This window comes from Thermodesulfomicrobium thermophilum DSM 16697 (genome assembly GCF_059568695.1).
Map to the genome: position 1 here is coordinate 57,672 of NZ_JCANTW010000015.1, position 56,721 is coordinate 114,392.

Sequence of the window (56,721 nt, forward strand, 5' to 3'; positions counted from 1 at the left end):
AATGATCATGGAGGGTCTCCTTGGTTGGAATATAGGGAAAAATTTTGGTGCCGTAAAAAGGCGTCGGGTTCAAGCAGGATGTGGGCGCAGGCTCCGGTTTTGCCCCTTGCCTTTTATCGCTCCGTGTCTAAAGCGCCCTTCTGACGCCCATCGTGGGTCGCGCCAAGGAGGAAGGACAATGCGCCCGTATCTCATGACCGTTGGTCTTTTGTGTTTGAGCAATGTGTTCATGACGTTTGCCTGGTATGGCCATTTGCGGAACCTTTCCGGTACGCCCTGGTTCATCGCCGCCTTGGTGAGCTGGGGGATCGCCCTCTTGGAGTATCTGCTCCAGGTGCCGGCCAACCGCATCGGCCACGAGGTCATGAATGTGGGACAGCTCAAGATTCTGCAGGAATGCATTGCCCTGTCGGTCTTCATCCCCTTCTCGATCCTCTATCTCAAGGAGAAGCCGAGCATGGACTATGTGTGGGCAGGGCTGTGCATCCTTGGGGCCGCCTTTTTCGTCTTTCGCAAGAAGATGTTTGGAGCCTGATGATGACGCTGTGGAATCGTTTGCGGCTGCCGCCCTTGGCGCAGCTTGCGCTTTTGGTGGTGACCTTTGCTGCGGCGGCGTTTTTGTCCTTGGAAGTGTGGATGCAGGCCGTGCGCCATACTTCGCTATGCACCACCACCGGCTGTGCCGTGGTGGGCGAGTATATCCGCTTCGGGGAAGGCAACCTGCTCAAGTTCGGTGCGGCCTTTTTTTGGCTCTTGTGGCTGGTGGCCTTTTTCGCCGGCCGCTACCCCAAGGCCTGGATCTGGGGCGGCTTTGGGCTGCTCGTGGCCGGGGCACTGGCCTTTGACGGCACGCTTCTGGGCTTCCAATTCGTGGCCTTGCGGGAATTTTGCCTCATTTGCGCCATCACCGGCGGCCTTCTCGGGCTCACCGTCGCGGCCGCGGCGTGGGTGCGGCGCAGCATCGGGGTGCTGGTCTTGGGACTTGCGGCATGGAGTGGCGGCTTTGCAGGCAGCGCGGTGCTCGATTTTCAGGTGCAGCCCCCGGCCCTGCAGGACACGGTGTTCGTCTCCTGGGGAGATACGCAAAACGCCACGGCCCCTCGGCACGTGTTCTTTTTCAGTTTCCATTGCGGCCATTGTTCCAAAGTGCTCGCCAACCTGGCCATCAACATCGAGCACCTCTCCGGAGCCTGGTATCTCGCCCCGCTGGATGGTCGGGAAGAGGATTTCTACCGCATGGTGGCGGTGCAGAAGGTTTTGGCCGAGAAGACGGAGGACGGGAAACCGGAGAATCCCTTCGTCGCGGTGCTGCGTCAGGAGAGTATGGAGCACCCGGCGCCCGTAGCGGTGCCGGAATCTTTGCGCCAGACGGTGCGCAATGCCCGATCCTACTTCAAAACCAAAGGTTTTGACGGCGTGCCGGTCTTGGTGGTGTGGCAGGGTCCGGGCCGGGAGCTCATCCTGCGTGGCGAGACCGCCATTTTCCGCTATCTGCGCGACCAGGGCTGGCTCGAGCGCACCCTCATGGTAAACCTGCCGCCGCAGTAGTGCTGCGGGAACTCAGACTGCTGTCGTGGGGGCAGGGAAGCGGTCGGGAATGTCTTTCAGACCGCTTCGTCGGTATTGGGGGGAAGCAGGGCGTCGAGGGCGCGTCGGAGTGCTTCTCCCTGGCGTGCGGCCTCCTCTGGTTGCGCGGCCGCCAAGGCCTCTATGCGGGCAGCCTGGTCCGCCAGGGTCATCAGTCCCATGTTGGTGAGGGCGCCTTTGAGGAAGTGGCCGGATTTGGCCAAGGCAGGGCCCTTGTTCGTGTTCAGGGCGCGGGAGAGATCCGTAATCCCTTGCCGCAATGTCGTTTCGGCCACGGTCAGGAGGTGGTCCGCACTGGCAGGACTTGCCTGAAAGGCGGCCATGAGGTGCCGGCGCACGTGCGCCCGCCATGCTTCGTAGGTTTGGGGGCTGTTCATGTAAGGGCCGCAAGGAAGGCGTCGGTGTTGGCTTGGGCGGCACCGGCGGCGTCCATCAGGGTTTCAGGACTGAGGTGGGCGAGCTCCAGGGCCTGAGCGTGGGCTCGGGGAGGCACTGGGTCGCCGTTGGCGCCCAGGGCCGCGGCGTGGGCCAGACAGTCGGCCAGGTGGATCACTGCCGCCAGAAAGCCCTGGGGCGCGTGGTGCCCGGCCACGGCCTGGACGATGGGCTCCGGGAGGTTCCAGGCCGCGAGCACGGCCCCTCCCAGGGAGGCGTGCTCGTGCCCGAAGAAGGCGGCTTCTACTTCGCGCACCATGCGGCCGTGGGCACGGCACCATTCGAGACAGACCTTGGCGCGTTCGGGGAAGATGCTCAGGCAGAGAAGCCGTCCCATATCATGGAGCAGTCCGGCGGCAAAGGCGGTTTCCGCCATCTGTGGTTGCGCGCTCTGGGCGAGATGCCGGGCAGCGGCGGCCACGGCGATGCTGTGGGCGAAAAAGGTGCGCATATCCACCATGGCGCGGGACACGACGCCGAAGTGCTCGATGAGCAGGATACTGGTGGCAAGCAGTCCCAGCTCACGGGCCCCCACCAGGATTACGGCGCGGTCGATGCGGTCCACGCGGCGCGGCATGCCGAAGGCCGGGGAGTTGACCAGTTTGAGCAGCCGGCCGGCCAGGCTCGGACTTTGGGCGACGATGCGGGTGATCTTTTCCGCGTCGATGCTGTCTGTGGCCAAGGCGCCGAGGAGCTGCTGGGCCGTGGAGGGAAGTTCCGGGGGCTCGAAGCTCGTGAGGTCCACCGCCGGCGGCAGGCTCGGGGGCGTGATGGCCACGGAGCGGGGAGTGGCCGGCGCGAGGGGCGGCAGGCCCCGGAGGAGGCGTTCGGCCTCGGCTTGGGCGCGCAGCTGCAGCAGTGTTTGTCCCACCGGCGAGCAGACGTCCTGTCCGAAATAGGCGCGCAGCGCCAGGGGCATGGCCTTGGCGCGCGCGGCCTCGTCGATGGTGCGGCGCACATGGATGCCTGGCAGGGTGCGCAGTTCCTGAATGTCTGCGGGGCTAAGCGGGGTGCCGGCGGCAATGGTCCGGCCGGAGGGCGTGCGCACGGTCTGTGCGCAGATGTCTCCGGGTTGGAGTTGGGTGCTGGGGCAAAAACGGGTGGTTTCCATGGGGCTCCTACTCACGCATGGGCGGATGCGCGCCTGCTAGCGGACAGCGGCACCAAGCGCAAGCGCAGGGCGTTGCCCACCACCAGAAGCGAGCTCATGGCCATGGCCGCGCCGGCGAACATGGGGCTGATGCTCCAGCCGAGCCACGGCTCGAGCGCGCCGGCGGCCAAGGGGATGCCGAGGGTATTGAAGGCAAAGGCCCAAAAGAGGTTCTGCCGTACATGGCGCATGGTGGCCCGCGCCAGGGCCACGGCGTCCACCAGGGCCGAGAGCTCGCCGCGCAAGAGCACCACGTCGCCGGCCTGTACCGCGATGTCCTGGCCCGAACCCATGGCGATGCCCACCCAGGCCGCGGCCAGGGCGGGCGCGTCGTTGATGCCGTCGCCCACCATGGCGGGACGTCGGCCTTGGGCCACGAGCTCGCCCACCCAGGCAGCCTTGCCGTCGGGCAGGACCCCGGCCTGCACGGAGGCGATGTCCAGTTGTCCGGCGACGGTTCGGGCCACGCGCGGGGTGTCTCCGGAGAGCAGATGCAAGGTGAGCCCCAGTTCACGAAGGGCGGTGGTCACGGTGTGGGCTTCGGGCCGCAGGGAGTCCCCCACCGCCACCAGCCCGGCGAAGGTCCCTTCCACGGCCACGGCCACCACCGAGGACCCGGTGTCTTCCAATCGCGCTGCCTCCTTCTGGGCCTCGGCGGGCACGACGACCTCGTGCTGGGCAAGGAAGCGCAGCGAGCCCACGAGCACGGTTTTGCCGTCCACACGCCCTTGGGCGCCGCGGCCGGGATGGGCCTGAAAATCCTCCGCAGGCACGGCGTCGGGCTTGGCTGCGGCAATGGCCCGGGCAATGGGGTGCTCGCTGGCGGCTTCCACGGCGGCGGCGAGGGCGAGCACCTCCGGGCCGTCCAGATGGGCCAGGGGCAGCACGTGGGTGACGTGCATTTGGCCCTGCGTCAGCGTGCCCGTCTTGTCGAAGACCACGTCCGTGGCCTGGGCCAGGCGCTCCATGGCGGCGCCGCTCTTGAAGAGGATCCCCAGCCGCGCCCCCCGGCCGGAGCCTACGAGAATGGCCGTGGGCGTGGCCAGGCCCATGGCGCAGGGACAGGCGATGACGAGCACGCTCACCGCATGGCGCAGGGCGATGGTGAGCGGGGCATGGGCGGCAAGCCAGGCAAGGAAGGTTCCGGCGGCGATGACGAGCACTGCGGGCACGAACACCAGACTGATGCGGTCCGCCAGGGCGGCGATGGGGGCCTTGGCATTTTGGGCCTGCGCCACCAGGGCCGCCACGCGGGCGAGCAGGGTTTCGCGGCCCACGTGCACCGCCTCCACCACCAGGCTGCCATCGAGGTTGATGGCCCCGGTGAAGACCGGGTCTCCGGGGGCGCGGCGCACAGGGCGGGATTCGCCGGTGAGCATGCTCTCGTCCACGTGGCCTTCCCCGGCCGCCACCGTGCCGTCCACGGGGATGCGCTCCCCAGGCCGCACCCGCACCCGCATGCCGGCAAGGACCAGCCGCACCGGCACGCGGCGTTCCCCCGCGTCTTCCACCAGGGTGGCCTCTTCCGGGGCCAGACGCAGAAGGCCGCGCACCGCCTCGGCCGCCTGGCGCATGGCCCGGGTCTCCATGGCCTTTCCCAGGGCGATCATGGCGAGTACCGTGCCTGCGGATTCAAAATACAGGTCATGGGCGGAAAACGTCGGCGAGAACACCGCGGTCATGGTGCCCAGGGAGTGGAGGAGGGCCGCGCCGGTGCCCAGGGCCACCAGGGTGTCCATGGTGGGGGCGCGGCGCAGCAAGGCCTGGATGCCGTCACGGTAGAAGTCCCGGCACACCCAGGCCGTGGCCAGGGCGAGGGCGAGCTGCAGCAGGGCCAGCGGCCGGGCGCCCACGTGGGGATCCAAGGCCGTGGGAAGCGGCAGCCCCAGCATGGGGCCCATGGCAATGAGGAGCAGCGGGCCGGCGAACACCCAGGCCCACAGGGCCCGGCGCGCAAGGGCTGCCGCCCGGGCGGCCTCGCGTTCGTCCTGCCGCCGCAGTTCCTCGTCGGGATCGGCCTCTTCGATGACCTGGGCGGTGAAGCCCGCCTCTTCGATGACCTTTTGGATGACGTGTATTTCCAGCTGGTTGGGGTCGAAGGTGAAGGCCCCTTCGTTTGCGGTGAGGGATACGGTGGCGGCGTGCATCCCGGGCAGGCGCGAGGTGACGCGCTCGATGCGCGCGGCGCAGGCCGCGCAGTGCATGCCGCCAATGGCCAGGCGCAGGGTCGTGAGGTCGGGATCTTCCGGCATGGGTATGCTCCGTGGGACGAGGGTGAGGATGCCCAAGTTTTATGAAAGACGCGGCGCGGAGGTAAGCTGGGCGAAGGTGACGGCCAGGGCCGTGGCGTCCACGGGCTTGACGAGGTAGGCGTCGAATCCGGCTTCGGCGCAGGCCGGCCCGTCACTGTCGCTGGCGGTGAGGGCCACCACGGCCATGGAGGTGTGGGCGGCCCCGGCGTGGCCCTGGCGGATGCGGCGCACGAGGGTAAAGCCGTCCATGTCCGGCATCTGCAGGTCCACCACCGCGGCGTCGAAGGGCTCCTGGGCCGCCGTCAAGACGGCCAGGGCCGCCGTACCGCCGTCCGCTGCCTTGGCGGTGTCCCCGCCCTTGGCGATCAGACTCGCGGTGACGGTGCGGCTCACCACGTCGTCGTCCACCACCAGGACGCGCAAGGGGCGCAGGCGCTTGGGCGATGAAGACGCCGTGCGCGCCAAGGGCAGGCGGACCCAGAAGGACGCCCCCTGGCCTTCTTCGCTCTCCACCCCAATGGTGCCGCCCATGGCCTGGGCGAGCTCCTTGCACAGACAAAGCCCAAGGCCCACGCCCTGGCTGCTGCTCTCCGGGTGCGCCTGACCGAAGCGCTCGAAGATCCGCTGCTGGTCCTTGGGGGCAATGCCCGGCCCGGTATCGGTGACGCGAAGCTCCACCGTCACCTGGGTCTCGCTCTCCTCGAGGATGCCAAGCTCGATGCGGATCTGCCCGCCCGCAGGGGTGAATTTGACGGCATTGCTCACCAGGTTGGTGAGGATTTGGCGGATGCGCCTCGGGTCGGCCTGGAGCGTGGGGACAGGCGGCGCCAGGGCCGTGAGTTCCAGGTCTTTGGCCTGGGCAAGGGGCAGCAGGCTGGTCGCGGTCTCGCGCACGAGGGCCGCAAGGTCCGTGGGCCGGGGCTGCAGGTGGATGCCTCCGTGCTCCAGGGCCTCCAGGCTCAAGGTGTCTTCCAAGAGGTCGAGCATGGCCTGGCCGCTTGCCGCAAGGCTCTGCACCAGGGCCGCCGCTTCCGGGGAGAGGTCGGTGTCCATGAGCATCCGGGCGGCATTGACGGCGCTGGCGGCCGGGGCGCGCAGATCGTGGCTGAGCATGGCCAGGATGCGTTCTTTCCCCTTGCGTGCGGCCTCGGCCTCGCTGGCCAGGGCCGCGATGCGCTCCACGGCCTCCTCCAGGCGGCTGTTGGCCTGGCGCAGGCGGGTGTTGGCCTCTTCCAGTTCCGTGACGTCGGTCATGGCGCCCACCATGGCGGTGGGGGTGCCGGCGGCGTCGGTGATGACTTTCTTGTGAAAGAGGATGCGCCGGGGGCTGCCATCGGCCCGGATGATGGTGGTGGTATACACCTGGGTTCCTTTGATTTTCCAGAGTTCTCGGTCTTTTTCTTGGAAGGTGCCCACGTCAAGTTCGGGAAATGCCTCGGTCAAGGTCTTGCCGACATACTGGCTGCGCTCGCCGCCGAAAAAGGCGCAAAAAGCGGGATTGACCTCCTGGTAGCGGCCCTCGGTATCTTTGATGTAGACCGGCAGCGGCAGGGCCTCCAAAAGGGTGGAGAGCAGTTGGGTCTGCTCGCGCAGGGTCGCTTCCGTCTGCACCCAGGCCGTGGTGTCGAGAAAGATCGTGGCAAAGGAGTCCTTTTGGGGCAGGGGGAAGGCGTTGACGAGAAAGTGCCGCTGCATGGGCGCAAAATAGATGTTCATGCTGATCGGGGCCTGGGTGTCCACCACCTGGGCGTAGGTGGTGAGAAAGGGCGGCGTGTCCACGCCCAGGGCCGTTTCCACGGTCTTGCCGCGGATGGACTGCGGGTCGATGCCCGTCTGCAGGGCGAAGGCCGGGTTGGCGTCCAGATAGCGGTAGGTGGTTGGCGTGCCGTCTCGGTCACGGATCAGTTCGTGGAACGCGATGCCGGTGATGGCGTTGGTATATAAGGCCCGGAATTGCTCCAGGGCGCGTTGGAGCTGCCGGGTGCGCTTGCGCACCAGGCGTTCGAGCAGCTCCCGCTTCTGGTGCGTGCTCATGGCCATACGGACCGTCAGGGCGGTGAGGACGACCCCGAAGATCACGACGGCGAGGGTGCCGTGCCAGGGGTGGAGGGCGAGAAACGCCGTGGTGGGCATCACCTGCATGGCGAGCACCTGGCCGCCGATGAAGATGGGCAGGGTTGTGGTGCCCCTGTGGGGGGCAGAGATGCCCTCCACAGGGATGGGATTGAGGCGTAGCTGCGCGCCGGGGTTGGTGGAGGTGGCCAGGGTTTCCAAGTGCACCGCCACGCACGCGTGACCGAGCAAGCGGCTGCGCTGCCATAGGGGCGTAAAGAGTACGAGGCTGGGGGTGGCGCGGCCCAGAAGCGGGGTCAGGGCGGCGGTGGCAAGATCCGTGCGCAGGCTCTCCAGCCGTGCCTGGGTGAGGGCGGGCACCGAGGTGATGTCCCAACTCACCACGCCAGGATTGGTGGCCGGGGAGAGCGTGGAGGTCTCGATGTCGACGATTCCGGCAAAGTCCAGCCAGGCAAGTGTGCGCCACTTGTGGGTGAAGGCGAAGAATTTCGAGGCAGTGACTTCTTCGGAGCTGGCGTAGAGTCCCGCCAAGGACTCCAGGAGATGATCGCGGGCGCTCTGCAGGCGGGTGGCCGCGGCGCGTACTTCGCTTTGGGCAAGGACCAGGAAGGCCTGATGGCGGTGTTCCTGCTCCAAGGTCCATGCCGCCCAGCCTGCCTGGAGGGTACACAAGCCGCCGAGGAGGGCCACGAGCAAGGGTTCCCGAAAGCGATTTTGGCATTGCCAGACCCCGAGCATTGCGGCCAGGAACGCCACTCCCAGAAACAGGGGAGGCCGGGCGGCAGCCCACAAGAACTGGCGGTAGCGGGCGGCATCGATATCAATGCCCAGCAGCGTGGGTTGCTGGGTGGGGAGGCTCACGAGGGCTGACACCCATTCGCCCCAGGCATCGGCCAAGGGGCCTTCCACGGCGTCTTTTTTTTGCTCCAGCACGGCGCGCAACTCTGGTGATGCCTCGGGGTAGGGCTGGCCGGGCAGGACGGCGTCCGGGTCGCTTTGGGCTTGGGCGGCGGCGAGGAAGACAACGGCGCCGTCCGGCTGCCGCCGCATGAGATAGATGTCTTCCAATAGGGGAAACAGGCGTTTGGCCTGTAAGAATTGCTGGGAGATGCGGTGGTAGGCGGGGCTGTCCAGGTCGTGGCGGGTGGCGGTGAGTTGGTCGATGCGTTGGACATTGAGGCCTGCGGCGATGCCTTGGGCCTCAAGCAGGAGATCGGCGCGAAACTGGCGGTCCGCCTCGAAGCCGTGCCAGGCGGCAAAGAAGAGCGAACCCAGCGTCACGGCTGTAACCCAGGACCATACGGAACGAAGAAACATGGAATTACCTCTGGACGGTGCCATAGGGCAAAGTTGTGGAGAGCACAAGCAGGGTCGGCGATGACGTGTTGCCGTATTGGGGGGGCTTGGGCATGGAGCGGTACATCCAGGCCTTTTGTGGAAAAAAGGGTTGCCGGAGGCGTGGTCCACGTCAAGAGGGGCGGGCACGACCGCGTCTGGACTGCAGGTGCCGGATATGGGTGGGGCATGGGTTTGCGGCCTGCGGCCCCCTGCCGCTAACCGAATCGTTGCGGCCTTCCACCGTTTTGTGCGGCCGTTTGTGATTGACCGATCAGGCCACGGGGGCTAGCGGGCGACACGCTGCGGTCCATTGGGGGGCGCGGTGTGGTTTGTTTCGTGTTGGGGAGGTGTGTTATGGCTGTTTCTCTGGTGACCGTGGATCGTCCCGAAGTCGGGCGGGGAAGTTGCCGCGTCGACGCGATGTGGGACTGGGTACAAGTGCTTTCAGGCCTGGGGCTGGCGCTGTTTTTGGCCTTCCATACCCTGCTCACTGCGAGCGTGCTTTTGGGGGCCTCGGTGTTGAATTCCGTTGCCGGCGGCCTGGAGGCGGTGCATTTGGATACGCTCGCCCATTGGACCGTGCCGGTGCTCTTCCTCGTGCACTTTGCGGCTGCGGCGCGCAAGGTGCCTTTCCGGGTGCGCGAGCAGCGCGCCCTGTGGGCGCAGGCGCGGATGCTGCGCCACGCCGATACCTGGGCGTGGGTCTTTCAGGCCGCATCCGGCATGGCGGTGCTCCTTTTGGGCGTCATGCATATGTGGACCACCATCAATGCCGGCGCCATCGAAGCTGCGGCCTCCGCGGCGCGGGTGCAGTCCGGCGGCTGGGTGGTGCTTTATCTGCTCCTTGCCCCATTGGGCCAGGCCCACGCGGTCATCGGCGTGTACCGGGCAGGGGTGAAATGGGGCTTCATCCAGGATACTTGCCGCGCGCAGGCGGTGCGCCTTGGGCTGTACGTCCTCGGTGCTGGTGTGGTGCTCTCGTTGGCCGCGCTCGTGCGCTACGCAACCCTGTAGGAGGCCGGTATGCAGACCGTAATGACGGATCTTTTGGTCATCGGCGCCGGGCTTTCGGGGGAGCGCATCGCCGTGGAGGCTGCGGAGGCCGGCTTCGATGTGGTGTGTCTGTCCATCGTGCCGGCGCGGCGCTCCCACTCGTCCGCGGCCCAGGGCGGCATGCAGGCGGCCTTGGGCAATTGCGCCATGGGAGAGGGCGATTGCCCGGACGTGCATTTCGAGGACACGGTCAAGGGTTCGGACTGGGGCTGCGACCAGGAAGTGGCGCGCATGTTCGTGGAGGCCGCGCCCATCGAGATGCGGCGCCTGGCCCATTGGGGGGTGCCGTGGAACCGGGTGGTGCCGGGCAAATCCACCTATTTCAAGGGTGGTGAGCTCTTTGAAAAGTATGAGAAGGAAGAGAAGGCGGGGCTCATCACCGCGCGTTCCTTCGGCGGCACGGCCAAGTGGCGTACCTGCTACACCTCCGACGGCACCGGGCATGCGGTCATGTGCACCATGGACAACCGCTGCGCCCAACTGGGCATCCGGGTGCTGGATCGCAAGGAGGCCATCGCCCTCATCCACGACGGGGAAAAGGCCTTGGGCGCGGTGGTGCGTTGCCTGCGCACCGGGGCCCTGGAGGTCTTCCTCGCCCGGGCCACGGCGGTGTGCACCGGCGGGTTCGGCCGCTTGTACCGCGCCACCACCAACGCCGTCATCTGCGACGGCGCCGGCGCGGCCATGGTGCTCGACACCGGACTGGTGCCCATCGGCAACCCCGAGGCCATCCAGTTCCACCCCACGGGCATCGTGCCCACGGACATCCTCGTCACCGAAGGCTGCCGGGGCGACGGCGGCACCTTGCTCGACGTGGACGAGTACCGCTTCATGCCCGACTACGAGCCCGCCAAGGCGGAGCTCGCCTCCCGCGACGTGGTTTCGCGCCGCATGACCGAACACATGCGCAAGGGCAAGGGCGTGCCCTCGCCCTACGGCGAGCATCTGTGGCTGGATATCCGCCACTTGGGCGACGCCCATATCTCCACCAAGCTGCGCGAGGTGGACGAGATCTGCAAACACTTCCTCGGCATCGACCCACGGGTGAGCCTCATCCCCGTGCGCCCCACCCAGCACTACACCATGGCCGGCATCCGCACGGACAAGACCGGCGCGGCCTACGGTTTGCGCGGGCTCTTTTCCGCCGGCGAGGCGGCCTGCTGGGACCTGCATGGTTTCAACCGGCTCGGCGGCAACTCCCTGGCCGAGACCGTGGTGGCCGGCGGCATCATCGGCCGCAGTATCGTGGAGTTCTTGCAGGGCACTCCGGCCCCGACGTTTTCCATGGATCTGGTCCGCGCCGAGGTGGCCCGGCAAAAGGCGCGCATCCAGGCCCTGGTGTCCGGAAGCCAGGGCACGGAGGATGTCTTTGCCGTGCGCGGCATGATGCAGGACGCCCTCATGGAAGGGTGCTTCGTGTTCCGCAACGACGCCGGCCTGCGGGCGTGCATTGCCCGGCTGCAGGAAGCGCTCGAGCGCAGCCAGCATTTGGGGCTGCGTTCTTCGGGCAAAGGCGCGAACCCCGAATTGGCCGCGGCCCTCAAGCTTCCCGGCCAGGTGCGCCTGGCGCTGTGCATCGCCACCGCCGCCTTGGCCCGCACCGAGAGCCGGGGCTCCCACAACCGCGAGGACTATCCGGAGCGCAACGACCGCGACTGGCTTTCCCGCACCCTGGCCTACTGGGACGAGGGCGCGACCCTGCCGCGGCTGGCCTACGAAGACGCCACCCCGGTGTTCGAGATCCCGCCGGGAGACCGTGGCTACGGCGGCGGCAAGATCATCCCTGCGGATCCGGCGGTGGTGGCGGCCAAGACCCGCGCCCAAGGCTGATATTCCAACCCTGCGAGGACACTCATGGCTCGAACCCTGACCTTCCATATCTTCCGGTACAATCCAGAGGACCCGGACTCCACGCCGCACATGCAGGACTTCGTCCTGGAGGAAACGGCCAACATGACCCTGTTCATCGCCCTCAACCGGCTGCGCGAAGAGCAGGATCCCGGGCTCATGTTCGACTTCTGCTGCCGCGCGGGCATCTGCGGCTCCTGCGGTATGGTGGTCAACGGCCGTCCCCGGTTGGCGTGCCAGACCAAGACCAAGGACCTGCCGGAGACGATCACCCTGTTGCCGCTGCCGGTCTTCAAGCTCATCGGCGACCTGTGCGTGGACACCGGCACGTGGTTTCGGGAGATGTACACCCGCACGGAGTCCTGGATTCATACCTCCCAGCCTTTTGATCCCGCCAAGGAAGAGGCGCGCATGGACAATGCCGTGGCCGAGGCCATCTATGAGATGGAGCGGTGCATCGAGTGCGGCTGCTGCATCGCCGCCTGTTCCACGGCGCGCATGCGTCCGGATTTCCTCGGCGCCGCAGGCCTGGCGCGCATCGCCCGTTTTGCCGTGGATCCGCGCGATGAGCGCACGGACAAGGACTACTTCGAACTCATTGGCAATGATTTTGGCGTATTCGGCTGCATGGGGCTTTTGGCCTGCGAGGACGTCTGCCCCAAGAATCTGCCGCTGCAAAACCAGCTTGGGTTTTTGCGCCGCAAGATGGGCATTACTGCGGTAAAGCAGCTTCTGGGACGATAGTGCGAGGCCCTAGGGCCTCGCATGCTGCCCGGCGCGTGCGGCTGCCGGGGGTTTCGGATGTTGGAATACGAACGGGGCAACGCCCCTGGGAGGATACATGGCGCTTTTTACCAAGGAAGAGGCCCTGCAGTACCATAGCACGGTGCGGCCGGGAAAATTGGAAGTCGTCCCCGTCAAGCCCTACCACACCCAAAAGCACCTGAGCATGGCCTATAGTCCGGGGGTGGCGGAGTCGTGCCTGGAGATCGCCCGCGATCCCGAGGCCAGCTACACCTACACCGGCCGCGGCAACCTGGTGGCCGTGGTGTCCAATGGCACGGCGGTCTTGGGCCTGGGCAATATCGGGCCCTATGCGGCAAAGCCGGTGATGGAGGGCAAGGGGTTGCTTTTCAAGATCTTCGCCGACGTGGACGTATACGACATCAACGTGGCGGAAACCGACCCTGACCGCTTTTGCGCCATCGTACGCGCCCTGGAGCCTACTTTCGGCGGCATCAATCTGGAGGACATCAAGGCCCCGGAGTGCTTTGCCATCGAGGAGCGCCTCAAGGCCGAAATGCAGATCCCCGTTTTCCATGACGACCAGCACGGCACGGCCATCATCTCCGCCGCGGCCCTGCTCAACGCCGTGGAGATCAACGGCAAGCGCCTGGAGGACCTGCGGCTGGTGGTCTCCGGCGCGGGCGCGGCCGCCATCTCCTGCACCCGGCTCTACGTCGCCCTGGGCATCGACCCGGCCAATGTGGCCATGTTCGACTCCCGCGGCCATATCCACAAAGGCCGCACCGACCTCTCCCCGGAAAAGCGCCTCTTTGCCACGGACACGGCCTTCGCTTCCCTGGCCGAGGCCATGCGCGGGGCGGACGTCTTCCTCGGACTCTCCAAGGCCGGAGTGGTCACCCCGGACATGGTGGCCTCCATGGCCAAAGACCCCATCATCTTCGCCTGCGCCAACCCGGTGCCGGAGATTGGCTACCACGAGGCCAAGGCCGTACGGCCGGACGCCATCATGGGCACCGGGCGCTCGGACTATCCCAACCAGATCAATAACGTCCTTGGCTTTCCGTTCATCTTCCGCGGCGCGTTGGACGTGCGCGCCACCACCATCAACGAGTCCATGAAGCTGGCGGCCGCCCGGGCCCTGGCGGCCTTGGCCAAGAAGCCGGTGCCCGAGTATGTGCTTGCGGCCTACGGCGTGGACAAGCTCACTTTCGGGCCGGACTACATCATCCCCAAGCCGGTGGACTTGCGGCTCATGGAGTTCGAATCCGCGGCCGTGGCCCAGGCGGCCATGGATACCGGCGTGGCCCGCGCCCCCATCGCCGACATGGCGGCGTACCGGGCGCAGCTGCGCGAGCGCATCACGGCTTCCCGGGCGCGGCTCGATGCCTTTATGCGCTCCTACCCGCAGATCTTCTAGCCATGCCCAAGGCCGCTGGATATCCGGCGGCCTTGTGCGCATTTGGAGGAGCACATATGCTGCCCATCGCGATCGTACGCTTCGCCCCGCATGAAGGGCCGGGGTATTTGGCGCAGGTGCTGGAGGAGCAAAGGCGCCCCTGGCGCCTGGTGGCCGTGGATCAAGGCGAGGAGGTGCCCGCGGACCCTGCGGCCTTTGCCGGCCTGGTGCTCATGGGCGGCCCCATGAGCGTCAATGATCCCCTGCCGTGGATCCCGCAGGTGCTGGCGCTGGTGCGCCGGGCCGTGGAGACGAACATCCCGGTGCTCGGGCATTGCCTGGGGGCGCAGCTTCTGGCCCGGGCATTGGGGGCGAGGGTTACCCCCAATACCGCTACCGAGATCGGCTGGCATCCGGTGCAGGTGCGCCCGGGCGGGGAGGGCTGGTTTGGGCCGGTGCGCTCTTTTGTGGCCTTCCACTGGCATGGCGAGACCTTCGCCATTCCCGAAGGCGCGCAGTGGATCGCCCAGAGCGTGGCCTGTCCCCATCAGGCCTTTGCCGTGGGACCGCACCTGGGCCTGCAGTTTCATGTGGAGATGACCGCCCCCATGGTGGAGGAGTGGGCCGCCTTGGGCGCGGAGGAGATCTTCGCCCATTTCGGCCCCTGGGTGCAGGAGCCCCAGGCCATGATGGCCGCCACCCCGCAGTGGATCGGCGCCCTGCAGGCCATAGCCCGCACGGTGTATGGCCGCTGGCTGGCCGGGGTTGATGGGCGGCCGCTGCTGTCTAGATAAGCCCCCCCTCCCAGTTCCACAGTCCCGGCCGTTCCTTGCGGGGGACGGTCTTGGGCACCCATTCGTGCAGGGTGGCCAAGACCCGGTAGCCGGCACCGAGAAGCTCCTGCTGGTGGGCGCTGAGGTCCATCTCCCAGTTGGGGTAGGTCCAAAACAGCGAGCCGTGGCGCTGCGTCCAGAAGACTTCGCCCTTGGGGCTGATAAGCGGTTCGCCGTCGCGGATGCTGTCGGCGCGGACGCGGGCCACACAGGCCGGAAGCATGCCCCCCACCACGACTCCCATGGGAAGCGGACTCGATCCCGGTAGCGCCAGCAGGCTTTCCCCATCGAGCTCGAAGGAGGCAAAGGCCCCGGCCAGGCCGAAATCCGCCAGGGCGGCAAGGCAGAGGGCGTTGGCCGCGTGGCAAAACGGGCCGGCCCAGGCCTCGGCGCGGGAAGAAAGCAGCGCCCGCTGCCAGGGGGCGCCGAGCACGAAGCGCCGACCGCCCAGGCGCTCCACGTCTTCGAGATGCTCGGCAAAGGCGGCTTCTTCCTCGGGCCAGATGATGGGCGGCAGCCACCACCACAGCCGTCGGAAGATATGCCGGGAGATGGAGCGCTCCACCCCGGGCAGAAACCAGATCCCGTGTTCACCGTCGCGGGGCAGGCGGGCCGGCAGTCGGCGCCAGGCATGAAGGCGGATGGGGCGGGCCTGGCGCGCTCGCGGCGGTGCCGTAGGCTGCGGGAGCTTGGGGACGAAGTCGGAAGCGGGGGAAGGTGGCGCGGCGGGGAGCTTGGCCCGCCACGTGCGCAGGATGCCGCCGAGTTCCGGCGGTCGGCGGTCGACGAGAAAGACCGGTTTCCCCTGGGCGGGCCGGGAGAGATCCAGGCGGCCGCCTTTGGGGATGGAACGGCGCACGGGCACGGTGAAGGAGCCGCCGGCGTCTTCCAGCCCGACGCGCACCAGGTCGCCCGCCATGAGGGCCTCGCGCACCTGCACCCGGGGGCGTGGTCCGCCGGTCACGGTGCCGAGCAAGAGGCCCGATCCGGTTTGGGGCCGCAGCGACAGCGGCGAGCGCGGCTTGTGTCCCAGAAAGAAGTAGCGGGTGGTGGGCCGGCCCAGGGCCATGGCCAGCAGGTCTTCGGCCTCGCGCCGGGCCTTGGGGTCGCGGCCGTGGTCGCGAAGCAGTTGGTAGGCCCGTACGGTATGGAACACGTAGTGCGGGCCTTTTTTCCGGCCTTCGATCTTCCAGGAGCGCACGGCGGGCACCTCGCCCAAAAGCCGCACCAGGACCCCAAGGCCGAGGTCGTCGCAGGAAAAGAAGGCGTGGGCCTCGCCCTTGCGGCGGTAGCGGCGGCGGCAGGGCTGCACGCAACGGCCGCGCAGCCCGCTTTTCCCCCCCAAAAGGCTCGACCACGAGCAGCGGCCGGATACGGCGTAGCAGAGGGCGCCGTGCACGAAGACTTCCAAATCCAGATTTGGCGGCAGCATCCGGGCCACGGCCTTGATCTCGTCGATGGAGAGTTCCCGCGGCAGCACTACGCGCTGGATGCCCAGGTTTGCGGCCAAGGCCACGCCCCGGCCCGGGGAGGCCGCCGCCAGGGTGGAGAGGTGGAGCTCTCCGGCGAATCCGGTCTGGCGGGCCAGGCCCACCATGGCGAGGTCCTGGAAGATGAGGGCGTCCGGCAGCACCATTCGGGTCATGCGTTCCAGCAGGCGGCCGGCTTGGGCCAGTTCTCCCGGTTTGATGAGGGTGTTCATGGCCACGTACACCCTGCGGCCATGGCTGTGGGCCAGGGCCGTGAGGGCGGCCAGCTCGCCGAGGCCGAAGTTGTCGGCCTCCATGCGGGCGGAAAAATGTTTGAGGCCGCAGTACACGGCGTCGGCGCCGGCGGCCAGCGCGGCGAGGAAGCTGTCGCTATCGCCTGCAGGGGCAAGGATTTCTGGGAAAGAAGAAGTCACGAGTGCTGCGCCTCCATGGGCAAGTGGTCGCGGAGGATTCAGGGGAACTGCTTGGACGGGCGCGCTGTCTGCGCTTGCGTCGGGGTGAGCGCGCGCCGTCACCCAAGGACTGTCGGCGTGGCCCGGGGATACGGCCTCATGTCTCCAGCAGCGCGGTGCTGAAGTAGCGCTCCGCCCGGTCGGGAAGCACTGTGGCGATGACGCCGCCGAGCTTGCGCCGCATCTGCCGGCAGGCCCACACATTGGCCCCGGAGGAGATGCCCACCAGGAGGCCGAAGGAGCGGCCCAGCTCGCGGGTGGTGGCGATGGCGTCCTCGTCGCTGACCTCGATGACGTCGTCCACCAAGGAGGTGTCCAGGATGGCGGGGATGAAGCCGTCGCCGATGCCCTGGATTTGGTGGAGCCCCGGTTCGTGTCCCAAGAGGGCGGAGACGTTTTTGGGCTCCACCGCGATGATGCGCACCCCGGGCCGGTGTTCCTTGAGGAAAGAGCCTACCCCCTGCAGGGTGCCGCCGCTGCCCACCCCGGCCACGAAACAGTCGATTTCGCCGCCGGTTTGCCGCCACAGCTCCCGAGCGGTTTCCTCATAGTGTACCCGTGGGTTGTCGGGGTTTTCGAACTGCTGGGGCACGAAGACGCGTGGGTCTTCGGCCTGCATGCGCCGCACGGCGTGCACGGCGCCGGCGATGCTTTCTTCCGCCGGGGTGAGCACGAGCTCCGCCCCCAGGCTGCGGATGAGCTTTTTGCGCTCCTCGCTCATGTTTTCGGGCATGACGATACGCACGGTGTAGCCTTTGAGTCTGCCTACGAGGGCGATGCCGATGCCGGTATTGCCGCTGGTGGGCTCCACGATGATGGAGTCGGGCTGTAGGCGGCCGTCGCGCTCGGCCCCTTCGAGCATGGCCAGGGCCACACGGTCCTTGATGCTGCCGCCGGGGTTGAGGAATTCGGCCTTGGCTACGATGCGCTCGCCGGGAAATTCGAAGAGGGGGGTGTTGCCGATGAGGCTCAAGATGGAGTCGGTACGCATGGTCTCTCGCGCAAAAAAAGAGGCTCCAGGAACAGTCCTCCCGGGCGCTTTCTCCATAGCCGTGGGCTGCTTGTCTTGGCAAGGTCGGTGTTCGGCAGAGCAAGATTTTTCGTGACTAACATTTCGATACACCATAGACGCCCCCTGCCCCGTCGTTGGTCCAAAATAAGGGGAGGAAGAAACACTATGCTGTGGTGGCTTGTGGCAATGATGATTGCTGGGATGGTGCTTTCGGCGGCAGCCGGCCGGGGGCGTTGGGGCGCGGTGCTCGGCCCGGCGGTGATGTTCGCGGTCTGTCTGGCGGGGTTGGGCTTCGCCCTGGGTCCGGACGGCCGCTGGATACTGCCGTTTGCGCCACCTTTGGGTTCTGGAGCCCTGCGCCTGGATGCGGTGTCACGTTTTTTTCTGCTTCCCCTCTTTGGGCTGGGGGCCATGGTGGCCCTCTACGGCGTGGGTTATTTGCAGCATGCAGTGGGCCGGCGGAACTTGGGCGTTCATTGGGCCGTGGTGCTGCTTCTGCTGCTCGGGATGACCGTGGTGTTTCTGGCCGACGACGGCTTTGTGTTCTTGGTGGGGTGGGAGCTCATGTCCGTGGCGCCGTTTTTTCTCGTGGCCTTTGACGATCGCGATGCCTCGGTGCGTGCCGCGGCCTGGGAGTATTTGGCCGCAGCACACTTGGGAGGCGCAGCGCTCATGGCGGGCCTCGCCCTGGCCGCGGCGTCGGGCGGATGGTCCTTTGACGCCATGCGCGCGGCCCTGCCGGGAAGCTCCCTGGCGCTGCCGGTCTTCGGGCTCATGGTGCTCGGCGGCGGGGCCAAAGCCGGTCTGGTGCCGCTGCACGTATGGCTACCGGAAGCGCACCCGGCCGCGCCGAGTCATGTGTCCGCCCTCATGTCCGGTCTGATGGTGAATACCGGGATCTATGCGGTGGTGCGCGCCCTGGACGTGGTGGGTATGCCTGGGGCCGGCGCGGGCATCCTGTTGATGCTGGCGGGGGGGCTGAGCGCGGTGTTCGGGGCCATGCAGGCGCTGGTGCAGGGGAATGCCAAGCGGCTGCTTGCCTTCAGCACCGTGGAGAACATGGGGTTGGTGTTCATGGCGGTGGGTGTCGGCATCGTGGGATACGCCTGCGGCCTGGTGGTCACCGCCTGGCTGGGTCTGGCGGCGGCCTTGATGCATCTCCTGCACCATTCCTTGTTCAAGGGGCTCCTGTTTATGGGGGCCGGTGCGGTGCTCGAAGCCACGGGAACGGTGGAGCTTCGCGCCCTGGGCGGGATCGCCCAGCGCATGCCGCAGGTGAGTCGGTGCATGGCCGTAGGCGTGGCCACGGTGTCGGGGCTCCCGCCCTTTTGTGGGCTGGTGGGCGAGGTGCTGCTCTTCGCCGCCCTGGCCACGGGCATGGCGGCGCCTGATCCCGGGCTGCGCGGCGTCATGCTCGCCGGATTCGTGGGCTTGGCCTTGGTGAGCGGCGTGGTGCTCGCGGGCATGACCCGGCTGTTCGGGATCGCCTTTTTGGGCGCCCCGAGGTCGCCGCAGGCCGGGGAGGCCAAAGAGCCGGGGGGGCTCATGCGCCTGCCCATGATGGTGCTGGCGGCCGCCTGTTTGGCCGCGGCAGTGGCGGCCCCGGTGGTCTTGGGGCTCGCCCTGCCTGCCGTGGGCGTGGTCTTGGGCGCGGTCCCGCGGGAGCCGCTTGCCCCGTTTGTGGCTGGAGTGGCGCAGATTTCCACCATCGGTGTGGTGGTCGCCGTCGCGGTGGTCGTGGTGGCGGGGGTGCGTCGATTGCTTCCCGGCTGGGCGGATGCCCGACGGTTTCGCACCTGGGACTGCGGCTATGCGGCCCCGTCGGCGCGCATGGAGTATTCCGCCTTTGGCTTTGCCCATCCCCTGTGGCGGGCCATCGGGGGAACGAGTGTTGTTCGGGTTACGACCGAAAAACCTGCTGGATTCTTTCCGAAGCATGCCTGGGTGCGCGTGGAGACGGTGGACCCCGTGCGTGGGGCCTGGGAAGAGCTCTTCAGTGGGGTGCGCAGCATGTGTGACGCCCTCAAGTGGCTGCAACACGGCCGCATCCAGCTTTATGTGTTCACCATGGTGGCGGTGCTGGGGCTTCTCATAGCGTGGCAGCTTTGGAGGTAGGTGGATGCAAGGCCTTTTTTGGGCAGTGGGCGTGGTGTGCGCCCCGCTCCTTGTTGGGGATCATCAATCGGGTGAAGGCGCTGTGGGCGGGCCGGCGCGGCCGGCCTGTGCTCCAAGTCTATTTTGATCTGGCCAAATTGCTGCGCAAGGGCACCGTGGTGAGCGAAACCACCTCGTGGGTCTTTCGTTTGGGGCCGGTGTGCGCTGTGGTGGGGCCGGTGGTGGCCATGCTCCTCGTCCCCTTTGCGGGGCGTCCCCCCCTGTGGTCTTTCCCCTTGGATTTCGTGGTCCTCGCGTACGTGCTCGCCCTGCCGCGTCTGGGCACCATGCTGGCCGCTCTTGACGTGGGCTCCAGCTTTGAAGGCATGGGGGCGAGCCGGGAGGCCGCCTTTGGGGCTCTGGCAGAGCCCGCGCTGCTCGCGGCGCTTCTTGCCGCCGCAGGCCAGGGTGGCTTGCGGCTGGCCGACGGCGTGGCGGCGGTGGATGTGCTGCACGGCGGCGGCGTGCTGCTGGGGATAGCGGTGTTTCTCCTGCTGCTGGTGGAGAACGCCCGCATGCCGGTGGACGACCCCAACACCCATCTGGAACTCACCATGATCCACGAGGTCATGGTCCTGGACCATAGCGGCCCGGAGCTGGCGGCCATCACCTATGGCGCGGCCCTCAAACTGTGGGTGTTCGCCGCGCTCCTCGTGGCCCTGGCCTTGCCGCTGCACGCCGTGTCGTTGCCGTGGGCCGTGGTTGTCCACGTGGTCGGGACCTTGGCGGTGGCCGCAGCCGTGGGCATGGTGGAGTCCTTGAGCGCCCGCCTCCCCATGCCCCGGGTGCCGGCCTTTATCTTGAGCGGCGCAGCCTGCGGCTTGGTGGTGCTGTTTGCCGTGATCTGGGGAGGAAGACTATGAGCGCACAGACGCTCTCTTTGGTGTGGTGGGCCGTGATCTTGAGCGACCTCGTGCTGTTGGGCGCCGGCCGCCTGCGGCATCTCATCCTCCTTTCGGCGACCCATGGGGTGCTTTTGGGCGTCGTGGTGGCGGGCATGAATCCTGGCGGGGAAGAGTTGCTGGTGGCCGCGGCCATGGCGACCCTCAAGGCTGGGGTGTTCCCGTGGCTTTTGTGGCGCACCATGCGCCGCATCGGTTCGAGCGAGATCGTGGAACCCTATATGGGCTTGGGCACGAGCGTGGTGGCGGGCCTCGTGGGGCTTGGGCTGCTCTTTTGGATGGACTCCCGGGTGGAGCTGCCGGTGGTGGCTCCGCCGCTCCTGCTCCCAGCTGCCCTGCTCACGGTCCTTTCCGGTATCATTCTCATCGTGCTGCGCCACAAGGCCCTCACCCAGGTCATCGGGTATCTGACCATGGAAAACGGCATCTTCCTTTTGGGGGTCCCTTTGATCGGCCATGACGCCATGTGGATTGAATTCCTCATCCTGTTGGATTTGTTCGTGGCCATTTTCGTCATGGGGATCGCCATCCACCACATCAGCCGGACCTTTGACTCCATCGACGTGGACCGGTTTTGTACCTTGCGAGATTAGCCATGCCCATGCTTCCCACGCTTCTTGTCGCTCTTCCTGTTGTGGCCGGCGTCCTCGCCCTGTTCGTGGCGGGGGATGCGTTGCGCCGGGGGCTTTTGGTGGCCACTGCCGTGGCCCATGCGGCCATGGTGGTGCTGGCGGCGCCGGCTTCGCCGCGTCATGGCGACGGCGTGGCGGTCACTGGGCCGGTGACCCGCAATATGCGTGACGCGCTGCTGTGGACCCACGCGGCAAGTCCGGATCCACGCGTGAGCGTGGCCGTGGGAGCGTGCGCCATCTCCGGGGGCATCTATGCGGGGCTGCCGGAGACATCGAGCGGGGCGACGGAGCTTCTGCCCGTAGACCTCTTCATCCCCGGCTGTCCGCTCCACCCGCTCACCATCTTGCATGGGCTCTTGGGGCTTATCGGGCGGCTTTCCTAGGCCTTGGGTCGTGTCACCAGGCGGCGGTAGAGGTCGAGGAATTCCACGAAGTCTTCGTGGCGGCCGCCGGCATCCGGATGGAGGGTTTTGGCCCGGCGTCGGAAGAGACGGATGAGCTCGGCACGGCCCATGGCCCGGAGTTTCGGCCACGGTACGCCGAAGAGGGCCTCGGCCCGGGTGGCGTCCACGGGCCTGCTGGGGCGTCGGGGACGCGGCCGTCGGAAACTGCCCATGAATCCATCCACGATGCGGGCCCAGGAGTCCGCGGTTGGGAACTCGAAATCGTAGTGGTAGCAGGCGTAGCGGCGAAGATAGGGGTGGATGCCCGAGGCCGGCCGCACGATCCCCTGCCAGAAGGCGTCGTCTACGTGGATCTGGCAGAGGGCCCGCAGGAAGGCCGCGTCCACGGCCTCGGGGTCGAGGGCCTCGGGGGCATGGCGGGCGGCAAGGCAGGCAAACTGGCTTTGCAGGTTGAAGGCGGCAAAGGTGTAGGCACGCAGCTCCTCGGGCCGCAGGTTGCGCTCCATGCGCCAAAATTCCTGCTCCAGCTCATCGCGGCTTTTTCCCACAAGGCGCAGGAAAAGCTTGGGATGCACCAGATGGATGGCCCCGAGATTGGTCTCGCCGGTGCGCAAAAAGGCCAGGCGGCGCTTGTCGAAGGGGTGCAGCCCTGCCACCTGGGCTTCTTCTTCCGGTACGAGGCGGCGGCGGACCCAAGGCCGACGGTGTCCTCGATCTTCGAGGGCGGGAATGAACGGAGCGAATGCCGCTTCCACGGCGTCCAGCAGGGCGTCGTCGAGACTGCCGGCTGCGGCGAAGACCGCATCGAGAAGCGGCGGGCGAAAGGCGCCGTCTTCGTACCACGCGCAGGGGTTCGGGCCGAGATCGAGGATGGTCTGGCTGAGGAGCACGCCTGCGGTGGAAATGGTGCGGCGCAGCGCGTAGCGTGTCCCTTGAGGAGTCAGGATTCGAGCAATGTACATGGCGTCCTCCGTGGGCATCCATCATGCCCGCAGCGCCTGCGGAAAAGGCCTCGCACGGCTGGAGGCGTTGCATCTCGCGAGGATGTTCTCGGTGCCGCCCGCACAAGGCATTGGTGGAACACGGCGCCTGCGCAAGGCGGTTAGAGCGGGGCCACCTCCCAGCCCACGATCTGGCGCCTTGTCGTGCTGAACTCCACGCCCACTTCGATGACGGTGACGTCCGGGGCGCGGTATTTGGCGGCGTAGTCTTTCTTCTTGAGCTGGGCGAGGGCCGCGCCGGTGGGTGCGTCGCCGTCGACGACTTTGAATTCCAGGACCCAGACGACGTCTCCTGCCCGCACGGTGAGGTCGCAGCGGCCCAGGTGGCTCACGTCCTCCGGGATGATGGTGACCCCCACCGCCGCCAGGTGACTATAGAACACGCTGGCAAAATAGCCTTCGTAGCGGGCCATGGGGTTTTTGCGGTACCAGTCCGCGGGGATGCCTGCAAAAAGGCGCGTCATGTGCTCGCCCAGGGCGTGGGCGTCGCCGCTTCGCAGGGTGCGCAGCACGAAAAGCGATGCCTCGTCGCGAAAACCGGGCACCAAGGCGCGGGTTAGGGCCGTATTGAGGGCCATGCGCACCTCGCGGTTGGGGAGCGTGAGCCCATAGAGGAGGAGATCCCCTTCCTGCAGTACCTCGCCGATGGTGAGATATCCGGTCTGCCAGAGTAGGGCCTCGGGCTCGATGCGGTCCACGTCGAAGGCCGAAAGCAGGGCTTCGCTGGCATAGAGGCGCTCCAGGCGCGGGGTGAAGAACTGATGCCGCATGAGCCACTCCACGAGGAAGGTGGGGGTGGCGGTCTCGAACCACCAGGAGCGGAACTGGCGTTCCGCCAGAAGAAGGAGCACGTCGAACGGATTGTAGACGCTCGCTTCGCTTCCCCAGTGGTAGCCGTTGTACCAGGCGCGCACGGCGTCCCGATCGAGGGCGCAGCCTTCCTTGATGGCGGCGGCGAACTCCGGGGCGAAGACCGTGTCCAGGTCCGTCTCGGTGTAGCCGCAGATGGTGGCATATTGAGGGGACAGGGTAATGTCCCGCAGATTGTTGAGCCCGGAAAAGAGGCTCACCTTGCTGAACTTGGACACCCCGGTGAGGAAGACGAAGCGCAGGTCCGCATCCCGGCCCTTGAGCACGGAGTAGAGGTTGCGCAGGCCCTCGCGCATGGCCCGCGCCGTGTCCGGATCGGTGAGATTGTCGAGGATGGGTTTGTCGTACTCGTCGATGAGCACCACGGCTTGGCGTTGGTGCTTCTCTGCCGCGCGGGTGATGAGTTGGCCGAAGCTGCCGGAGATGTCGTCCAGATCATCGAGCGCCACCTGGAGACGCTCGGCGTTTTCGCGCAGGATGCCGCGGATGCGGCGGTCCAAATCCGCCCGATGCTCCAATCGGCCCTCGGCAAAGCTGATGCGCACCACCGGGTGGCGTCGCTCCCAATCCCAGTGATTTTCCAGATACAGCCCAGTGAAGAGCGTGCGGTTTGCCGCAAAGGCCTCGGCCAGGGTGTCGAGAAACAGGGATTTACCGAAGCGCCGGGGCCGGGAGAGGAAATAGTACTTCCCGCTTTCGGCAAGCGCGCTCACGAAGGGCGTCTTGTCCACATAGTAGTAGCCTTCACGCCGGATCTCGGCGAAGGTCTGGATGCCGATGGGCAGTTTTTTGCGTTCCATGACAACCTCCGAGCCCAAGGGGCATGGATATCGTGTAGCTACGGCCCATTGGGAAGTCAAAACCTCTGGTGGGCGGGGGCGGACACTGCGGAGGGACAGAGGCCCGCGGGACGCATCAGCCTTGAACTGTCGCCTGCGGTGTGGGGTGGCGCTCTTCGTGGCGTTTTTCCAGATAGTAGAGCACCGGCACCACCAGACGGGAGAACAGGGTAGCCGCCACTTCGCCGGCCATGAGCGAGATGGCGAGCCCCTGAAAGATGGGGTCGAAGAGGATGACGAACGCCCCGGCCACCACGCTGGCGGCAGTGAGCAGCATGGGGCGAAAGCGCAGCGCTCCGGCCTCCACCACGGCTTCGGCCAGGGGGACGCCGAGGCCTCGGCGCAGCTCGATGAAGTCCACCAGGATGATGGAGTTGCGCACCACGATGCCCGCGCCGGCGATGAAGCCGATCATGGACGTGGCGGTGAAAAAGGCGCCGGTCAGGGCGTGGGCCGGGATGATGCCGATGAGTGACAGGGGAATGGGCGCCATGATGGCGATGGGCGTGGTGTAGGAGCCGAACCAGCCCACCACCAGGAGGGCGATGAGCACCAGCACGGCGGCAAAGGCCAGGCCCATGTCCCGGAAGACTTCATAGGTGATCTGCCATTCCCCGTCCCACTTGAGCACGTACTCGTGGTCCTGGGCAGGCATGCTGGTGGTCAGCCGTGGTAGCGTGCCAGGTTGGGCGCGCTGCCAGGCGCCGCGGCCTTGGGCGGCGAGATCGTCCAGGGCGTGGCCGGCGCGCAGCATGGCGTAGATGGGGCTTTCTTCTCCGCCGGCCATGTCCGCGGTGACGTACACCACGGGAAAGAGGTTCTTGTGGTAGATAGCTGCAGGAGCCATGTCCTGGCGGATGCGCGCGATCTCTCCCAGGGAGACGACGCCGTGTGTCCCGTGGACCCCCAGCGCGGCGAGCTGGCTTTCGCTGGTGCGGCGGCCCTGCGGCAGACGCACCACCAAGGGCACGTCTTCGCGGCTTTGCGGGTCGCGCACGAGGCCCACGGTGGTGCCGCGCAGGGCGGCTTCCAGCACCTGGCGGGCCCGCTCCGGAGAGACTCCCAGGGCCGTGGCCTTGTCCGCCTCCAGTTCCACCCGGAGCTCGGGGTGCGGGTCGGTGACGTACCAGTCCACATCCACCACGTTGGCAGTAGCCTTGAGCACGTCGCGCACCTGCCGAGCCACGGCCAAGCGGCCTTCTTCGCTGGGGCCGTAGATTTCCGCCACCAAGGTCTGGAGCACCGGCGGGCCGGGAGGGACCTCCACGGTCTTCACATTGGCCCCGAAACTTTGGGCCGCAGGGGCCACGGCCTGCCGGATCCGGGCCGCGATGGCGTGGCTTTGTTCGTGGCGCACGCCGCGCGGGGTGAGGTTGACCTGGATTTCCGCCTCGTGGCTCCCTTTGCGGCCATAGTAGTGGCGCACCAGCCCATTGAAGGTGAAGGGCGCGGCAGTACCCACGTAGAGCTGGATGTCCGTCACCGCCGGGTCCGCCAGCACTGCCCGGGAGATGGCCTCGGCTGCGGCCATGGTCTCTTCCAGGGCCGTGCCTTCGGGCATATCGATGACGAGCTCGAGTTCGCTCTTGTTGTCGAAGGGGAGCATCTTCACCAGCACCAAGCGCAGCGGAAACATGGCCACGGCCAGGAGGAAGAGCACCGCCACGGCGCCGAGAAACAGGGCGCGGTCCCGGGGATGGTGGATGAGCCGGCGCATGAAGTGGACGTAGAGCTGGGTGATGCGGCCGCTGGAGTGCTCGGTGTGCTCCACCTCGCGGCCCAAAAAGCGCTTGGCGAGCCACGGGGTGATCACGAAGGCCACGGCCATGGAGAGCAGCATGGCGATGCTGGCGCCCACCGGCATGGGACGCATGTAGGGGCCCATGAGGCCGCGCACGAAGGCCATGGGCATGATGGCGGCGATGACGGTGAAGGTGGCGAGCACCAAGGGGCCGCGCACCTCCGAGACCGCGTCCACGATGATCTCCGAGAGGCCTTTGCCCCGGGACTGGGGCAGCCTGAGGTGGCGGACGATGTTTTCCACGTCCACGATGGGGTCGTCCACCAGGATGCCGATGCAGAAGATGAGGGCAAAGAGGGTGACGCGATTGAGGGTATAGCCGAGGAGCCAATACGTGGCCAGGGTGATGGCCAAGGTGACGGGCACGGCCACCATGACCACGAAGCTTGCCCGCATGCCCAAAAACAGGGCCACGATGGCCCCGACACTCAGGGTCGCCAGGGCCAGATGGAAGAGGAGTTCATCGGATTTGTGGCGGGCGGTTGCACCGTAGTCCCGCACCACCACGACGTCCACGTCTCCAGGCAGGACGCTTCCCACCAGGGAGCGCACGAGATGCTGGACTTGGTGGCTGATGCGGGTGGCGCTCTCGCCGGCGCGCTTGGCCACGGAGAGGGTCACGGCCGGGGCGAGCTCTCCTGGGGCAAGGCCGATGCCCTTGGCGGCCTTTCCCGGACCTGCGGCGAAAAAGACGTAGTGTTCCGGTTCCAAGGGGCCGTCGCGCACCTCGGCCACATCTTCCAGGTACACGGGTTTTCCTTGATGGACGGCGACCACCACACGCCGCACTTCGCTTGCCGAGGCCAGAGCGCTCCAGAGGCGTACCGGCCGTGACACCCCGGCTCCGTGCAGATGCCCGGTCACCTCGGCCTGGTTGTGGGCCTGGAGCTCTTCGGACACCTGCGCGAGATCAATGCCGAAAAGCCGCAGTTTTTCCGGATCCGGCTCGACGGTGATGCCGCGGCGCTCACCGCCGATGATGGAGACTTCACTGACGCCGGGGATGCGGCGCACTGCTTCCGCTACTTCCAAGGCCATGCGCCGCAGGCTTGCGGGCGTGCGCTGCGGGCTGGTGAGGCTTAGGGCCACCACCGGCACGTCGTCGATGGAGCGGGGTTTGACCAGCGGCATGGAGCAGCCGGGCGGGATCCAATCCAGGTGCTGGTAGAGCTTGGCGTAGGTCTTGATGAGGCTCTCTTCCGGGTTGGAGCCTACGGTGAAACGCACGATGCTCATGGCCGCCCCGTCCATGGCCGTGGAGTAGACGTACTCCACACCCGGGATTTCCCACAGGAGCTTTTCCATGGGGCCCACCACCCGCTGCTCCACCTCCCGGGGGCTTGCCCCCGGCATGGAGACTTCGATGTCGATCATGGGCACGACGATCTGGGGCTCTTCCTCGCTGGGGGTACTGAGCACGGCCACCACCCCCAAGAGCAGGGCGAAGAGCACGGTGAGGGGCACCAATTTGGAGTCCACGAAGAGCGCCGTGAGGCGGTGGAGCAGGTCGCCGGAGTGGCTCATGGGGCGCTCCAGCGCATGCCTTCGCGGGTGGTTTCCGGGGCGTTCATGAGGACACGCTCACCGGCGTGCAGCCCCGCCACCACCTCCGCCAGGGCGTCGGGGGCGTCGGGGGCGGCTGGAATGAGCAGTCCGTTTTCCAGGCGGAAGAAGTCCCCCAGACGCAGCACCCGCAGCCGTACCGTGTCCGTGGCGTCCACGATGAAGGCCGTGGGGAGTCCGCCGCGCCATTGGATGGCCGCCCGTGGCACCAGCAGGATGTCGCGTGCGTCTCCAGGGACGAGCAGCCGGGCGAACATCCCGGATCTGGCCGAAATCCCTTCCGGGAGGGTGGTCTTGACCCGGAACATGGTTCCCTCCACCGTCGGGATGCTGGCGGTGACCCGCACGGGGCGCGGCGTGGCGTCCAGGGCCGGGACGATCACCCGAAGGGTTTGCCCCACCGCCAACGTCGGCGCCAGGCGTTCGTCCACCAGGGCCTCCACTTCCAGGCCAAGGCGCTGATCTTCCACCACGGCGAGGATCTCGCCGGCGCGCACAAAGGCCCCGGCATCCACCATGCGCTGGGTGAGCACGCCGGCGTGCGGGGCGCGGACCACGGACTGGGCGCGGATGGCTTCCGTCTCTTGGGCGGCGGCAAAGAGGCTTTGCGTCAGGGCCTCTTGGGCCTGGGCTTCTTGGGCCAGGGATTGGTACTGGGCCCGGGCCTGGTCCACTTCTTCTCGGGACACGCCGCCCTGGGCGAGGACCCGGGTCAGGCGCGCGAGGGTCTCCTTGGCCCGGGCGGCGCGCACCCGGGCTGCAGCGGCCAGGGCTTCGGCCTGGCGCGCGGCCTGATCCTGGGAACGCTTGCGGGCCGCGAGATCTGCGTCGTCGATGATGAGGATGGGCTGGCCGGATTGCACCGGCGCTCCTTCGGCCACCAGGACCTGGCGCACCGTGCCGCTCACCTTGCTCGCGAGCTCCATGCGGCCCTGGGCCTGGATCTGCGCAGCGATGGCTCGCACGCGGGAGGCGTGCACCGAAGCCAGGAGGTGTGCCGGCGCCGTTACGGAAGCCGGCGCTGGAGGCGCCGCAGGCTCTTGGCTGCACGCGGCGGCAAGAAGCAGGAGGATCACGAAAAGGGGCACGGCACACCTCCACGGTTTGCCCCCTGGTAGCGCAGCATCCCGCCAAGGGCAAGGCGGGTGCGGCCGTGGATGCGAAAGTGACGCCGTGCCTTCCGTGCGGAGGTTTCAGGGCTGCGGATGCTTGCGCCGTTTTGCCTCTGTCGGGGCTGCGGTTTGGGCTTGCAGCAGATCGGCGAGGCATCGGCAGAGGCGCAGGATGCCCTGACGGATGCGCTCGGAGGAGGCTGCGGTGAAGTTGAGGCGTGCCGCATGGGCGCCGCCGCCGTCGAGGAAAAATGGGCCTCCGGGCACGAAGGCGACGTTTTTTTCCATGGCGGCGTGGAAGAGCTCCATGCTGGTAGGGCCTTGCGGGGGAAGCGACAGCCACAGGAACATGCCGCCTTCGGGGTTGGTGAAGGAAGTGCCCTCGGGAGCGGCGTGTCGCAAGGCGTGGATCATGGCCTGAGCGCGCTCACCGTAGTGCTCGCAGACGCGCTGGATATGGGCTTTTAAGGGAAAACCGTCTTCGAGGAGTTGGAGGATGACGGCCTGACACACCGTGGAGGTGTGCAGGTCTGCCGCTTGTTTGGCCGTGGCCGCGGCGCGGATGATTTCCGGCGGCCCGGCCATCCACCCCACGCGCAGCCCTGGGGCGAGGATCTTGGAAAAAGATCCCAAGTGGATGCTTGCCCCGTGGGTGGCGGCGAAGATGGGCGGGATTTCGGGGCCGTGGAAACGCAGCTCGCCGTAGGGGTCGTCCTCCACGAGGAGGGTTTGGGGGTACTCGGCCATGAGCCGGGCGAGTGCCTGGCGGGTGGAGGCATCAGCGCTGATGCCGGTGGGGTTGTGGAAATTGGGGATGGTGTAGAACAGCCGGGCCCCGCGTTGCAGCGCACGTTGGACAGCGGCCAGGTCCACCCCGCGCGGCGTGAGGGGAGCGGTGGCGAAGCGCGCCTCCAGCAGGGAAAAGGCCTGGATGGCGCCCAAGTAGCTGGGGTGCTCCATGAGCACGGTGTCCCCTGGATTGAGGAGGATTTTCCCCAGAAGATCCAAGGCTTGTTGGGAACCGGTGGTGATGAGGACGTTTTCCGGGCCCAGGGAAAGGCCGAAGCGCTGGTAGCGCTGGGCGATCCATTGGCGAAGTTCCAAAAGCCCTTCGGTGGGCGCATATTGCAGGACTCGGGCGCTGTGGCGGCCGATGGCCCGGGATGCGGCCTCGCTGATGGCCTGCGCGGGGAAACACTCCGGGTCCGGGAGCCCGCCGGCAAAGGAGATGACTTCCGGTTTCTGGGTGACCTTGAGGATCTCCCGGATAAAGGATTGCGGCACGTGGGCCATGCGGCGGCTTGGAGAGAACATGAAGGCTCCTTGCGTGGGGTAGTTAGGGGAAGACGGCCCGCAGCAGGGCCACGGTGAGGATACCTGCGGCCACAGTGGCGGCGAAGCTTCGGGTTTTCCAGCGCACCAGGGCCGTGGGCACACTTGCCCAGAGAAAAAGATTTTTCATGCTCATGTCCACGTTGGGGCCGGCGCAAAGCACACTTTGGGCGAGCAGGGCAGCGAGGATCGCCGGCGGCACGAATCCCAGCCAGCGGGCCAAAGGATCGGGCACGGCGCGTCGGGCGCACAAAAGAAGGGGCAGGGCGCGGGGAAGATAGGTCACGACACTCATGGCAAGGATGATGGCGAGCGTTTCCATGTATCGACTCCAAGGGCCAATGTGGCGGCGGTGATGGTGGCGATGAGGATCACGGACTGGGACACGCCCCAGGCGTGCAGGAGGACGGTGAGCAGCGCGGCGCTGGTTGCCGCCAGGATGTGGGCGGCCGAACCCAGTTGCGCGCCGAGCAAGGCGAGAAACATGGCCGGCAGGGCGAAGTCGAGGCCCCATGGCCGCACATCGTGGATGAGTCCGCCGGCCACGGCCCCCAGGGCGGAGCCCAGGCACCAGGCGGTGTGCGCGACCCCATTGATGGTCAGCGTTTCCGCTGCGTCGCGCGCATTCTGGGCAAAGCGGTGGGCGTGCAGCGCAAAGGTCTCATCCGTGAGCTGTGCGGCGAAGGCCGCCAGGCGTGCCCAGCTCCAGGATCGCAGGTACGGGGCCAAGGCCGCGGCCATGAGGGCATGACGGAGGTTCACCACAAAGGTGGTGGCCGCGATGGTTGCCAGCGAGGCCCCAGTGCTGATGAGGCTGATGGCGATGAATTGGGCTGAGCCTGCAAACACCAATACCGACATGAGGATGGCGGCCGCGGGATCCAGCCCCGCTTGGCGGGCCAGCACCCCGTAGGCGAAGCCCACGGGTACGTAGCCGAGGACGATGGGGGCCACCTGGCGCAAGGCCTGGGCCCATTGGGGATGTTGTTGATACTCCATTATCGATTGCCTCCGCGCAGGATCTTTGGCAGAGGCGGAGCATTGGGTACAGATACAGAAAGAGCTTGATTTTTGGGGTACAGATGCGCGGGTGCAAATATTTGGAACTGGCCGAAGCCTTGGTGGCGGCGCGGGAGTCTCGTGCGGGTGGTGTCGGGGAGCGCCTGCCTTCGGTGCGCACGCTGCGGGCCCGGTATGGGGTATCCATCAATACCGTGCTTGCCGCATATGGCGAATTGGAGGCCCGGGGGCTGGTGGAGGCCCGCCCTCGTTCGGGATATTTTTGGCGTCTGGCGCCGCCGTCCTTGCCGCCGCGGCCGCCGGAATTGGAGTTGCGGCCTCGGGAGATGACCAAGGGCGCGCTCATTGCCCGGGTGCTGGCCAGCGTGGGCAGCGCGCATCTCGTCCCTTTGGGCATCAATTGTCCGGCCCCGGAATTTTTGCCTGGCCGGGCCTTGGGGCGGATCGCGGGGCAGCTCGTGCGGCAGCAGGGGGCAGACCACGTGGGCTATGCGCCGGTGGAGGGGCTGTGGGCCTTGCGGGAGCAGATCGCCGTGCGGGCGGCAGGGGCCGGCTGCCGGGTATCCCCTGAAGAGGTGCTCGTGACCGCTGGCGCCATGGAGGCTTTGTACGTGGCCTTGCGTGCGGTGCTGCGGCCGGGGGACACGGCCCTCATCGCCGCGCCGTCGTACTTTTGTTTCCAGCAGCTGCTTGAGAATCTCGGGGTCCGGGCCGTGGAGATCCCCTCGTCCCCGGAGCATGGTGTCCGGCCGCAGGACGTGCGCCGGGCAGTGGAGCAGCTCTCCATCCAGGCGTGCATCTTGGCTCCCAACTTCAACAATCCCGACGGGAGTCTCATTCCGGACGCTGCCAAGGCCGAGATCGTGGAGACCCTCACTGCGCGCGGCATCCCGCTCATCGAAGACGACGTGGCTGGCGACCTCCACCTGGCCCCGCGGCGGCCGCCCCTGGCCAAGGCCTTTGACCGTAAAGGTATGGTGCTTACCTGTTCCTCGTTTTCCAAGACCTTGTGTCCGGGCTACCGCATTGGTTGGGTGCTGCCGGGGCGGTGGTTTGCCGAAGCCCTGGCGGTGAAGGCGACGACCAATGTGAGCTCCGCCACCCTGCCGCAGATGGTGGTAGCGGCGTACCTGCGCCAGGGTCGGTATGACCGCCACGTGCGGCGCTTGCGTTCCCGTATCGCCCGAAGCATGGAGGCCATGGCCGCTGCCGTGGCGCGGCATTTCCCGCCAGGCACGCGCCAGACGCGGCCGCAAGGCGGGGGCGTGGTATGGATCGAACTCCCCAGGTCCGTGGACGCCGTGGAGCTTTTCTTTCGCGCCCGGGAGCAGGGGATCGGCATTGCGCCTGGCACGATTTTTTCTCTCCACGGGCAGTTGGACCATTTTGTCCGCCTCAACGCGGCGGTGCCGTGGACTTCCCAGATCGAAGATGCGGTGGCCGCATTGGGGCGTTTGGCCGCGGGCATGGCGGCATAAGGAGGCGTATTGAACTGCGAATTTCCTGCGCGCGTGGTGGTGGAGGTGACCACCCGGTGCAATTTGGCCTGTCCGTCCTGTGTCAAACATACCCAGGGCTGGGATCTCCCGGATAGCCATATGGCGCCGGAGGTGTTCGCGGCCCTGCGTCCTGTGATTGCCCAGTGCCAGAGCCTCGTGCTCTCGGGCATTGGTGAGCCCCTGCTCCATCCGCGTTTGGTGGAATGGGTGGCCCAGGCCAAGGCGTGGAACCCCGGGGTGCGGGTGGGGTTTCAGTCCAACGGCATGCTGCTGACCCAGAAGCTGGCGCGGGAGCTGGTGGCCGCAGGCGTGGATCAGGTGGCCTTTTCCGTGGACGCCCAGGAGAATGCGCTTCTGGGGGCGCTGCGACCTGGGGCCACGGTGGAGGGAATTGCCCAGGCCTTTGTCCATATGCGTTCGGCAGCCCGAAGCCATGGCCGACAGGTGCGCCTCGGGGCGGAGCTCGTGCTCTCCCAAAGCAATCTCGCCTTCGTGGCGGACGCCGTGGACTGGTGCGGCCGGCAGGGCGCGGATTTTGTGATCCTTTCCCATCTCATCCCCTACCGCAAGGAGGATGCGGCGCAGAGCCTGTACACCGCCGTTTCCCAGCGCGCATTGGATTTCGCCCGTGCGGCGCTGGCAGAGTTCGTGGATCAGGGGCTCAATATGCGGCGTTTGGACCAAGTGTATTACCACCCCTTTCCTGGCCCCAAGGAGCGGCAATGGGTGGCTGCAGTACGCGCCATGCTGACCGCAGCCCAGCGCGAGGGGGTGGAGCTCCCCTTGAGCCGGGTGGTGCGGGCCCTGGAGCCCGAGGCGGTGACGCGGCGAAACGCCGTCGCCCGAGTCCTGGGGCAGGTGCAGCAGGTGGCGGCGCGCCACGGCATGGAGGTGGAGCTTCCCGCAACGGCCGTGCAGGAGCCCGGAGCTTGTCCGTTCGTGGCCACCCCGACCCTGGCTGTGGCCCAAGACGGATCGCTCAGTCCGTGCCATTTTGTGTGGCACAGCGCGGTGGTGTATCCTGAGGGGCAGGCGGTGACCGTAGCCCGACGTATCCTCGGGCGCCTTCCTGCAGACGATCCGGTGGCGGTGTGGAACAGCCCCCAGGCGCGACGTTTCCGTGAGCAGGCGCAGGGGAGCTTTGCCCGGTGTTTTGACTGTAACGTCGTGCCCTGCAACTTCGTGGACGGCAGTCCGGAGCCGTTCGTCGCTGACTGCTACGGCGCCGAGGTGCCGTGCGGGGTGTGCCCGTGGGTGGGCGGCGGCTTTGCCTGCCTGGGTTAGGCGGCGGCTTGGCACGCCGAGGCTAGGCCGTGGCGCTTTTGAGGAACTGCTCGTGAAAGAGATGAAGGAAGAAGGCCACCACGAGGATGCCTGCGGCGTCTTCGCCCCCGGCGTCGAAGCGCGCCAAGGCGGCCTCCAAAAATTGCGGGCGGAAGTAGTCGAGACGCCGCACTGTGGCGGGGGCGAGGGTGTCGCCGATCATCTCCCGGAACGTGCGCACAAACCAGGGCGCGGGCGCGGCGAGGGGTTGCTTGCGACGCTGGCAGATGGCGGCAGGAAGGATCGGGGTCATGGCGCTCTTGAGCAGGGCCTTTTCGGTGAGCCCCCTGAGCTTCCAATGGGCGGGGATCCGAAAGGCCCATTCCACCAAGCGGTGATCCAAGAACGGCGAGCGCAGTTCCACCCCATGGGCCATGCTCATGGTGTCTCCCAAAAGCAGGGTGAGTCCGGGCAGACGCATGTGGGCCTCGAGAAACAGCGCCTGATCCACGAGGCTGCGCGCAGGCGGCACTGCGGGGATTTCTTGGCTGCGCTCGTGGGCGTTGGCGGCCATGGCCGCCAGGGTGGAGTCGCTCATGAGGGCCGAGGCAAAACGGAAGGCCTGAAAGCGGTAGGGTAGGCTCGGATGGCGGCAGGGGGCGGCCTTGAGGTGGGCGTACCAGCCGGGGAGCGCGGCGCGGTCCGTGCCCGGCGGGAGCACGCGGCAGAGCAGGGGCAGGCGGCGTTGGGGTGCCCGCTCGATGAAGGGCAGGAGTTTCAAGAACTTGAAATAATCGTAGCCGGCAAGCACCTCGTCGGAGCCGTCGCCGCAAAGGACCACCTGAAATCCCAACTTTCGGGCCGTGCGCGCGAGTAGATAGAGCGGCAGGTGGAGCAGCGTCACCAGCGGGGCTTCCAAATGCCAAATGAGGCGCGGCAGGTCCTCGGGCTCCAGGTGGCAGCGGAATTCGTGGTGCTGGGTACCGGCGTGGCGGCTCACCATGCGGGCAAAGGGGGATTCGTCGCTGTGGTGCTCGGCAAAGGTGATGGAGATGGTCTGCACCGGGGCCGTGCTGTGCCGTGCGGTGAGGGCGGCCACGGCGCTGGAGTCGATGCCGCCGGAGAGGTAGCAGGCCACGGGTACGTCGGCATGCAGCCGCTGGGCGACACTTTCGGAGAGGAGGTGGGTGAGCTGGGCTGCGGCTTCGGCGCGGCTGGCCGGAGGATCGAGGTCTTCGGGGAGCTGCCAGTAGCGCTGCGGGCGCAGGCGCACGGGGGCGTCGTCTGCGCAAATCGTGCACCAATGCCCAGGGGGCAGCTGGGTGACGGCGCGCACGAAGGTACGGGGAGGCACGGCAAACCCGTAGTCCATGGCTTGGGCCAGAGCGGTGGGGTCCAGGTTCCGGGGCACCTGGGGATGGACCAGGAGGGATTTGATCTCCGAGGCGAAGAGGATGCCGTCAGGGACCTGCGCCATGACCAGGGGTTTTTTGCCGAGCCGGTCCCGGCCCAGGGTAAGGGTGCGGCGCTGCGGCTCCCAGAGGGCGAAGGCAAACATCCCGTGCAGGCGCACCACGGCGTCTTTTCCCCACGTCATGAGGGCCGCAAGCAGCACCTCGGTGTCCGAGCGTGTGGCAAAGGTGTGCCCTAGGGCCGCAAGCTCGGCGCGCAGTTCCTGATAGTTGTAGATCTCACCGTTGAAGACGAGTACCGCCCCGGTGGGCGCATGGACCATGGGCTGGCTGCCGCCAGGGATATCGATGATGGCCAAGCGCCGCGAGGCCAAACCGCAATGGGCGTCGGCAAAAACGCCTTCGCCGTCCGGGCCGCGGTGCGCCATGCGCTGGGCCATGGCGGAAAGCAGGGCCTGGATTTCCCGCTTTTGGCGCGGGGCGTTGGTCAGCAGTCCCGCGATGCCGCACACTATTTGGGTTCCTTGACGATTTCCGCAAATGCCGAGCGCAGGGTCTCGAGGATCCCCGCCACTTCGTCCAGCAAGGCGGGATTCATCTGGATGTTGGCGTTCACCAATTGCCAGGTGCAATAGGTGTAGAGGCTGTGGAGGTTTTGCGCCAGTTCGCCGCCTTTTTCCTTGTTCAGAGAGCCGTCCAATTCCGCGATGATGTCGAGCGCCTGGGAGATGAGGATGCCTTTGGTGGCGTAATCCTTTTCCAGCATCTTGGTCTTGGCTTGCTGCAATGCGGTGATGGCGCTTTCGAAGAGCATCACCACGATGTGGCCCGGAGTGGCGGTGGTCACTTGGGTTTGGCGGTATGCCAGGGCTGCACGCTGCATGCACGTACTCCTTGTCTAAGAGTTTTTCGGCAGGCTGTTGATTTGGGATCCCAGCATGGAGGAGAGCTGGTCATAGGTGCCGAGCGTCGCCTCCAGGTTGGCAAAGCGGGTGCGCAAGGTGCTTTCCAGGAGGGTGAGGCGCTTTTCCTCGTAGGCGATTTTGGCGTCGATACTGTCGATGATGTCTTGGTAGTTGTCTTCGAGGATCTTGAGCGGCCCTTCCAGGGGCGCGGTCAGGCGGCCGACTTCGTCACCCAGCTCCAGGGCCTTGCCGTTTTTGATGAAGATGGTCCCCGAATAGGAGCCGTCCGTCATATCCATGACATCGATGACCAGACCTTTGGCTGGATTGTCGTCACCGATGGCCGTGATCTTGGTGCCGTCGATGGAGGCGGGGTACCCGCCGATGGTGGGAGGTGGGCTGGCGCTGATACTCCCGCCGGAGACGGTGTAGGTGACGGAGAATTCGCCGGCTTGGGTAACCCCACGCACCAGGGAGCTGAATTGAAAGTGGGGCGAGGCGGCGGCCACGTACTGGCCGGGATTCAGAGGATCTTCGACCATCTCCTTGGTGCTGGGCACGGAGTCCGCGGCAAAAAGCTTGGCTACGGCCTGAGGATCGGTGTTGAGGGCCGAACGCAGGGCCGTTTCGTCGAGCACCAAAAGACCGAAGGTGGGAGAGCCTTGAGCGGTGTCGGTGGTGATGCCCACACTGCCCAAGGAGGTGACCGGATCCAGGTCGCGGTCAAATCCCAGACCCTTGGAGGCGAGGATATTCTTGATGCGCTGCTGGATCATCTGCAGGCCGTAGTTGCCGGTGAGCAGCGACCCCGTGGTTTGGGAGCCCACGGTGGTCACCTTGGTTTGTTCCTGGATTTTGGTGAGTACGGTATTCACCTCGTCCACAAAGGTCTTCACCTTGTCCACGACAGCGGACACGTCCGTGGCCGTGGTCAGGGTGGTTTGGCCGGCCTGCACCAGGTTCATGGTGATGCCGGGGATGATGTCGCTGATGGAGTTGCTCGCCCGCTCCAGGTAGCCGTCGGTGGCCCCTTGGGTTTGGGTGAAGGCCGATGCTCCGAGTCCGGCGAGGGTGGTGCCGGGATAATCCACGACGCGCACCGTATTGGCCGCTCCAGGGGTCCCGGTGAGCACGAGCACTTGGGAGCCGGATTCCGTGGCAAGGCTGGCCGAGACCCCGCTGCCTAAGGCGTTGATGCCGTCCACCAGATCCTGGAGGGTGGCGCCGGCGCCCAAGGAGACGGTGTAGAGCGTACCTCCGGCGGCGAACTTGAAGTCTCCGGGGGTACCGGAGAGGGGGGCCGTTGCCGCGGTCAGTCCCGTGGATGCCTGCAGGATGGTGGCCGTGGGCGCAGGGGTCACGGGCCAGCCGTCGACCCGCAACTGGGCGTTGGCCGCGTTTTGGGTCTGGACGAAATCTGCGGAGGAAAAGCCGGGCACGGTGGTGAGTCCATCGTCGATGAGGACGTCGTTGCCTGCGCCAAGCTCCATGCCTCTGAGCTGCAGACGGTAGCCGCTGCCATCGTTGATGAGGGTGGCGCGCACCAGATTCTGATTTTGGGAATGGGCGTTGATCATGTCCGCGAGCTGTTGCAGCGTGGTACCTGCTGCCACGTCCACGGTCATTTGGGTGGACCCTACCACCAAGGTCATGGAGCGGGCGGCGCCGCCGGTGACATCCGCGCTGGGGGCGGAAAAAACTGCCGTGCCCATGAGGGTGTCCGTGGCGGCGAGCCCCACCACCTCCACGGTATGCACCCCGGATTCGGCGCTGCTGCTGGCTGTGGCGGTGAGGGCTGCTGGGTTGGAAGACACGGTCTGTTTGGCGAGAAATTCGTCCAAGGAGTCCATTCCCGACAGGGTGGTGCGCAGGGTCAGCAGCGCGCTGTTGAGTTCTTGAAAGGCTTGGGTTTTCTTTTCCCACGTGGCTTTCCATGCCTCCAGGCGGCGCTGGTGGATGCGTTCCGTATCCACCAGTTTGGTGACCATGGAGTCGAAATCCGTGCCTGAGCCCAGCCCCGTAAAGCGGATGGCGCCGGAAAGGAGCTCCGTGCTTGTCGTGGTGTCGGCCATGAGGTCCTCCGCGAAAGTCTATATGCTATTATGCAATGGCCGTGCCGCCTTTTCTATGAAAAATGGCCGGGCCGCGGCGCGCGACCCGGCCATTTGGCCGCGGGTTGGGGCGGGGGCTATCCGCCGATGAGCTGCAGGGCCATCTGCGGCAGGCTGTTGGCCTGGGAGAGCATGGCCACTGCCGACTGGGTGAGGATCTGGTTGCGCACGAACTGGGTCATTTCCGTGGCCACGTCCACGTCGGAGATACGGGACTCGGCGGCCTGGAGGTTCTCGGCCTGGATCTGCAGATTGGTGATGGTGTTTTGCAAACGGTTCTGCAGGGCGCCCAGGTTGGCGCGGATGTTGTCCTTGGAAACGATGGCCTTGTTGAGGGCGGCCAGGGCCTCTTGCGCCGCCTGCTGGGTGGAGATGCTGTAGCCTGCGCCGGCAATTCCGGAACCGTTGTCGCGGCTCGAGTCTGCAGCGTTGCCCACGCCCAGGGCCGATGCCGTGGCGGTCTGGATGGCGATGTAGTAGTAGTCCTCGGCGGAGCTGTTGCCCGTGCCGAAGTGGACCTTGAGCGGGCCGGTGGAGTTGAGGCCTGAACCATCATGCGCGCTGGCCCAGTCCACCACGTGCGGGGTAGAGGCCGAGAGATTGCCGTTCAAGAGATAGATGCCGTTGAAATTGGTGGCGTTGGCGATTCGGGTGATTTCCGAGGCCATGGCCTGGTACTCGGAGTCGATGATGAGGCGCTGGTCCGAGGTGTAGGTGCCGGTGGCCGCCTGTTCGGCCAGTTCCTTCATGCGGATGAGCTTTTCATCGATGACCTGGAGGGCGCCGTCGGCGGTCTGGATGAGGGAGATGGCGTCGTTGGCGTTGCGGATGCCCTGTTTGAGGGAGGCGATGTCCGCGCGCATGAGTTCGCGGATGGCGAGCCCGGCGGCATCGTCCGCTGCGGTGGTGATGCGCAGGCCCGAGGACAGGCGGCGGGTGGATGTGGCCAGCGCTCCGTAGGAGGAGCTGAGGTTCCGCGCCGCGTTCATTGCCATGAGATTGTTGTTGATGACGAGAGACATGGTGGTTTCCTCCGTGAAAGGGTTTGGCGTCCGTGCCGATGTATTCCGTGTGTGCCCTTTGTATCGGCCGCTGGCGGCAATACTTTAGGGCGATTTCGGAATTTTTGGGTCAGGACAGGGGAGGAAGGTCCACGAACTCGGGGATGTGGCGCCGGGCCTCGGCCTCGGAGAGGCCGCGGGCCTGGGCGATGGCGGGGAGGTTTTCTTCGGCGTCGCTTGGACGCAGATAGAGGGGCGCTGGCGGATGGCGATGGAAGGCGGCCGTGGCGGCGGCGGTCATGAGGGTCCCGGGCCAGGGGGTGTCGAAAAACATGGGAAGGGCGGTGACGGTATCTGGGAGCTCCAGGCGACGGATGCCGCTGCCTACGGCAAGTCCCGGCTGGGCCTCCACGTGGGCGCGAAACTCCTGATGGGAGAGGGGCCGGACGGGGCGGGTGGGGCGGCCGTGCTCGAAGCGCTGCGCGTAGACCATGTGGGCGCGGGCATAGGTGGCCACCCACAGTCGTCCTGAGCAGGGGACCTGGGCGGCGAGCAGACGGTGGAGCTCCAGCCCCGCCATGGGGATCTGGGCGCCCATGCCCAGTCCTGCCACGGTGGCCAGGGTGATGCGCAGCCCGGTGAAGGACCCCGGGCCGCACACCGCGGCGATGCCGCCAAGATTCGTGGTTGCGATTCGGTGCGCTGCAAGGATGCGTGCGATGGCGGGCGCCAGCACGGTCACCGAGGCGCCGGGGCAGTGGATGGTCTCGGCGTGGAGCACGGCGCCTTCCTGCCCCAAGACGATGTGGAGCAGATTTTCGGCGCCGCATAGGACGAGCAGCGGGGCGCTGGTGTCAGGGGATGTGGCGGAGGATGTCATTGACGGTTGCCAAAATCATGAGGGTGATGAGCAGCGCCATGCCGATGCGCAGGGCGACCTCCTGCACCTTGGCCGGAAGCGGGCGGCCGGCGATGGTTTCAAGCAAATAGAAGAGGATATGTCCACCGTCCAGCACCGGGATGGGCAGGAGGTTGAGTACACCCAGGTTGACGCTGATGAGCGCCGTGAGCGCCAAAAGCTGCACGAGTCCGCTCTGGGCTTCGCGGTGGATGAGCTCGGTGATGAGGATCACCCCGCCCACGTCGCTCCACGGGATGACCCGTTCGATGAGCTTGATGATGCCCTGGAGCATGAGGCTGGTGACCTGGCCGATATGCCGCAGCCCTTCCCAGGCGGCCTCGGGCACGGAGAGCATGCGGCGCTCGGTCACCCCGGCCGGGGCGATGCCGAGCATGGGAGCGCGACGCATTTCGCCAAATATGGTGCGTTTTTCCTGCACCTGCGGGGTGGCGCGTACTTCTAACGTGGTCTGCTGGCGTTTGACGGTGATGGTGAGGGAGCGGCCGTCGCTGGTTTCGATGGCGGTGACCAGCTCGTCCCAGGTGTGGATTGTTTCGCCGTCGATGGCGAGGATGCGGTCTTGAGGAGCAAGACCTGCCGCCGCTGCAGGGCTCTCGGCGGTGACCTTGCCGATGACCGGCAGCAGTTCTTCCATGCCTTGGGTGGCCAAAAGACCCCAAAAGATGATCCAGGCGAGGAAGAAGTTGCTGATCGGGCCCGCCAGCACCACCAGCATGCGCTGCCAGGGGGGCCGCAGGATGAATTGGGCCTCCATGGGCGCAGGATCGTCGGCGTCTTCTTTTTCTCCCACAAGCTGCACGTAGCCGCCGAGCGGGACGAGGCTCAGGCGATATTCGGTGGCGCCTGGTCTCCAGGAGAGGAGCTTCGGCCCAAAGCCCAGGGAGAAGACGTGCACGCCGATACCCAATGCCCGGGCCATGAGAAAGTGCCCCAGTTCATGGAAAAAGATGAGGCCGCCAAGGACGACGATCACGGCGAGGATGCTCGTCATGCAAGGGCCTCCAGGAGGTGGGCGGCCTTGGTTCGGGCCGCGCGGTCTTGATGGAGGATCTCCTCCACCGTGGCCGCAGGCTGCGCGTCGGTAGCTTCCATGGTGGCGGCGATGAGGCGCGGGATGGCAAGGAAAGGGATGCGGCGGGCCAAGAAGGCCTCCACCGCCACTTCCGCGGCGGCGTTGAGGGCGATGCGGGCGCTGGGGCCGTGGCGTGCAGCCTCCATGGCCAGGCGCAGACAGGGAAAGCGTTCCACGTCCGGTGTCTCGAAGGTCAGCGGTTTGGCCGTGAGGTCCACGGGGAGGTCTTGCGCCACCCGCTTGGGGTAGCCCAGGCAATGGGCGATGGGGACTTCCATGGAGGTCGGTCCCAATTGGGCAAGCAGTGAGCCGTCGATCATCTCCACCAGGGAGTGGACCACGGATTGGGGATGCACGAGGACGGTGATCTCTTCCGGGGCTGCCCCAAAAAGGGCCATGGCCTCCAGGAATTCCAGGCCCTTGTTCATAAGGGTGGCGCTATCCACGGTGATTTTGGGGCCCATGGACCAATTGGGATGGCGCAGCGCCGCCTCGGGGGTCACGGCGGCCAGCTCGGCGGCGGAGGCGGTGCGAAACGGCCCGCCCGAGGCCGTGAGGATGAGGCGGCGCACCTGTGCGAGCCCGTGGCCCTGTACGGCCTGGAAGATGGCGTTGTGTTCCGAGTCCACGGGCAGCAGCACGGCCCCGCTTGCGTGGCATGCCTGGCGGAAGAGGTGCCCCGCCAGCACCAGCGCCTCTTTGGTGGCCAAAGCGAGGATCTTGCCGCTTTGGGCTGCGGCCAGGGCCGGCAGGAGTCCGGCGGCGCCCACCTGGGCGGCCACCACGTGGGTGGCCTCGGGCAGGCGCGCCAATTGGACGTAGCCTTCGGGGCCGAAGACGAGGTACGGCTGGTAGCCAGCGGGCAGGAGCTCCCGCAGGGCCGCGCTGTCTTCGGCCTGAAGGATCCCCAGAAACGGCGGCCGGAATTCCGCGGCCTGCTCGGCCAAGCGCTTCAGATTGCGCGCCCCGGCCAGGGCCAGGACTTGGAAGCGCTCCCGGTTGCGGCGCACCACCGCCAAGGTGCTGACGCCAATGGAGCCGGTGGCGCCCAGGACCACCAGCCTGCGCACAGCGGCGCTTTGGAGAAAACGGTGGGAAAGGGGAGAAATATACTCCATGGCTATGTCCACAAGGGCAAGAAATGGGTCAGGGCCGCATAGACGGGAAGCGCGGTCAAAAGGCTATCGATGCGATCCAAAATTCCCCCGTGTCCAGGAAGCATCGTTCCGGAATCTTTGATGTTTCTCCAGCGTTTGATGGCTGATTCCATAAGATCGCCCCCTTGGGCGGTAACGCTCACCACCGCGGCGATGCATGCGGCTCGGCCAGGATCCGCCTTCCCCGCCCATACGGCATAGAGGGTGCAGACCGTCATGCAGGCCGCAAGCCCGCCGAGGCTGCCGGACCACGTCTTTTTGGGGCTCACCCGGGGCCAGAGTTTGGGGCCCCCCAGGTGGGAGCCGACATAAAAGGCCGCAGTGTCCGTGGACATGGTCCCAAGGAGAATGAAGCCGAGATCCAGGGGGGCGAGCTGCAGGCCTGGGCGCAGGAGCACCGGCACATAGAGCAGGGCGCTGAGGGCAACAAGGGCGTCGTGGGCCGCCAGGGAGGCGTCTTTGCCGCTGCGGGTCAGGAACGCCGTGCCTGCGGCGAGGGTGAGCAGCGGCGCGGTGGCCATTTCCGGCCAGGAGGCAGGCAGCCACATGAGGCCGACTCCTGCGCCAAGGACCAGGGCGAGGGCCAGCCGGCGTTTTCGCAGGTCCCAGAACATGGCCAGGTATTCCCCGAGGGCGAGGGCCGCGACGAGGCTGACTGCCAGACGCAGGGGCATGCCTCCGGCTACAATCGCCGCCGCAAGCAGGGGGATGAGGATGAGGGCCGTGAGGATGCGTTGGCGGTGGGCTTGGGTCATGCCTCCTCCGGGGCTGCACCGAAGCGGCGTTGGCGGCGGCGGAAATCCTCCAGGGCGCGGTGCAAGTGTTCGGGGGAGAATTCCGGCCAGGGCGTGTCCGTGAAGTAGAGCTCGCTATAGGCGCTCTGGAAGAGGAGAAAATTACTCAGGCGCAGCTCTCCGCCGGTGCGGATGATGAGGTCCGGGTCCGGCATGTCCGCAGTGAAGAGGTGCGCGGCCAGGGATGCTTCGGTGATGATTTCTTTTTGCTGGGCGAGTTGTTGGCACGCACGTACGATCTCGAGCCTTCCGGAGTAGTTGAGCGCCAGCGCTAGGGTCATGGCGGAGCCGTGGGCGGTGCGGCGCAGGGCGTGTTGGAGCACCTGCCGGGTGGGAGTCGGGATGTCGTCCAATTCGCCCAGCACCCGCAGTCGGATCCCGGTGCGCTCCAGTTCCGGCAATTCTTGGGAAAGAAACTCGCGCAGCAGCTCGAACAGGAACGTGATTTCCTGGGGAGGGCGGCGCCAATTTTCCCGCGAAAAGGTATAGAGGGTGAGATTCGGGATCTCAAGCCGACGGGCTTCACGTACGATTTCCCGGGCCGCCAGGGTGCCGGCCCGGTGCCCTGCGCTGCGGGCAAGGCCCCGGGCCTGGGCCCAGCGGCCGTTGCCATCCATGATAATGGCCAGATGCGAAAGGATGGGCATGGACTAGATTTCCATGATCTCTTTTTCTTTGGCCGCCAAGGCGGTATCCGCCTTGTGGATGAAGTCGTCGGTGACCTTTTGGACTTCTTCCTGGGCCTTGTGGAATTCGTCCTCGCTCATCTCTTTGGCATTCTTCTTCTTTTTGAGGGACTCGTTGATATCCCGGCGCACGTTGCGGATGGCGACTTTGGCCTCTTCGGTATATTTCTTGGCCATTTTCACCAAATCTTTGCGGCGTTCTTCCGTGAGCGGCGGGATGGAAATGCGGATGGTGCGGCCGTCGTTGACGGGAGTCAGCCCCAGATCCGACTTCATGATGGCCTTTTCGATGGCGGCAAAGGCATTGCGATCCCAGGGCGAGATGGCGATGGTGCGGCTATCGGGAATGGAGACCGACGCCACTTGAGCCAGAGGCGTGGGTGTACCGTAGTACTCTACCTTGATATGATCCACCAATGCGGTGGTGGCGCGTCCGGTGCGCAGACGGGAAAATTCCTTCGCCAGGTTGTCGATGCTTTTTTGCATCTTGGTCGTGCATTCTTCAAGGTGCTTTTCCATGGTTTATTCTCCTTGAACCAAAGTTCCCACACGTTCGCCCAACATGAGGCGTTTGATATTGCCAGGGACAAAGAGGTTGAAGACCCCGATGGGGAGCTTGTTATCCATGCACAGGGAAATGGCCGCCGAGTCCATGACCTTGAGCCCTTGCTGGAGCACGTCCAGGTAGGTGAGGGTGGGGTAGAGCACCGCGTCGGGATGTTTTTCCGGGTCCTTGTCATAGACACCGTCCACGCGGGTGGCTTTGAAGATGGCGTCGCACTTGAGCTCCATGGCGCGCAGGACGGCGGCCGTATCCGTCGTGAAGTAGGGGATGCCGGTGCCTGCGGCACAGATGACCACGCGGCCCTTTTCCAGGTGGCGGATGGCGCGGCGGCGGATGTAGGGCTCGGCCACTTCTTTCATGGTGATGGCGGTCATCACTCGCGTGGAGACCCCGAGTTTTTCCATGGCGTCTTGTACGGCCAGGGCGTTCATGACCGTGGCAAGCATGCCCATGTAGTCCGCCGAGGCGCGGTCCATGCCCTTGGACGAGACCGAGACTCCGCGAAAGATATTGCCGCCGCCGATGACAAGGCTCAGCTGCACGCCCATGGTGACGACTTCCGCCAGCTCCCGGCAGATGGCCTGAGTGGTGAGGGGGTCGATGCCAAAGCCCTGGTCACCGGCCAAGGCTTCGCCGCTGAGTTTGAGCATGACGCGACTAAAGCGCAACTGGGACATGAGGACTCCTTGGTTTTGCAAAACGGGCGGCCCAACGGCCGCGTGACACTATGCATTTCCTGCTGGAAGCGCAACCGAGGCTGTTTTCGCGTGTGCCATAAAAAAAGGGCCTTGCGGCCCTTTTTGGCGATGTGGGTTCAGGCCCCCACAGCGATGCGGACGAAGCGGTCCACCTGGACCCCTTTGCCGAGGATGTCTTTGACGGCCTTTTTGTCATCTTTGATGAAGGGCTGCTCCACCAGGCAGACTTCCTGGTAGTATTTGCGCATGCGGCCCTCCACGATCTTCTCGGCGATCGCCTCGGGCTTGCCTTCCTGTTTGGCCTGATTGAGGTAGATGGCGCGCTCCTGCTCCAGGGCTTCGGCGGGGACTTGATCTACAGAGACGCACAGCGGATTGGCCGCAGCCACCTGCATGGCCACGTCTTTGGCTGCTTCCGCCGTCGCCGGGCCCGTCAGGACCACCAGCACGCCCAGCTTGTTGTTGGAGTGGATGTAGCTGCCGATCACGCCCTCGCCGGGCACGGAGACGTAGGCCAGGCGACCAAGCTGCATGTTTTCGCCGATCTTGCCGATCAGGCCGGAGAGGTCGGTGAGCTCTGCAGGCAGGGCCTCCGGGGTTGTGGCGCCCGAGGCGAGCACGGCCTCGGCAATGGCCGTGGCCTTGGCGACGAACTCCTCGTTCTTGGCCACAAAGTCGGTCTCGCAATTGAGCTCCACCATGGCCGCAGCCTTGCCGTCCGGGGCCATGGCGATGGTCACCAAGCCTTCGGCCGTGGCCCGGCCCGCCTTTTTGGCTGCTTTGGACAGACCCTTTTCCCGCAGCCAGGCAATGGCCTTGTCCATATCGCCCCCACACTCGGTCAGGGCTTTCTTGCAATCCATCATGCCAGCGCCGGTGCGCTCGCGCAGTTCTTTCACCATGGAAGCGGAAATGGACATCTTAGAACTCCTCCTCGTCGTCCTGGTCGTCATTCAGGGTCGCGTCATCGGCTGCCGGGGCGTCTTCCGGTTGGGTAAAAGCCGCCTCGGGCTGCTCTGCGGTCTCGACGCCGCGTTCTTGGGCCAGGGCCTGGCCTTCCAGGCAGGCGTCCGCCATGGCGCCGGCAAAGAGTTTGATGGCGCGGATGGCGTCATCGTTGCCCGGGATGACATAGTCGATGGGATCGGGATCGCAATTGGTATCCACTACGGCCACCACCGGGATGCCCAATCGGCGGCATTCTTTCACTGCGATTTCTTCGTGATGCGGATCGATGATGAAAACTGCAGCCGGCGGTTCTTCCATGTTTTTGATGCCGCCCAAGGTGGTGTTGAGCTTCTGCATCTCCCGCTCCATGCGCAAGACTTCCTTCTTGGTGAAGCGGTTGATGCTCCCGTCGGCAAAGGCGGCTTCCAGGGATTTGAGCCGATTGATGCTGGAGCGAATGGTCTGGTAGTTGGTGAGGGTTCCCCCCAGCCAGCGGTGGGTGACGTAAAACATGCCGCAGCGTTCGGCTTCGGCGCGAATGGTGTCCTGTGCCTGACGCTTGGTCCCCACGAAAAGGATTTTTCCGCCGCGGGCGACCGTGTCCACGATAAAGTCGTGGGCCTTGCGGTAGAGTTTGACCGTCTGCTGGAGATCGATGATGTGGATGCCTTTGCGGGCGCCGAAGATGTAGGGCCGCATCTTGGGGTTCCACCGCCGGGTCTGGTGGCCGAAATGCACACCAGTCTCCAGCATCTGCTTCATGCTGACATACGCCATACGGATTCCTCCATGGTTTTTTCCTCCGCCCGCGGGAAGGCGCAGTGCCCAACCAGAGGAGACGCGGACGTGCGGAGTGAACGAGAAAAATGGCCTCGACCTTCATCCCTGCGTGAACGGGCCGCGGAGGGATGCAAAACGGCCGTCTGGTGCTGCCAGACGGCCGATGTTTGTGGTGCCGAAGAGAGGACTCGAACCTCCACCGGGGAACCCCGACTAGACCCTGAACCTAGCGTGTCTACCAATTCCACCACTTCGGCGTCGAACGAGGGGGCATCTAGGCGCAGTGCGGGCGGATGTCAAGCGAAAAATGCCAACGATGTCTCTTTAGGGGAGCAAGCCCCGCAGGATCTCTTCGGGTTTTTGAAGGAGTTGCTCGATGGCCTTGGGCGGCGCCTGGCGCAGCAAGAGGCGTTGCAGGTCCACGCGCACCTTTGGGGCGTCTATGGGGCCATGTATTTGAAGGGGGACCGGGGTGGTTTGGGCGACGGCCGCCAGGGGGCCGAGCTCGCGGCCGGCCTGGGCCGTGGCGCTGACACGCAGATCCGCATCAAGGCGGTTTTGCGGGAGATGCACTTGCCCTGCCCCCGCCACGGTAAACCAAGGACCATGGCCGGAGATGTCCGCCGTCAGTACGCCTTTGTGCATTGGACCTTGGGCTGTCAGCTTGGTGAAGGCCACGTCGAGCTGGTCAGGAAGGGTGGGTGGAACCAAGAGTGGCGCCGCGGTGCGCAGCGCCGCCCCCAGGGGCGCACCGAGCGCGGCGCCGTCCGTCAAACGGAGGCTGATCTCCCCGGCGAGCGTCTTTTTGATGGCGTCGAGAGTTGCCCCTTGGGCCTTGAGGGTGGCGTCTCCGGCGGCGGTGCCGCGCATACGGTCTGGAGCGCCCAGCATGGCGAAGAGTTGGGCGAGGTCCAGGTCACGGGCCTGGAGGCGCAATTGCGCGGCGAGATTCGGATTGCGGGCGTCCATCTCCCCTTCGAGGTCGATGGCGCCTTGGGCGAGCGCGGCGGTGAGGCGGGGGATCTGGATGCGCCCTTGGGCGATGGAGATTTCGGCCTCTGCATGCGGTGCCTGGACGTTTTCCCAGCGGATGGTTTCGGCCGCAAGCGTGCTGGTACCATGCAGGCCTGAAAGCCATGGCCAGGGGTGTTGGGCGGAAGTGGAAACCGGCTGCATGGTGACGTCCAGCTGACCGTGCAGGGACGAAATTTCTCCCTGCGCAGCGGTGATGGACGCCGTGAGCGCGGGTGCGGCAAGGCGCAAGGGCTTGGGGTACACCGTGCCTTTGATGGTGAGCGTCCCGTGGGCCTCTCCAGTCTGCCAGGAGCAGGCAAGGTCCATGGTTGCGGGGGCTTCTGGGGCGATGGGGCGGGCATGCAGTTGGATGTTCTGGACGCGGACGGTGCGGTTGCCGGCGTCGTCGTGCAAGTCCACCTGGCCGTTGGTCACGGCGAGTTGGTCTACCTGCCACGTGATGTCCGGAAGTTGCAGGGCGCCGGCGTGGACCGGCGGCGAGAGCGCGCTGGAAGGATTCGGGAGGATGCGTGGCGGGAGGTTGGATCCCCCTGGTGCGGTGCGGTGTACGAAGATGTGCGGCGTGTTCAGGAGTACTTCGCGGACCACGATGCGGCCGGAGAGGAGTGCGGGCAGATGCACGAGGGCGCGGAGGTCCGCGATGGCGATCACCGGTGTTTCTTGCGGCGTCGGCCCGGCGACACGAAGTCCGGAGACCTGGATGCTGAGCGGCAGCAGGCGGATGGTGGCATCGGTCATGGTCACGGGCCGTCCCAGGGCCTGGGTCATCCAGGCGGACAGGCGTTGGGGGAGATCGCGGCTCATGACGCGCGCGCCGCCCCAGGCCAGGGCGATGCAGATGCCAAGGATGATGAGTGGGATGCGTAGACGCCGCATGCGGGCCTCCGTGCTTTATGGTCCGGATGCACTGGCGTATGCCGCAAAGACGCGCAAAACGGAAGCAGCGGTTCTTTCCTTGAAGCTTGGCGGCGCCTGCGCTACACAGCGTCCTCCCGTGGGGAGGCACACGAGTATGATTCATGTCCATGAACCGAGCCATATCCCTGGAATCGATGCCGGATCGTGTTTGACCATCGGCAATTTCGACGGGGTGCATGTGGGGCATCAGGCCCTGATTGTTCGCACCCGTGACGCTGCCCGGGCCATGGGCGTTCCTTCGGTGGTGGTGACCTTCGATCCCCATCCACTGCGGTTCTTCACCGGCAGGCCACATCCGCCCTTCATCACCACGCCGGCGCAAAAAGAGCGTTGCGTCGCCGCCTTGGGCGTGGACGCCCTGCTGACGCTCACCTTTGACGCGGTGTTGGCTTCCATGCCCCCGGAGCGTTTCGTGGAAGAAGTCTTGGTACACGGCCTTGGGGTGCGGCAGCTTTTCATCGGCTACGACTATGCCTTCGGCAAAGGCCGCAAAGGGGATTTTGCTCTGCTTACCCAATTGGGAGCGTGCTTGGGCTTCACCGTGGAGCAGTTGCCGCCGGTGCTGGTGGGCGGGGTGGTGGTGAGCTCCACGCGTATCCGTGATCTGCTCTTGGCCGGTGATGTGTGGGCGGCGCGTGCCCTTTTGGGGCGGTTTTACTGCGTGGAAGGCACGGTGGTCCCGGGGCATCGGCGGGGCGGCGCGGTGCTCGGTTTTCCTACAGCCAATCTGCTGCTTACCGATGAACTCTTCCCCAAGACCGGGGTGTACTGTGCCTGGGCCGAGTGGGAAGGGATCAAGCATCCGGCGGTACTCAATATCGGCTTCAACCCGACCTTCGGCGGGGACGTGCTGTCCGTGGAGGCGCATGTGCTGGACTTTTCTGGGGATTTGTATGGTCGCCATCTGGCCTTGCACCTCGTGCAGCGCTTGCGTGGAGAGCGCAAGTTTGCCGGTGTGGATGCACTGCGAGATCAAATTGGCCGGGATGTGGCGTTGGCCCGCAGCGTACTTTCTTTGCCCGAGGCCAAGGCATGAGTTTTTCCATCACAGGGCTGCGCGCCCATGCGGCGCATCTTTGGCACACGCACCCCCATGGCCGTTGGACCATCCTCGGCATCCTGACCGGAGTCATTGCCGGCCTTGGGGCGAGCGCTTTCTTTGTCCTCATCGAGGCGGCCTCCGTGTTGATCTTGCGCATGGGAGCCGGTTTCGATTTGCCCGGGGCCGCAGGCGAAGAGTTGTTTCATGTCCCGGTGGGGCCCTGGCGGCCATGGGTGGTGCTGGCGGCCTTGGTCGCCGTAGCTGGGCTCACTGCCTTTCTGGTTCGCCGTTTTTTGCATGGTATGCCGCCGGGAGGCACGGACGGAACGGATACCCTCATCCATACCTTCCACCACCGCGAAGGCCGCCTGGATCTGCGCATCCCCTTGGTGCGGGTGACCACGGCCATCCTCACTATTGCTGCAGGCGGCAGCGCAGGTCGCGAAGGGCCCATGTCGCTTTTGGGCGCAGGCTGTGCCTCCTGGCTGGCGGACCGTTTAGGACTTTCGACCAAGGAGCGGCGGCTGCTCCTTTTAGTGGGGGCGGCCGGTGGCTTGGGGGCCATTTTCCGCGCCCCCCTGGGTGGGGCGGTGACCGCGGTGGAGGTCTTGTATCGGGAAGACTTCGAGGCTCGGGCTCTCGTGCCCTCCATCCTTTCGTCCGTGACGGCCTACAGTGTGTTCGCGGTGTTTTTCGGCACCGAGCCCATTTTTCACGTGCCGAAGTTCATGTTGACCACCATGGCCGAACTTCCACTCTATGCCGTGTTGGGTCTGGCCTGTGCTGGGGCGGGCATGGGGTACGTGCATTTTTTCCGCTGGGCCAAGACGCGGATCTTTGGCGAGGTGGCGCAGCGCTTCGGCCTTGGTGCCTCCATGGCCTTGGGGGCCGCGGCCATGGGGCTTTTGGCCATGGCCTTTCCCGCCTTGGCCGGAGGCGGGTATGGGTATTTGCAACAGGCCATCCAGGGGCGTTTGGACATTGTGGTGCTGGCGCTCTTGGCCCTGGGTAAGACGCTGGCCACCACCATGGTCTTGGGCTCCGGGTTGAGCGGCGGCATGTTTGCTCCTGCCTTGCTGGTAGGAGGCATGGTGGGCGGGGTGGTCGGGCGCGTGGCTCAGGATGTGGCCCCGGCTTTGGTGGCGTACCCCGAGGCGTACGTGCTCGTGGGCATGGCCGCATTTTTTGCCGGCATCGCCCGGGCGCCGGTGGGGCCGTTGGTGATGGTGTGCGAGCTGACGCGCGGCTATGGGCTCTTGGTCCCCTTGATGCTTGCTTCCGCAGTCAGTCTTGCCGCCTGTCGGCGCACCTTTTTGTATGATCACCAGGTGGACGATAAGTTCGCCTCTCCAGCCCATGCGGACGAGACGGTCATCAATGTCTTGGAGCGCCTCCGGGTTGCGGATTCTTTGACGCCTCGGCCGGTGGCCTCCCTGCACGAAGGCGCTGGATTTCGGGAGATGACGGATCTCATGGTCCACTCCACCGACCAAGTGTTCCCTGTGCTCGGCGACGACGGTCATGTCCATGGGGCGGTCACCCTCCATGACGTCCGTTCCGTGCTTTTTGAGGATGTCTTGTGCCCCCTGGTGGTGGCTCGGGACATCGTGCGGCCGTGCCCGACCTTGACTCCGGACGATGATTTATCTTCCGCTTTGCTGCGGTTCGTGGAAAGCGACCTGCCGCAGTTGCCGGTGCTGGATCCCGAATCAGGCCGGATTGTGGGCCTGCTCGACCGGGGCGACGTGTTCCGTGCCTACGCCCGGGGTATCGCTCTGCTGCGGGGGGATGTCCCCGCCTGAGGTCGCGTCGTCGGGCTCCGGGCGGCCGATGCCGAAACGTTCCTGGATGCGGGCGAGGGATACGAGCCTGCCGCCCCGTTCGGCCGGGGTGAGGAAGCTTTTGAGCTTCATCTCCAAATGTCGCGGATTGCGCTCCGCCTGGATGGCCAGCATGGCCTCGGCCACGATGCGCTGTAAGAGCAGCTCGTGCTCGGTGCTTTCCCGTACCCGGGCGGCCAAGGGGAGGAAGACCAGATGGGCGAGGAGCACGCCGTACAGGGTGGAGGTGAGGGCCACAGGAATGGAGCGTACCATGGCCCCCACGTCGCCCACGCCGGCGAGCATACCCATGAGCCCTACCACGCTGCCTGCCAGCCCAAAGGCAGGGGCGAATTCGGCGAGAACCCTGAGCACCCGTTCCGATTCTTCGCGCCGCTGCTGGAAATAGGCCATTTCCGTGCCGAGCAGGTCGCGGATATGCTCCTGGGAATGGTTGTCCACCACCAGCCCTAGGGCCTGGCGCAAAAACAGGAGCGAGGCCTCTTTTTCGTCTTCACTGAGGGACTGAATGCCGCGAATGCGGCTTTTGACCGAAAGATCCACCAAAATTTCCACCATCTTGGCGGGCTCCATGCGCCGGGCGCGGCAGGAGGATGCCACGACCCGCAGGACGTGGCCGAGGCGTTCCAGCCGGAAGGCTACCACGGCTGCGGCCAAAGTGCCGCCGAGTACGACGAGCAACCCAGGCAGGTTGGCGTAGGTGCGCAGGTCTCCGCTGCCCGCAAACCCCGCGGTCAGAATGACCACGGCCACGGCCAAGGTGAAGATGGCGCGCCGATCCATCACGAACCTCCGTGCAGCCAGGCGGTGAATCCTGGCGTTTCCTGGGGAATGCTCGGCGGGGGCAGGACCTCGGCCGATCCCAAGACGATGTCCACCCACCCCTGGGCAAGGGCTGGATCGTGGGTTTCGCTGCTTCGGGCGGTGACCCAAAGGCGGTTTTCCAGCACGCCGCTTTGCTGCAAGGTCTGCGCGACTCTCTCGGCTGCCTGGGCCGCCTGTGTCCAGGAACTCCCCTGGGCGCTATGTCCGATGACATGCACCTTTGCCGCGGATTGCGTCAGGACTGCGGCCACACGGGGCAGGAGTGGCTGGGGCGTGTGCGCGGCGTCCGGCGTCACGGCCAGACGCACCCCGCCGGGGAGGGTCTCTACAGTAAGCACTCCCGGGGAGTCCGCGAGGTGTTGCATGGCTTCCGCGGCACGAAGAATATCTCCGGGCAGGGCCGAAGACGGGGGGAGCACGGCGGGAAAGACCGCCTGCACCGGGACCTCGCGTGCGCCGGATGGCGCAGGCCGGGGGGCTTGGACCGCGTAGAGCACCACGAAGAGGATAAACATGGTCATCATGAGGTCCGACCAGGGGACCGCCCATGCATGGGAACGCGGCAGTCCGTCAAAGGCCTGACGCGGTGGCCAGTGGTGCGCTTCGAGAATTTGGGGGGAAAATGGGCGCGTTGTCGGGGAGTGTTCTGTCATATGCCCTCCGTGGGGAGGACAAAGCCAGAATCATGCCAGGAGGAAAAACGTGGTCATTGGCGATTCCCCCTTGCGGGCCGCCTCATGGCTGGATACAGGGAGGCAAACCCATTTACCACAAGAGGAGGTTTCCTATGGGTATCGTCATTGATTACGATGAATGTGTGGGCTGCGAAACCTGTGTGGAACTGTGCCCCGAAGTGTTTGCCATGATCGATGGCGAGGAAAAGGCCATGGTCAAGGACCCGGACTCCACGGCGTCCTGCGTGGAGGAAGCTATCGACAGCTGTCCGGCCAGCGCCATTTCCCGCGAGTAAAAAAATGCTGGACAAGGAAGGAGCAGATAGCTAAAGGCTCCTCCTGCCTTGCAGTGGTGGTGGAACTGGTAGACACGCTATCTTGAGGGGGTAGTGGGGTATCCCGTGAGGGTTCGAGTCCCTCCCACTGCACCAAGACACCACAGAAAACGCCCTGAGCTTTCAGGGCGTTTTCTTTTTGTGCGCCAGGCATGGCAGCCGCCGTGACTGGCGCTATTCCCCGAGCCGGGGTGGTGGGATGACTTGGGGGCGCAAGTTTTCTGCCGGCCCGGAAAGGGGAACAGTGGCGCGAGCCACATGAACCAGGCGTACTTTGTTCGTCTGGGGCTGGTATCGCTACGCCACTGCGACGACTCCAGTGTATTCCAGGAACCGCGCCGGACGCGGGACCGCGCGTCCGGTGGTCTGAGAGGACGGCGGGGGAGCCCCCGCCTCCTGCTCGGTTGGCGCATCGATTGGGCGCGGTGTCTAATGAGCCATGGGCATATCCGCGCCGTGGACCGGGCGGCGCACGATCCACATGAGCACCGCCAGCGCGAAGAAAAACAGGGCCTGGAGGTGAAAGACGTCCATATAGGCCATGTAGGCCGCCTGACGCAGGGTGGCTTGGTACAGGACTCCCAGGGCCTGTTCTGCGGAGCCCAAGAGGGAGTGTAGTCGGTCTACGGCTTCCGCGAAGGGGAGATCGTATGGGGTGGCATGCTCCACCAAGCGGGCCTGGTGGAATTGCGCGCGCCGAGCCAGCATGGTGGTGACGAAGGCCGTGCCGAAGGATCCCCCGAGATTCCGCAAGAGGTTGAACAAGGCCGAGGCGTTGCTCATGCGTTCGTTGGGCACGAAGGCCATGGTGAGATAGGACAGGGGCACGAAGAAGCAGGCGATGCCGATGGCCTGGATGTTGCGGCTCATCATGGCCGTGCCGATGTCGATCTCCAGGGTGAAGCGGGACATGTACACCAAAGAGAGCCCGGAGACCACAAGGCCGAAGCAGAGGATGAGGCGGGCGTCGATCTTTTGGGTGAGCCGGCCCACCACCGGCAAAATGAGGAGCATGATGGCCCCGCTGGGGCCGAGCACCACGCCCGCGAGCCAGGACGTATAGCCCATGAGGTGCTGGAGGTACATGGGGAGCAGCACGATGGCCCCGAAAAAGGCGAAGAAGCCGAAAAACATGACCACATTGCCCGTGGCGAAGTTGCGGTCGGCGAAGATGCGGAGATCCACCACCGGGTTGGGGTGGCGCAGTTCCCAGAAGACGAGGGCGGTGAGGCATACTACCGCCACCACGGCCAAGGTGGTCATGGCGGGAGAGGCAAACCAGTCTTCCTGCTGCCCTTTGTCGAGAAGCACCTGGAGGCAGCCCAGTCCCACGACGAGCAGCGTAAGTCCCACGGTGTCCACGATTTCTCCGGCTTGGCGACGCACAAGATACGGCGGGTCTTCCACGAAGGTCTGGATCATGAGGACGGCGAGCGCCCCTGTGGGCACGTTGATGAAGAAGATCCAATGCCAGGAGGCGTGGTCGGTGATGTACCCGCCCAGCAAGGGGCCCAGGATGGGGCCGAGCACGGCGCCCATGGCGAATACGGCCATGGCGAGGCCCCGCTCGGCGGGGGGGAAGGTTTCCAGGAGGATGGCTTGGGATACGGGTTGCAGTCCGCCGCCGCCCAGCCCTTGCAGGATACGGAAGAAGATGAGGGCTTCCAGGCTGGTGGCCAGGCCGCAGAGCATGGACGCGGCGGTAAAGACCAGCACCGAAGCCAAGAGGTAGTTCTTGCGGCCCATGACGCGCCCGAGCCAGCCGCTCATGGGGATGATCACCGCGTTGGCCACGAGGTAGGAGGTGAGCACCCAGGTGACCTCGTCTTGGCCGGCGGAGAGCGAGCCTTGGATGTGTCCAAGGGCCACATTGGCGATGGAGGTGTCGAGGATCTCCAGCAGCGTTGGAATCATGACGCTGGCGGTGATCCACCATTTGGCCGCCCTCGGCTGCATGTTTACTCCACAAAGACCGTGGGGACAACGCTGAGTCCCAAGCGCAGCGGCACCTGCGCCGGGTCATAGGGGTCGAGCCGGATACGCACCGGCACCCGCTGGACGACTTTGACGTAGTTGCCCATGGCGTTTTCCGGTGGGAAGAGGGAGAAGACCGCGCCGGTGCCGGCCATGATGGAGTCCACCTGTCCGGTGAGGCGCACTCCGGGCAGGGCGTCCACCGTGATCTCCACCCGCTGGCCTGGGCGCATGCGGCCGATCTGGCTCTCCTTGAAGTTGGCCGTGACCCACAAGCGCTCCGGATCGAGAGGCACGATGGCCAAGAGCGGCTTGCCGGCGGCCACCACCATGCCGGCTTCCACGCTCTTTTTGCTCACCTGCCCTCGGGCAGGGGCGAGGATGCGGGTATAGGAAAGTTGAAGTTCGGCCTGACGCAGACGTTCCCGGGCTAAATCCCGCTTGGCCGCAGCGGCGCGGCGCTCCAGGTCTTTGATGGTGGTCACGTCCTGGCCGGTGGAGGCCAGCTTGGCGGCGGCCTGGGCGCGTTCCACCTCGCTTGCGAAGCGATCGCGGGCGGCCATGGCCGCGGCAAGACGGGCCCGGGCGGCGTCCAGGGCGGCCTTGGCCTGGTCGTGGTGCGTGCGCGCGGCATCCAGGGCCGCCTGGGGGACGAGATCTTGGGCGCGCAGTCGGGTTTGGCGCTGCAAGTCCAGTTGCGCCAGCTGGAGGGCGGCCTCGAGCCCGCGGATTTGATTTTCGGCGGCCGCGACCTGGGCTTCGGCCTCGGTGCGGGCGCGGCGGGCGGCCTCCACGGCTGCCGTGGCCGCAGCCACCTGAAGATCGGTCTGGTTGGCCTGGAGCGGCACGCCTACGGACGCGGAGGCAAGGACGGCCTCGGCGGTGGCGAGGTCCGCCCGCGCCTGGGCCACGGCGACTTCGTAGTCCGTGGGGTCCAGGAGGACAAGCGGCTGGCCCTCTTCCACCAC

At 65.9% G+C, this 56,721-nt stretch carries 48 protein-coding genes and 2 tRNA genes (2 of these 50 running past the window's edge); 17 read left to right on the plus strand and 33 right to left on the minus strand.

Annotated elements, in window-relative coordinates; all coding sequences use genetic code 11:
* A protein-coding gene (gene ald, locus BR00_RS08735) for an alanine dehydrogenase (RefSeq protein ID WP_496477208.1) crosses the window boundary here: on the minus strand, positions 1–9 show its 5' portion. 1,107 nt of this gene lie to the left of the window's left edge; only the first 9 of its 1,116 coding nucleotides appear in the window; it begins with the start codon at positions 7–9; its stop codon lies beyond the left edge, outside the window.
* A 169-nt stretch (positions 10–178) separates the two neighbouring features.
* Here ald and BR00_RS08740 point away from each other — a divergent pair, with 169 nt between their 5' ends.
* The gene (locus tag BR00_RS08740; RefSeq protein WP_496477209.1) at positions 179–535 is read left to right on the plus strand and encodes a DMT family protein; all 357 of its coding nucleotides are present in this window, start codon (positions 179–181) and stop codon (positions 533–535) included.
* On the plus strand, positions 535–1,548 hold the full coding sequence (locus tag BR00_RS08745; RefSeq protein ID WP_496477210.1) for a hypothetical protein: 1,014 nt from the start codon (positions 535–537) through the stop codon (positions 1,546–1,548). The genes BR00_RS08740 and BR00_RS08745 overlap by 1 nt, the downstream gene beginning before the upstream one ends.
* Before the next feature lie 56 nt (positions 1,549–1,604).
* On the opposite strand, the gene BR00_RS08750 is transcribed toward BR00_RS08745, so the two are convergent.
* The 4 genes from BR00_RS08750 to BR00_RS08765 are packed head-to-tail and all read right to left on the minus strand — an operon-like array spanning position 1,605 to position 8,814.
* Complete coding sequence (locus tag BR00_RS08750; protein ID WP_496477211.1) at positions 1,605–1,964, minus strand: Hpt domain-containing protein; 360 nt, start codon at positions 1,962–1,964, stop codon at positions 1,605–1,607.
* Complete coding sequence (locus BR00_RS08755; protein WP_496477212.1) at positions 1,961–3,133, minus strand: HDOD domain-containing protein; 1,173 nt, start codon at positions 3,131–3,133, stop codon at positions 1,961–1,963. Before BR00_RS08755 ends, BR00_RS08750 begins: the two co-directional genes overlap by 4 nt.
* 11 nt (positions 3,134–3,144) lie before the next feature.
* Positions 3,145–5,424, minus strand: coding sequence for a heavy metal translocating P-type ATPase (locus BR00_RS08760; protein ID WP_496477213.1), 2,280 nt, complete (start codon positions 5,422–5,424; stop codon positions 3,145–3,147).
* Positions 5,425–5,463: 39 nt separating this feature from the next.
* The gene (locus BR00_RS08765) at positions 5,464–8,814 is read right to left on the minus strand and encodes a hybrid sensor histidine kinase/response regulator (RefSeq protein WP_496477214.1); all 3,351 of its coding nucleotides are present in this window, start codon (positions 8,812–8,814) and stop codon (positions 5,464–5,466) included.
* A 375-nt stretch (positions 8,815–9,189) separates the two neighbouring features.
* On the opposite strand from BR00_RS08765, the gene BR00_RS08770 reads away from it, so the two are divergent.
* The 5 genes from BR00_RS08770 (at position 9,190) to BR00_RS08790 (ending at position 14,673) form a co-directional block, all read left to right on the plus strand.
* On the plus strand, positions 9,190–9,849 hold the full coding sequence (locus tag BR00_RS08770) for a succinate dehydrogenase/fumarate reductase transmembrane subunit (RefSeq protein ID WP_496477215.1): 660 nt from the start codon (positions 9,190–9,192) through the stop codon (positions 9,847–9,849).
* 9 nt (positions 9,850–9,858) lie between these two features.
* Positions 9,859–11,718: a fumarate reductase flavoprotein subunit gene (locus BR00_RS08775; protein ID WP_496477216.1), complete on the plus strand. Its 1,860-nt coding sequence runs from the start codon at positions 9,859–9,861 to the stop codon at positions 11,716–11,718.
* Between the two features lie 24 nt (positions 11,719–11,742).
* Positions 11,743–12,480, plus strand: coding sequence for a fumarate reductase iron-sulfur subunit (locus BR00_RS08780; protein WP_496477217.1), 738 nt, complete (start codon positions 11,743–11,745; stop codon positions 12,478–12,480).
* A 97-nt stretch (positions 12,481–12,577) separates the two neighbouring features.
* Positions 12,578–13,900 carry a malic enzyme-like NAD(P)-binding protein gene (locus BR00_RS08785; protein ID WP_496477218.1) on the plus strand — a complete coding sequence of 441 codons (1,323 nt, stop codon included), beginning with the start codon at positions 12,578–12,580 and terminating at the stop codon, positions 13,898–13,900.
* Between the two features lie 56 nt (positions 13,901–13,956).
* Complete coding sequence (locus BR00_RS08790; protein WP_496477219.1) at positions 13,957–14,673, plus strand: type 1 glutamine amidotransferase; 717 nt, start codon at positions 13,957–13,959, stop codon at positions 14,671–14,673.
* On the opposite strand, the gene BR00_RS08795 is transcribed toward BR00_RS08790, so the two are convergent.
* Together BR00_RS08795 and cysK are read right to left on the minus strand one after the other, a co-directional pair.
* Positions 14,666–16,615 carry a peptidase U32 family protein gene (locus tag BR00_RS08795; RefSeq protein WP_496477220.1) on the minus strand — a complete coding sequence of 650 codons (1,950 nt, stop codon included), beginning with the start codon at positions 16,613–16,615 and terminating at the stop codon, positions 14,666–14,668. The two genes, BR00_RS08790 and BR00_RS08795, sit on opposite strands and share 8 nt — an antisense overlap.
* 136 nt (positions 16,616–16,751) lie before the next feature.
* Positions 16,752–17,645: a cysteine synthase A gene (cysK, locus tag BR00_RS08800; RefSeq protein WP_496477221.1), complete on the minus strand. Its 894-nt coding sequence runs from the start codon at positions 17,643–17,645 to the stop codon at positions 16,752–16,754.
* Positions 17,646–17,831: 186 nt separating this feature from the next.
* Here cysK and BR00_RS08805 point away from each other — a divergent pair, with 186 nt between their 5' ends.
* From BR00_RS08805 to BR00_RS08820, 4 genes are all read left to right on the plus strand, one after another.
* Positions 17,832–19,781, plus strand: a complete 1,950-nt coding sequence (locus BR00_RS08805) for a proton-conducting transporter transmembrane domain-containing protein (RefSeq protein WP_496477222.1) — start codon at positions 17,832–17,834, stop codon at positions 19,779–19,781.
* 107 nt (positions 19,782–19,888) lie between these two features.
* Positions 19,889–20,683: a respiratory chain complex I subunit 1 family protein gene (locus BR00_RS08810; protein WP_496477223.1), complete on the plus strand. Its 795-nt coding sequence runs from the start codon at positions 19,889–19,891 to the stop codon at positions 20,681–20,683.
* The gene (locus tag BR00_RS08815) at positions 20,680–21,315 is read left to right on the plus strand and encodes a hydrogenase-4 component E (RefSeq protein WP_496477224.1); all 636 of its coding nucleotides are present in this window, start codon (positions 20,680–20,682) and stop codon (positions 21,313–21,315) included. Before BR00_RS08810 ends, BR00_RS08815 begins: the two co-directional genes overlap by 4 nt.
* Positions 21,316–21,317: 2 nt before the next feature.
* Entirely contained in the window at positions 21,318–21,737 is a 420-nt protein-coding gene (locus BR00_RS08820; protein ID WP_496477225.1) for an NADH-quinone oxidoreductase subunit B family protein, read from the plus strand.
* Here the strand turns inward: BR00_RS08820 and BR00_RS08825 are convergent.
* The 7 genes from BR00_RS08825 to BR00_RS08855 form a co-directional block, all read right to left on the minus strand.
* Positions 21,734–22,720, minus strand: a complete 987-nt coding sequence (locus BR00_RS08825) for a hypothetical protein (protein ID WP_496477226.1) — start codon at positions 22,718–22,720, stop codon at positions 21,734–21,736. The two genes, BR00_RS08820 and BR00_RS08825, sit on opposite strands and share 4 nt — an antisense overlap.
* A gap of 140 nt (positions 22,721–22,860) precedes the next feature.
* The gene (locus BR00_RS08830) at positions 22,861–24,429 is read right to left on the minus strand and encodes an ATP-binding protein (protein WP_496477227.1); all 1,569 of its coding nucleotides are present in this window, start codon (positions 24,427–24,429) and stop codon (positions 22,861–22,863) included.
* Positions 24,430–24,544: 115 nt separating this feature from the next.
* Positions 24,545–27,793, minus strand: coding sequence for an efflux RND transporter permease subunit (locus tag BR00_RS08835; RefSeq protein ID WP_496477228.1), 3,249 nt, complete (start codon positions 27,791–27,793; stop codon positions 24,545–24,547).
* The gene (locus BR00_RS08840; RefSeq protein WP_496477229.1) at positions 27,790–28,920 is read right to left on the minus strand and encodes an efflux RND transporter periplasmic adaptor subunit; all 1,131 of its coding nucleotides are present in this window, start codon (positions 28,918–28,920) and stop codon (positions 27,790–27,792) included. Before BR00_RS08840 ends, BR00_RS08835 begins: the two co-directional genes overlap by 4 nt.
* Before the next feature lie 105 nt (positions 28,921–29,025).
* Positions 29,026–30,258, minus strand: a complete 1,233-nt coding sequence (locus tag BR00_RS08845) for an aminotransferase-like domain-containing protein (protein ID WP_496477230.1) — start codon at positions 30,256–30,258, stop codon at positions 29,026–29,028.
* Positions 30,259–30,280: 22 nt separating this feature from the next.
* The gene (locus BR00_RS08850) at positions 30,281–30,598 is read right to left on the minus strand and encodes an AzlD domain-containing protein (RefSeq protein ID WP_496477231.1); all 318 of its coding nucleotides are present in this window, start codon (positions 30,596–30,598) and stop codon (positions 30,281–30,283) included.
* Positions 30,568–31,275 (minus strand): AzlC family ABC transporter permease, encoded by a 708-nt coding sequence (locus tag BR00_RS08855; protein WP_496477232.1) that lies wholly within the window; start codon positions 31,273–31,275, stop codon positions 30,568–30,570. Before BR00_RS08855 ends, BR00_RS08850 begins: the two co-directional genes overlap by 31 nt.
* 83 nt (positions 31,276–31,358) lie before the next feature.
* On the opposite strand from BR00_RS08855, the gene BR00_RS08860 reads away from it, so the two are divergent.
* Together BR00_RS08860 and BR00_RS08865 are read left to right on the plus strand one after the other, a co-directional pair.
* Positions 31,359–32,774 (plus strand): aminotransferase-like domain-containing protein, encoded by a 1,416-nt coding sequence (locus BR00_RS08860; protein ID WP_496477233.1) that lies wholly within the window; start codon positions 31,359–31,361, stop codon positions 32,772–32,774.
* A 9-nt stretch (positions 32,775–32,783) separates the two neighbouring features.
* Positions 32,784–34,079: a radical SAM protein gene (locus BR00_RS08865; protein ID WP_496477234.1), complete on the plus strand. Its 1,296-nt coding sequence runs from the start codon at positions 32,784–32,786 to the stop codon at positions 34,077–34,079.
* A gap of 22 nt (positions 34,080–34,101) precedes the next feature.
* On the opposite strand, the gene asnB is transcribed toward BR00_RS08865, so the two are convergent.
* The 15 genes from asnB to BR00_RS08940 form a co-directional block, all read right to left on the minus strand.
* Positions 34,102–35,982, minus strand: coding sequence for an asparagine synthase (glutamine-hydrolyzing) (asnB, locus tag BR00_RS08870; protein WP_496477235.1), 1,881 nt, complete (start codon positions 35,980–35,982; stop codon positions 34,102–34,104).
* Positions 35,982–36,353, minus strand: coding sequence for a flagellar export chaperone FliS (gene fliS, locus BR00_RS08875; RefSeq protein ID WP_281751551.1), 372 nt, complete (start codon positions 36,351–36,353; stop codon positions 35,982–35,984). Before fliS ends, asnB begins: the two co-directional genes overlap by 1 nt.
* A gap of 15 nt (positions 36,354–36,368) precedes the next feature.
* Positions 36,369–38,447 (minus strand): flagellar filament capping protein FliD, encoded by a 2,079-nt coding sequence (gene fliD / locus BR00_RS08880; protein WP_496477236.1) that lies wholly within the window; start codon positions 38,445–38,447, stop codon positions 36,369–36,371.
* A 116-nt stretch (positions 38,448–38,563) separates the two neighbouring features.
* Positions 38,564–39,508: a flagellin N-terminal helical domain-containing protein gene (locus tag BR00_RS08885; protein WP_496477237.1), complete on the minus strand. Its 945-nt coding sequence runs from the start codon at positions 39,506–39,508 to the stop codon at positions 38,564–38,566.
* Positions 39,509–39,617: 109 nt separating this feature from the next.
* Entirely contained in the window at positions 39,618–40,367 is a 750-nt protein-coding gene (gene tsaB / locus BR00_RS08890) for a tRNA (adenosine(37)-N6)-threonylcarbamoyltransferase complex dimerization subunit type 1 TsaB (protein ID WP_496477238.1), read from the minus strand.
* Positions 40,342–41,400, minus strand: a complete 1,059-nt coding sequence (rseP, locus tag BR00_RS08895; RefSeq protein ID WP_496477239.1) for an RIP metalloprotease RseP — start codon at positions 41,398–41,400, stop codon at positions 40,342–40,344. Before rseP ends, tsaB begins: the two co-directional genes overlap by 26 nt.
* Positions 41,397–42,599, minus strand: a complete 1,203-nt coding sequence (dxr, locus tag BR00_RS08900; protein ID WP_496477240.1) for a 1-deoxy-D-xylulose-5-phosphate reductoisomerase — start codon at positions 42,597–42,599, stop codon at positions 41,397–41,399. Before dxr ends, rseP begins: the two co-directional genes overlap by 4 nt.
* A 2-nt stretch (positions 42,600–42,601) precedes the next feature.
* Positions 42,602–43,393: a phosphatidate cytidylyltransferase gene (locus tag BR00_RS08905; protein WP_496477241.1), complete on the minus strand. Its 792-nt coding sequence runs from the start codon at positions 43,391–43,393 to the stop codon at positions 42,602–42,604.
* Complete coding sequence (gene uppS / locus BR00_RS08910; protein WP_496477242.1) at positions 43,390–44,079, minus strand: polyprenyl diphosphate synthase; 690 nt, start codon at positions 44,077–44,079, stop codon at positions 43,390–43,392. The genes BR00_RS08905 and uppS overlap by 4 nt, the downstream gene beginning before the upstream one ends.
* A 3-nt stretch (positions 44,080–44,082) precedes the next feature.
* The gene (gene frr, locus BR00_RS08915) at positions 44,083–44,637 is read right to left on the minus strand and encodes a ribosome recycling factor (RefSeq protein ID WP_496477243.1); all 555 of its coding nucleotides are present in this window, start codon (positions 44,635–44,637) and stop codon (positions 44,083–44,085) included.
* Positions 44,638–44,640: 3 nt separating this feature from the next.
* Positions 44,641–45,360 (minus strand): UMP kinase, encoded by a 720-nt coding sequence (gene pyrH / locus BR00_RS08920; RefSeq protein WP_496477244.1) that lies wholly within the window; start codon positions 45,358–45,360, stop codon positions 44,641–44,643.
* 137 nt (positions 45,361–45,497) lie between these two features.
* Positions 45,498–46,301 carry a translation elongation factor Ts gene (tsf, locus tag BR00_RS08925; RefSeq protein ID WP_496477245.1) on the minus strand — a complete coding sequence of 268 codons (804 nt, stop codon included), beginning with the start codon at positions 46,299–46,301 and terminating at the stop codon, positions 45,498–45,500.
* Between the two features lies 1 nt (position 46,302).
* Positions 46,303–47,106: a 30S ribosomal protein S2 gene (rpsB, locus tag BR00_RS08930; protein ID WP_496477246.1), complete on the minus strand. Its 804-nt coding sequence runs from the start codon at positions 47,104–47,106 to the stop codon at positions 46,303–46,305.
* Positions 47,107–47,279: 173 nt separating this feature from the next.
* Positions 47,280–47,366: transfer RNA gene (locus BR00_RS08935), tRNA-Leu, on the minus strand.
* A gap of 67 nt (positions 47,367–47,433) precedes the next feature.
* Entirely contained in the window at positions 47,434–49,020 is a 1,587-nt protein-coding gene (locus BR00_RS08940) for an AsmA family protein (RefSeq protein ID WP_496477247.1), read from the minus strand.
* 136 nt (positions 49,021–49,156) lie between these two features.
* On the opposite strand from BR00_RS08940, the gene BR00_RS08945 reads away from it, so the two are divergent.
* Entirely contained in the window at positions 49,157–50,098 is a 942-nt protein-coding gene (locus BR00_RS08945; protein ID WP_496477248.1) for a bifunctional riboflavin kinase/FAD synthetase, read from the plus strand.
* On the plus strand, positions 50,095–51,906 hold the full coding sequence (locus BR00_RS08950; protein WP_496477249.1) for a chloride channel protein: 1,812 nt from the start codon (positions 50,095–50,097) through the stop codon (positions 51,904–51,906). Before BR00_RS08945 ends, BR00_RS08950 begins: the two co-directional genes overlap by 4 nt.
* Here the strand turns inward: BR00_RS08950 and BR00_RS08955 are convergent.
* Positions 51,814–52,728 carry a motility protein A gene (locus BR00_RS08955; RefSeq protein WP_496477250.1) on the minus strand — a complete coding sequence of 305 codons (915 nt, stop codon included), beginning with the start codon at positions 52,726–52,728 and terminating at the stop codon, positions 51,814–51,816. The two genes, BR00_RS08950 and BR00_RS08955, sit on opposite strands and share 93 nt — an antisense overlap.
* On the minus strand, positions 52,728–53,423 hold the full coding sequence (locus BR00_RS08960; RefSeq protein WP_496477251.1) for a flagellar motor protein MotB: 696 nt from the start codon (positions 53,421–53,423) through the stop codon (positions 52,728–52,730). Before BR00_RS08960 ends, BR00_RS08955 begins: the two co-directional genes overlap by 1 nt.
* 134 nt (positions 53,424–53,557) lie before the next feature.
* On the opposite strand from BR00_RS08960, the gene BR00_RS08965 reads away from it, so the two are divergent.
* Complete coding sequence (locus BR00_RS08965; protein WP_496477252.1) at positions 53,558–53,740, plus strand: ferredoxin; 183 nt, start codon at positions 53,558–53,560, stop codon at positions 53,738–53,740.
* Positions 53,741–53,790: 50 nt separating this feature from the next.
* Positions 53,791–53,875 (plus strand) — tRNA-Leu (locus tag BR00_RS08970).
* A 333-nt stretch (positions 53,876–54,208) separates the two neighbouring features.
* On the opposite strand, the gene BR00_RS08975 is transcribed toward BR00_RS08970, so the two are convergent.
* Complete coding sequence (locus BR00_RS08975) at positions 54,209–55,735, minus strand: DHA2 family efflux MFS transporter permease subunit (protein ID WP_496477253.1); 1,527 nt, start codon at positions 55,733–55,735, stop codon at positions 54,209–54,211.
* A gap of 2 nt (positions 55,736–55,737) precedes the next feature.
* Positions 55,738–56,721: the 3' portion of an HlyD family secretion protein gene (locus BR00_RS08980; RefSeq protein ID WP_496477254.1), read on the minus strand. 204 nt of this gene lie beyond the right edge of the window; the window shows 984 of its 1,188 coding nt (coding positions 205–1,188); the start codon falls outside the window, past its right edge; it ends in the stop codon at positions 55,738–55,740.

Excerpts from the sequence above, each read along its gene's own strand:
- BR00_RS08740 (WP_496477209.1), top strand. The coding sequence starts at position 179 with ATGCGCCCGTATCTCATGACCGTTGGTCTTTTGTGTTTGAGCAATGTG.
- tsf (WP_496477245.1), bottom strand. The coding sequence starts at position 46,301 with ATGTCCATTTCCGCTTCCATGGTGAAAGAACTGCGCGAGCGCACCGGC.
- BR00_RS08885 (WP_496477237.1), bottom strand. The coding sequence starts at position 39,508 with ATGTCTCTCGTCATCAACAACAATCTCATGGCAATGAACGCGGCGCGG.
- BR00_RS08785 (WP_496477218.1), top strand. The coding sequence starts at position 12,578 with ATGGCGCTTTTTACCAAGGAAGAGGCCCTGCAGTACCATAGCACGGTG.
- BR00_RS08965 (WP_496477252.1), top strand. The coding sequence starts at position 53,558 with ATGGGTATCGTCATTGATTACGATGAATGTGTGGGCTGCGAAACCTGT.
- frr (WP_496477243.1), bottom strand. The coding sequence starts at position 44,637 with ATGGAAAAGCACCTTGAAGAATGCACGACCAAGATGCAAAAAAGCATC.
- BR00_RS08805 (WP_496477222.1), top strand. The coding sequence starts at position 17,832 with ATGCTGTGGTGGCTTGTGGCAATGATGATTGCTGGGATGGTGCTTTCG.
- fliS (WP_281751551.1), bottom strand. The coding sequence starts at position 36,353 with ATGCAGCGTGCAGCCCTGGCATACCGCCAAACCCAAGTGACCACCGCC.
- dxr (WP_496477240.1), bottom strand. The coding sequence starts at position 42,599 with ATGGAGTATATTTCTCCCCTTTCCCACCGTTTTCTCCAAAGCGCCGCT.
- BR00_RS08755 (WP_496477212.1), bottom strand. The coding sequence starts at position 3,133 with ATGGAAACCACCCGTTTTTGCCCCAGCACCCAACTCCAACCCGGAGAC.
- BR00_RS08845 (WP_496477230.1), bottom strand. The coding sequence starts at position 30,258 with ATGTTCTCTCCAAGCCGCCGCATGGCCCACGTGCCGCAATCCTTTATC.
- BR00_RS08975 (WP_496477253.1), bottom strand. The coding sequence starts at position 55,735 with ATGCAGCCGAGGGCGGCCAAATGGTGGATCACCGCCAGCGTCATGATT.
- BR00_RS08760 (WP_496477213.1), bottom strand. The coding sequence starts at position 5,424 with ATGCCGGAAGATCCCGACCTCACGACCCTGCGCCTGGCCATTGGCGGC.
- rpsB (WP_496477246.1), bottom strand. The coding sequence starts at position 47,106 with ATGGCGTATGTCAGCATGAAGCAGATGCTGGAGACTGGTGTGCATTTC.
- BR00_RS08745 (WP_496477210.1), top strand. The coding sequence starts at position 535 with ATGATGACGCTGTGGAATCGTTTGCGGCTGCCGCCCTTGGCGCAGCTT.
- BR00_RS08960 (WP_496477251.1), bottom strand. The coding sequence starts at position 53,423 with ATGACAGAACACTCCCCGACAACGCGCCCATTTTCCCCCCAAATTCTC.
- BR00_RS08945 (WP_496477248.1), top strand. The coding sequence starts at position 49,157 with ATGATTCATGTCCATGAACCGAGCCATATCCCTGGAATCGATGCCGGA.
- BR00_RS08830 (WP_496477227.1), bottom strand. The coding sequence starts at position 24,429 with ATGGAACGCAAAAAACTGCCCATCGGCATCCAGACCTTCGCCGAGATC.
- BR00_RS08860 (WP_496477233.1), top strand. The coding sequence starts at position 31,359 with ATGCGCGGGTGCAAATATTTGGAACTGGCCGAAGCCTTGGTGGCGGCG.
- BR00_RS08955 (WP_496477250.1), bottom strand. The coding sequence starts at position 52,728 with ATGGATCGGCGCGCCATCTTCACCTTGGCCGTGGCCGTGGTCATTCTG.
- cysK (WP_496477221.1), bottom strand. The coding sequence starts at position 17,645 with ATGCGTACCGACTCCATCTTGAGCCTCATCGGCAACACCCCCCTCTTC.
- BR00_RS08835 (WP_496477228.1), bottom strand. The coding sequence starts at position 27,793 with ATGAGCCACTCCGGCGACCTGCTCCACCGCCTCACGGCGCTCTTCGTG.
- BR00_RS08775 (WP_496477216.1), top strand. The coding sequence starts at position 9,859 with ATGCAGACCGTAATGACGGATCTTTTGGTCATCGGCGCCGGGCTTTCG.
- pyrH (WP_496477244.1), bottom strand. The coding sequence starts at position 45,360 with ATGTCCCAGTTGCGCTTTAGTCGCGTCATGCTCAAACTCAGCGGCGAA.
- BR00_RS08850 (WP_496477231.1), bottom strand. The coding sequence starts at position 30,598 with ATGGAAACGCTCGCCATCATCCTTGCCATGAGTGTCGTGACCTATCTT.
- BR00_RS08825 (WP_496477226.1), bottom strand. The coding sequence starts at position 22,720 with ATGTACATTGCTCGAATCCTGACTCCTCAAGGGACACGCTACGCGCTG.
- BR00_RS08950 (WP_496477249.1), top strand. The coding sequence starts at position 50,095 with ATGAGTTTTTCCATCACAGGGCTGCGCGCCCATGCGGCGCATCTTTGG.
- BR00_RS08765 (WP_496477214.1), bottom strand. The coding sequence starts at position 8,814 with ATGTTTCTTCGTTCCGTATGGTCCTGGGTTACAGCCGTGACGCTGGGT.
- BR00_RS08770 (WP_496477215.1), top strand. The coding sequence starts at position 9,190 with ATGGCTGTTTCTCTGGTGACCGTGGATCGTCCCGAAGTCGGGCGGGGA.
- tsaB (WP_496477238.1), bottom strand. The coding sequence starts at position 40,367 with ATGACATCCTCCGCCACATCCCCTGACACCAGCGCCCCGCTGCTCGTC.
- BR00_RS08790 (WP_496477219.1), top strand. The coding sequence starts at position 13,957 with ATGCTGCCCATCGCGATCGTACGCTTCGCCCCGCATGAAGGGCCGGGG.
- BR00_RS08780 (WP_496477217.1), top strand. The coding sequence starts at position 11,743 with ATGGCTCGAACCCTGACCTTCCATATCTTCCGGTACAATCCAGAGGAC.
- BR00_RS08750 (WP_496477211.1), bottom strand. The coding sequence starts at position 1,964 with ATGAACAGCCCCCAAACCTACGAAGCATGGCGGGCGCACGTGCGCCGG.
- BR00_RS08815 (WP_496477224.1), top strand. The coding sequence starts at position 20,680 with ATGAGCGCACAGACGCTCTCTTTGGTGTGGTGGGCCGTGATCTTGAGC.
- BR00_RS08820 (WP_496477225.1), top strand. The coding sequence starts at position 21,318 with ATGCCCATGCTTCCCACGCTTCTTGTCGCTCTTCCTGTTGTGGCCGGC.
- BR00_RS08855 (WP_496477232.1), bottom strand. The coding sequence starts at position 31,275 with ATGGAGTATCAACAACATCCCCAATGGGCCCAGGCCTTGCGCCAGGTG.
- BR00_RS08905 (WP_496477241.1), bottom strand. The coding sequence starts at position 43,393 with ATGACCCAAGCCCACCGCCAACGCATCCTCACGGCCCTCATCCTCATC.
- BR00_RS08940 (WP_496477247.1), bottom strand. The coding sequence starts at position 49,020 with ATGCGGCGTCTACGCATCCCACTCATCATCCTTGGCATCTGCATCGCC.
- uppS (WP_496477242.1), bottom strand. The coding sequence starts at position 44,079 with ATGCCCATCCTTTCGCATCTGGCCATTATCATGGATGGCAACGGCCGC.
- rseP (WP_496477239.1), bottom strand. The coding sequence starts at position 41,400 with ATGACGAGCATCCTCGCCGTGATCGTCGTCCTTGGCGGCCTCATCTTT.
- fliD (WP_496477236.1), bottom strand. The coding sequence starts at position 38,447 with ATGGCCGACACCACGACAAGCACGGAGCTCCTTTCCGGCGCCATCCGC.